General features: G+C 74.8%; 42 protein-coding genes. 24 read left to right on the forward strand and 18 right to left on the reverse strand.

The genetic code is table 11. The annotated features are described in order from the left end of the window. Window positions 1-964 (reverse strand): LLM class flavin-dependent oxidoreductase (locus ABZ809_RS31570; protein WP_357566291.1); only part of this gene is annotated, 964 nt, incomplete at its 3' end. A gap of 216 nt (window positions 965-1,180) precedes the next feature. On the opposite strand from ABZ809_RS31570, the gene ABZ809_RS31575 reads away from it, so the two are divergent. From ABZ809_RS31575 to ABZ809_RS31585, 3 genes are all read left to right on the forward strand, one after another. Continuing rightward, entirely contained in the window at window positions 1,181-2,716 is a 1,536-nt protein-coding gene (locus ABZ809_RS31575) for a multicopper oxidase domain-containing protein (protein ID WP_357566292.1), read from the forward strand. 80 nt (window positions 2,717-2,796) lie between these two features. After that, window positions 2,797-3,042, forward strand: a complete 246-nt coding sequence (locus tag ABZ809_RS31580) for a hypothetical protein (RefSeq protein WP_357566293.1) — start codon at window positions 2,797-2,799, stop codon at window positions 3,040-3,042. 31 nt (window positions 3,043-3,073) lie between these two features. Continuing rightward, entirely contained in the window at window positions 3,074-3,676 is a 603-nt protein-coding gene (locus ABZ809_RS31585) for an MBL fold metallo-hydrolase (protein WP_357566294.1), read from the forward strand. On the opposite strand, the gene ABZ809_RS31590 is transcribed toward ABZ809_RS31585, so the two are convergent. Further along, on the reverse strand, window positions 3,643-4,422 hold the full coding sequence (locus ABZ809_RS31590) for a DUF2071 domain-containing protein (protein WP_357566295.1): 780 nt from the start codon (window positions 4,420-4,422) through the stop codon (window positions 3,643-3,645). The two genes, ABZ809_RS31585 and ABZ809_RS31590, sit on opposite strands and share 34 nt — an antisense overlap. 365 nt (window positions 4,423-4,787) lie before the next feature. On the opposite strand from ABZ809_RS31590, the gene ABZ809_RS31595 reads away from it, so the two are divergent. After that, window positions 4,788-5,006 (forward strand): hypothetical protein, encoded by a 219-nt coding sequence (locus ABZ809_RS31595; RefSeq protein WP_357566296.1) that lies wholly within the window; start codon window positions 4,788-4,790, stop codon window positions 5,004-5,006. Between the two features lie 75 nt (window positions 5,007-5,081). Next, on the forward strand, window positions 5,082-5,948 hold the full coding sequence (gene ygiD / locus ABZ809_RS31600; RefSeq protein ID WP_357566297.1) for a 4,5-DOPA dioxygenase extradiol: 867 nt from the start codon (window positions 5,082-5,084) through the stop codon (window positions 5,946-5,948). Window positions 5,949-6,012: 64 nt separating this feature from the next. On the opposite strand, the gene ABZ809_RS31605 is transcribed toward ygiD, so the two are convergent. After that, on the reverse strand, window positions 6,013-6,498 hold the full coding sequence (locus ABZ809_RS31605) for an SRPBCC family protein (RefSeq protein ID WP_357566298.1): 486 nt from the start codon (window positions 6,496-6,498) through the stop codon (window positions 6,013-6,015). Next, window positions 6,495-6,845 carry a metalloregulator ArsR/SmtB family transcription factor gene (locus ABZ809_RS31610; RefSeq protein WP_357566299.1) on the reverse strand — a complete coding sequence of 117 codons (351 nt, stop codon included), beginning with the start codon at window positions 6,843-6,845 and terminating at the stop codon, window positions 6,495-6,497. The genes ABZ809_RS31605 and ABZ809_RS31610 overlap by 4 nt, the downstream gene beginning before the upstream one ends. A 165-nt stretch (window positions 6,846-7,010) precedes the next feature. Between ABZ809_RS31610 and ABZ809_RS31615 the strand changes: the two genes are divergently transcribed. Both ABZ809_RS31615 and ABZ809_RS31620 read left to right on the forward strand, forming a co-directional pair. Beyond that, window positions 7,011-8,291, forward strand: a complete 1,281-nt coding sequence (locus ABZ809_RS31615) for a low temperature requirement protein A (protein WP_357566300.1) — start codon at window positions 7,011-7,013, stop codon at window positions 8,289-8,291. A 369-nt stretch (window positions 8,292-8,660) separates the two neighbouring features. Continuing rightward, window positions 8,661-9,692 carry a PHB depolymerase family esterase gene (locus tag ABZ809_RS31620; RefSeq protein WP_357566301.1) on the forward strand — a complete coding sequence of 344 codons (1,032 nt, stop codon included), beginning with the start codon at window positions 8,661-8,663 and terminating at the stop codon, window positions 9,690-9,692. 53 nt (window positions 9,693-9,745) lie between these two features. Here ABZ809_RS31620 and ABZ809_RS31625 read toward each other — a convergent pair whose 3' ends face one another. The 5 genes from ABZ809_RS31625 to ABZ809_RS31645 form a co-directional block, all read right to left on the reverse strand. Then, a complete protein-coding gene (locus ABZ809_RS31625) occupies window positions 9,746-12,118 on the reverse strand; it encodes a hypothetical protein (RefSeq protein WP_357566302.1) in 2,373 nt (790 codons plus the stop codon). Beyond that, window positions 12,115-13,878 (reverse strand): ABC transporter permease subunit, encoded by a 1,764-nt coding sequence (locus ABZ809_RS31630; RefSeq protein WP_357566303.1) that lies wholly within the window; start codon window positions 13,876-13,878, stop codon window positions 12,115-12,117. The genes ABZ809_RS31625 and ABZ809_RS31630 overlap by 4 nt, the downstream gene beginning before the upstream one ends. Continuing rightward, window positions 13,875-15,155, reverse strand: coding sequence for an extracellular solute-binding protein (locus ABZ809_RS31635; RefSeq protein ID WP_357566304.1), 1,281 nt, complete (start codon window positions 15,153-15,155; stop codon window positions 13,875-13,877). Before ABZ809_RS31635 ends, ABZ809_RS31630 begins: the two co-directional genes overlap by 4 nt. After that, entirely contained in the window at window positions 15,152-15,760 is a 609-nt protein-coding gene (locus ABZ809_RS31640) for an ATP-binding cassette domain-containing protein (RefSeq protein ID WP_357566305.1), read from the reverse strand. Before ABZ809_RS31640 ends, ABZ809_RS31635 begins: the two co-directional genes overlap by 4 nt. Before the next feature lie 138 nt (window positions 15,761-15,898). Beyond that, window positions 15,899-16,897 (reverse strand): WYL domain-containing protein, encoded by a 999-nt coding sequence (locus ABZ809_RS31645; RefSeq protein ID WP_357566306.1) that lies wholly within the window; start codon window positions 16,895-16,897, stop codon window positions 15,899-15,901. A gap of 44 nt (window positions 16,898-16,941) precedes the next feature. On the opposite strand from ABZ809_RS31645, the gene ABZ809_RS31650 reads away from it, so the two are divergent. Next, window positions 16,942-17,070, forward strand: a complete 129-nt coding sequence (locus tag ABZ809_RS31650) for a hypothetical protein (RefSeq protein ID WP_357566307.1) — start codon at window positions 16,942-16,944, stop codon at window positions 17,068-17,070. After that, window positions 17,070-17,531, forward strand: coding sequence for a hypothetical protein (locus ABZ809_RS31655; RefSeq protein WP_357566308.1), 462 nt, complete (start codon window positions 17,070-17,072; stop codon window positions 17,529-17,531). The genes ABZ809_RS31650 and ABZ809_RS31655 overlap by 1 nt, the downstream gene beginning before the upstream one ends. A gap of 127 nt (window positions 17,532-17,658) precedes the next feature. Here the strand turns inward: ABZ809_RS31655 and ABZ809_RS31660 are convergent, their stop codons facing one another. The 6 genes from ABZ809_RS31660 to ABZ809_RS31685 are packed head-to-tail and all read right to left on the reverse strand — an operon-like array spanning window position 17,659 to window position 22,492. Next, window positions 17,659-17,964, reverse strand: coding sequence for a DUF2470 domain-containing protein (locus tag ABZ809_RS31660; protein WP_357566309.1), 306 nt, complete (start codon window positions 17,962-17,964; stop codon window positions 17,659-17,661). Further along, window positions 17,961-18,632, reverse strand: coding sequence for a biliverdin-producing heme oxygenase (locus ABZ809_RS31665; protein ID WP_357566310.1), 672 nt, complete (start codon window positions 18,630-18,632; stop codon window positions 17,961-17,963). Before ABZ809_RS31665 ends, ABZ809_RS31660 begins: the two co-directional genes overlap by 4 nt. Then, on the reverse strand, window positions 18,629-19,522 hold the full coding sequence (locus ABZ809_RS31670) for a heme ABC transporter ATP-binding protein (protein ID WP_357566311.1): 894 nt from the start codon (window positions 19,520-19,522) through the stop codon (window positions 18,629-18,631). The genes ABZ809_RS31665 and ABZ809_RS31670 overlap by 4 nt, the downstream gene beginning before the upstream one ends. After that, the gene (locus tag ABZ809_RS31675; protein WP_357566312.1) at window positions 19,519-20,607 is read right to left on the reverse strand and encodes an iron ABC transporter permease; all 1,089 of its coding nucleotides are present in this window, start codon (window positions 20,605-20,607) and stop codon (window positions 19,519-19,521) included. Before ABZ809_RS31675 ends, ABZ809_RS31670 begins: the two co-directional genes overlap by 4 nt. Further along, window positions 20,604-21,665: an ABC transporter substrate-binding protein gene (locus ABZ809_RS31680; RefSeq protein WP_357566313.1), complete on the reverse strand. Its 1,062-nt coding sequence runs from the start codon at window positions 21,663-21,665 to the stop codon at window positions 20,604-20,606. The genes ABZ809_RS31675 and ABZ809_RS31680 overlap by 4 nt, the downstream gene beginning before the upstream one ends. Continuing rightward, complete coding sequence (locus ABZ809_RS31685) at window positions 21,662-22,492, reverse strand: hypothetical protein (protein WP_357566314.1); 831 nt, start codon at window positions 22,490-22,492, stop codon at window positions 21,662-21,664. The genes ABZ809_RS31680 and ABZ809_RS31685 overlap by 4 nt, the downstream gene beginning before the upstream one ends. Before the next feature lie 187 nt (window positions 22,493-22,679). On the opposite strand from ABZ809_RS31685, the gene ABZ809_RS31690 reads away from it, so the two are divergent. From ABZ809_RS31690 to ABZ809_RS31700, 3 genes are all read left to right on the forward strand, one after another. Further along, complete coding sequence (locus tag ABZ809_RS31690; protein ID WP_357566315.1) at window positions 22,680-24,185, forward strand: HtaA domain-containing protein; 1,506 nt, start codon at window positions 22,680-22,682, stop codon at window positions 24,183-24,185. 87 nt (window positions 24,186-24,272) lie between these two features. After that, entirely contained in the window at window positions 24,273-25,460 is a 1,188-nt protein-coding gene (locus tag ABZ809_RS31695; protein WP_357566316.1) for a DUF916 domain-containing protein, read from the forward strand. Further along, window positions 25,457-26,470: a hypothetical protein gene (locus ABZ809_RS31700; protein WP_357566317.1), complete on the forward strand. Its 1,014-nt coding sequence runs from the start codon at window positions 25,457-25,459 to the stop codon at window positions 26,468-26,470. Before ABZ809_RS31695 ends, ABZ809_RS31700 begins: the two co-directional genes overlap by 4 nt. Before the next feature lie 259 nt (window positions 26,471-26,729). Here ABZ809_RS31700 and ABZ809_RS31705 read toward each other — a convergent pair whose 3' ends face one another. After that, complete coding sequence (locus ABZ809_RS31705) at window positions 26,730-27,392, reverse strand: TetR/AcrR family transcriptional regulator (RefSeq protein ID WP_357566318.1); 663 nt, start codon at window positions 27,390-27,392, stop codon at window positions 26,730-26,732. A gap of 112 nt (window positions 27,393-27,504) precedes the next feature. On the opposite strand from ABZ809_RS31705, the gene ABZ809_RS31710 reads away from it, so the two are divergent. Genes ABZ809_RS31710 through ABZ809_RS31720 form a run of 3 tightly spaced genes read left to right on the forward strand, consistent with a single transcriptional unit; the run spans window position 27,505 to window position 30,861 of the window. Next, a complete protein-coding gene (locus tag ABZ809_RS31710) occupies window positions 27,505-28,989 on the forward strand; it encodes an NAD(P)/FAD-dependent oxidoreductase (protein WP_357566319.1) in 1,485 nt (494 codons plus the stop codon). Continuing rightward, complete coding sequence (locus tag ABZ809_RS31715) at window positions 28,982-29,950, forward strand: SDR family oxidoreductase (protein WP_357566320.1); 969 nt, start codon at window positions 28,982-28,984, stop codon at window positions 29,948-29,950. The genes ABZ809_RS31710 and ABZ809_RS31715 overlap by 8 nt, the downstream gene beginning before the upstream one ends. After that, entirely contained in the window at window positions 29,947-30,861 is a 915-nt protein-coding gene (locus tag ABZ809_RS31720; protein WP_357566321.1) for an alpha/beta fold hydrolase, read from the forward strand. Before ABZ809_RS31715 ends, ABZ809_RS31720 begins: the two co-directional genes overlap by 4 nt. Window positions 30,862-30,871: 10 nt before the next feature. Here ABZ809_RS31720 and ABZ809_RS31725 read toward each other — a convergent pair whose 3' ends face one another. Then, window positions 30,872-32,053, reverse strand: coding sequence for a low temperature requirement protein A (locus tag ABZ809_RS31725; protein WP_357566322.1), 1,182 nt, complete (start codon window positions 32,051-32,053; stop codon window positions 30,872-30,874). A gap of 198 nt (window positions 32,054-32,251) precedes the next feature. On the opposite strand from ABZ809_RS31725, the gene ABZ809_RS31730 reads away from it, so the two are divergent. The 5 genes from ABZ809_RS31730 (at window position 32,252) to ABZ809_RS31750 (ending at window position 37,311) form a co-directional block, all read left to right on the forward strand. After that, the gene (locus ABZ809_RS31730) at window positions 32,252-33,358 is read left to right on the forward strand and encodes a CapA family protein (RefSeq protein ID WP_357566323.1); all 1,107 of its coding nucleotides are present in this window, start codon (window positions 32,252-32,254) and stop codon (window positions 33,356-33,358) included. Between the two features lie 90 nt (window positions 33,359-33,448). Continuing rightward, window positions 33,449-34,114 (forward strand): GntR family transcriptional regulator, encoded by a 666-nt coding sequence (locus ABZ809_RS31735; protein ID WP_357566324.1) that lies wholly within the window; start codon window positions 33,449-33,451, stop codon window positions 34,112-34,114. Then, window positions 34,111-35,418: an MFS transporter gene (locus ABZ809_RS31740; RefSeq protein WP_357566325.1), complete on the forward strand. Its 1,308-nt coding sequence runs from the start codon at window positions 34,111-34,113 to the stop codon at window positions 35,416-35,418. The genes ABZ809_RS31735 and ABZ809_RS31740 overlap by 4 nt, the downstream gene beginning before the upstream one ends. 178 nt (window positions 35,419-35,596) lie before the next feature. Continuing rightward, a complete protein-coding gene (locus ABZ809_RS31745) occupies window positions 35,597-36,682 on the forward strand; it encodes an S-(hydroxymethyl)mycothiol dehydrogenase (RefSeq protein ID WP_357566326.1) in 1,086 nt (361 codons plus the stop codon). After that, window positions 36,682-37,311 (forward strand): MBL fold metallo-hydrolase, encoded by a 630-nt coding sequence (locus ABZ809_RS31750; RefSeq protein ID WP_357566327.1) that lies wholly within the window; start codon window positions 36,682-36,684, stop codon window positions 37,309-37,311. The genes ABZ809_RS31745 and ABZ809_RS31750 overlap by 1 nt, the downstream gene beginning before the upstream one ends. Before the next feature lie 45 nt (window positions 37,312-37,356). On the opposite strand, the gene ABZ809_RS31755 is transcribed toward ABZ809_RS31750, so the two are convergent. Next, a complete protein-coding gene (locus ABZ809_RS31755) occupies window positions 37,357-38,313 on the reverse strand; it encodes a sensor histidine kinase (protein ID WP_357566328.1) in 957 nt (318 codons plus the stop codon). A 90-nt stretch (window positions 38,314-38,403) separates the two neighbouring features. Here ABZ809_RS31755 and ABZ809_RS31760 point away from each other — a divergent pair, with 90 nt between their 5' ends. From ABZ809_RS31760 to ABZ809_RS31775, 4 genes are all read left to right on the forward strand, one after another. Further along, on the forward strand, window positions 38,404-38,880 hold the full coding sequence (locus tag ABZ809_RS31760; protein ID WP_357566329.1) for a VOC family protein: 477 nt from the start codon (window positions 38,404-38,406) through the stop codon (window positions 38,878-38,880). Window positions 38,881-38,940: 60 nt separating this feature from the next. Further along, a complete protein-coding gene (locus tag ABZ809_RS31765; protein WP_357566330.1) occupies window positions 38,941-40,059 on the forward strand; it encodes a DUF3626 domain-containing protein in 1,119 nt (372 codons plus the stop codon). A 219-nt stretch (window positions 40,060-40,278) separates the two neighbouring features. Further along, entirely contained in the window at window positions 40,279-41,007 is a 729-nt protein-coding gene (locus ABZ809_RS31770) for a hypothetical protein (RefSeq protein ID WP_357566331.1), read from the forward strand. Between the two features lie 145 nt (window positions 41,008-41,152). Continuing rightward, window positions 41,153-42,139 carry a phosphotransferase gene (locus tag ABZ809_RS31775; RefSeq protein ID WP_357566332.1) on the forward strand — a complete coding sequence of 329 codons (987 nt, stop codon included), beginning with the start codon at window positions 41,153-41,155 and terminating at the stop codon, window positions 42,137-42,139. Window positions 42,140-42,467: the final 328 nt, after the last annotated feature.

Consider the following 42,467-nt stretch of genomic DNA (forward strand, 5'->3'; position numbering starts at 1 on the left):
GGGCGGCCGACGGTGCCGGGCCCGCCGTCGGGGCCGCAGCGGCGGCGGGGGTCGGGGCGGCGGGCGCGGCGGCGGCCACCCGCTCGGCGGCCACGAGTTCGCGTACGGCGGGGGCCACCTCGCCCGCGAAGCGCCGCAGGTCGTCGGGGTCGTCGCTGCCCAGGATGAACGTGTCGATCCCGTCGCTGAGGGCGAGGTCGGCGAGTTCCTCCGCCCACTGCTCGGCGGGGCCGTCCAGCGGTCCCCGGCCGGCGGTGGCGAAGCGGCCGGTGACGTTGAGCAGCCGGCGCACGTCGGCCGGGGACCGGCCGGCCTGCCGCGCGGCGTCGTCGATGACGGCGTTGCCCCGGCCGAGGTCACCGGGTTGCAGGTAGCCCAGCGACGGCAGCCACCCGTCGGCCCGCTGCCCGGTCAGGGCCAGCATGCGCGGCTTGTACGCGCCGAGCCAGATGCCCACGTCGTGGGCGGGAGCGGGACCGCGCTTCGCGCCGACCACCCGGTGGAACTCGCCGTCGACCCGGACGCCGCCGCGCGACCCGACGTCCCACACCTGGCGGATGACGTCGATCGCCTCGGCCAGCGCCCGTACGCCCTCCCCGGGGGAGAGCCGCCGCCCGCCCATCGCCTCGATGGCGTCCCAGAACGCGCCGGCGCCCAGGCCGAGCTCCACCCGGCCGCCGCTGAGCAGGTCGAGGCTCGCCACGCTGCGGGCCAGCACGGCCGGCGGGCGCAGCGGCAGGTTCGTCACGTTGGCGGCCAGTCGTACCGTGCCGGTCCGGGCGGCCACGAAGCTCATCAGCGTCCACGTGTCGAGGAACGCGGGCTGGTAGGGGTGGTCCTGGAAGGTGACCAGGTCGAAGCCGAGCTGCTCGGCCAGCATGGCGAGGCCCACCACCCGATCGGGGTCGGCGTTGCCGGGCGTCAGGAACGCCCCGAAGGTCAGCGGGTGGCCGTAGTCGCTCATGTCGGCCCTCCTTCCTGTTGCGCAGCCTCTCATGCCCGCCGGGCCGGTTCCGGGGCGGGCGCGAGATCGGCCCGCCCGGGTGAGCGCGTGTCGCCAGGCCGTCCCGGAGGCGGATCGGGGCGGTCCCGGAGCTGTCCCGGAATCCGACAGGTACCGCTGGCGGCCGGCCACATATGAAGGCAGGCTACATGTACCGTTCCTACTGGAGGTGCCGCCATGACCGTCCGTCGTCGATCGCCGCTGCGCGTGCTCACCGGTGTGCTCGTCGTGGCGCTCGTACTCTGCTGCGGCGGGGTGGCCGTCGGCGGGTGGGTCCTCGCGCGGGGCGGCACCGACACCGTCGGCCGGGTCGACTTCGTCCGCCCGCTCGCCGTACCGCCGCTGGCGACCTCGCGGGTCGACGGCCAGGGGCGGCGGGTGTTCGACCTGCTCGCCCGCGACGGCCGGCGGGACTTCCACGGCGACGGCCGGCTGACCCGTACGGCCGGCTTCGACGGCGACTTCCTCGGGCCGACGCTGCGCGCCAGGCGCGGCGAGCGGGTGGTCGTGAACGTGGTGAACCGGCTGACCGAGGAGACCAGCGTGCACTGGCACGGCATGCACCTGCCGGCCCGGATGGACGGCGGCCCGCACCAGCCGGTCCGGCCCGGCGCCACCTGGTCGCCGACCTGGACGGTCGACCAGCCGGCGGCCACCCTCTGGTACCATCCGCACCCGCACGGCGCGACCGAGGAACACGTCTACCGGGGACTCGCCGGCATGTTCATCCTGGACGACGACCGGGAGTCCGCCCTGCCGCTGCCGCGCCGCTACGGCGTCGACGACGTCCCGGTGATCGTGCAGGACCGCAACTTCTCCCGCGACGGCGAGTTCGCGCGGACCCGCAACTCGATCGCGAGCATCGGGGTGCTCGGCGACACCCTGCTGGTCAACGGCACCGTCGGGCCGTACCTGGACGTGAGCACCGAGCGCGTACGACTGCGCCTGCTCAACGGCTCCACCGCCCGCACGTACGACTTCGGCCTCGCCGACGACCGGCCGTTCGCGCTCATCGGCAGCGACGGCGGGCTGCTGCCCCGCACCGTGCGGGTGAACCGGGTGCAGCTCTCGCCGGGCGAGCGGGCCGAGATCGTGGTGGCCGTCCGGCCGGGGGAGCGGGTCATCCTGCGCAGCACCCCGCCCGACCTCGGCGCCGGGGCGCTGGCCGACCGGTTCGCCGGCGGCGCGGACCGCTTCGACGTGCTTGAGCTGCGCGCGGCCGACAAGCTGGAGCCGTCGCCGCCGGTGCCCGACGCACTGGTCCCCCTCGACCGGCTGGACCCGGCGTCCGCCGTCGGCACCCGCCGGTTCACCCTCACCGGCCGCAGCATCAACGGCCGCTCGATGCGGATGGACCGGATCGACTTCGCCGTCACCCGGGGCGCCACCGAGATCTGGGAACTGGTCAACCAGGACGGCACCCCGCACAACTTCCACGTGCACGACGCCCAGTTCCAGGTGCTCACGGTCGGTGGCCGGACCCCACCGCCCGCGCTGACCGGCTGGAAGGACACGGTCTACCTGGCGCCGGGGCGTCCGATCCGGGCGATCCTGCGCTTCACCGACCACAGTGATCCGGACGTGCCGTACATGTACCACTGCCACCTGCTCTACCACGAGGACGCCGGCATGATGGGCCAGTTCGTGGTGGTCGAGCCGGGCCAGCGCGCCGGCACCCCGCCCCGCCCGGGCACCCACGCCCACCACGACTGACCACCCTCGTTAAGGGGCGGGTGCCGCCGGCTGTCGTCGGTGCGGCGGGCCTGTCGTACCCGCTCGATAGGCTCCGACGCATGATCATGGATGACGCCGACGCGGTCACCGTGCGGTTCCTGATGATGATGCGGGCCGCCCTGCGCGACGAGCAGCCGGGCGAGGGCACGCTGGGCCGCACCGTCGAGCTGGCCGGGGCGTGGGGCACCGGCGCGGCTGCCGACGCGCGGCTGCACGCCGAGCTGGGCCGGCTGCACGGCGACTGCCCTGACGACGACCCCCGGTGGGCGGCCGACCGGCTCATGCCCGAGCCCCGGGAGGGCTGACCGGCGCGGGGGCCGGGCATAGGGTCGGCGCGTGCGGATCACGAAGTTCACCCACTCCTGCGTCCGGATCGAGCACGACGGCGGCGTGCTCGTCATCGACCCGGGCACCTGGAGCGAGCCCCGGGCCCTGGCGGGCGCGGACGCGGTGCTCGTCACCCACGAGCACACCGACCACGTCGACGTGCTCCGGCTGGCGGGCCTCGGCGTGCCGGTCTTCGTGCCGGAGGGCGCCGCGCTGCCCGACCTGGCTCCGCTGCCCGTGACCCGGGTCGGCGCCGGCCAGCGGTTCACCGCCGCCGGCCTGACCGTGACCGCGCTCGGCGGCCGGCACGCGACGATTCACGGCGGCCAACCCGACTGCGCCAACCTGGGCTACCTCGTCGGGGACGACGTCTACCACCCCGGTGACTCGCTGCACCGGCCGGAGCGGCCCGTGGAGACGCTGCTGGTCCCGGCGCAGGCGTCCTGGCTGAAGCTCACCGAGGCGATCGACTTCGCCGTCGCCGTCGGCGCGCGGCGGGTGTTCCCCATCCACGACGCCCAGCTCAACGAGCGCGGCCTGGCCAGCGTCGACGGCTGGTTCGCCGAGACCGTGCCCGGCTACCGCTTCCTGGCACCCGGCACGTCCGCCTGACCGGGGCCGTCGAGCGCGACTGTCGTCGGAGCGCCGAAGCGGACGCCGACGCCCGGCGAGTACAGCACGCTGGCGGGTTCCGCCCCGACCGGCGGCAGGCCGGCCCCGCGCACCAGCTCGTCGTCGAGCGACAGCAGCTCGGCGCGGTGCAGCGGCCAGCGTGGATGGACGTTGGGCATGTGCAGCGTCCGCCCGTACGCGCGCACGTGCAGCCCCCACCTGGCGGTGAGGAAGTGCTCCAGCGGGCTCGGCTCGGTGACCGCCGGGCCGACGCGGATGCTCATGGCGCTGGTCGCGCCGCGCGGCCCCGGCCACCGCCGCTGGCAGGTGTAGGTCAGCACCGCGCCGTCGCGGCGCAGCCGCATGCGTGACCACTTGTACGGCAGGCGCAGGGTGGCCTGCGCCGTCACCACCGCCAACAGCCGGGACGCGTCCAGGGACCGGAACACGACCGCACGCCGCCCGGCCCCGTCGACGCTGTAGAGCCGCACGTTCGTCTCGCAGAACGTGCCCAGGTACGGCAGCCCCGGCCCCGCGAGCGGACCGAGTCCCACCATCCGGAACCCGATGAGGCCCACGTACGTGTGTCCGTCGACGACGTCCGGGCGGGTGCCCGGTGGCAGCAGCGGCGCGACGACGGCCGGATCGACGGCCCAGTGCACGAAGGCGAGATCGTGCCAACGCTGCACCAGGACCGGCCGGCGCACCGGACGGGTGGCCTCCGCCGTGACCGCTTCGGCATCCATCCGTCCATCATGGCCGTCCCGTGCGTCGGTGGTCACGGCGGCGCCGGCTACGGCAGGTCGCTGTCGCCGCCCGGGTTGGCGATCATCCGGCGGAGGACGATCAGCGCGGCCACGTACCCAACGGCGTCGATGCCGTCGTGCGTCCGCTCGTGGACCTCCCGGTTGCGCGTCGTCCACCAGTGCGGTTGGGTCAGGTTCTCCTCGGCGAGGGCGGCGAGCTGGTCCTGCGGGTACTCCTTCAGCGGCGTGGGGGCGACCGGATGACCTCAAGCGAAGTTGAGGTCGAGGTCGAATCCGGACCGGCCCCCGGGCGGTGGGTCACCTCGGCCGTACCGCCTGCGGGAGCATTGCTATACGGTCGCGGGGTGAGGGTTGAAGAGCACTGGTGGAACGGCGACGCGACCGCGCGAGGGCGCCGGGATGTCTATGTCCGCACGGACGGGGAGCGCTGGGACGTGCAGGTGCAGATCGGCGGCGCCTCCGGCCGATCCAAGGTGCAGGAATGCCCCAGTCGGACCTCGGCGAGCATCCTCGCCAGCGCCTGGCGCGGCAGCCGCCTGAGCTGGCGGGAACTGCGCGGCTGACGGTCGCGTCGTAGCCGGTCTGTTGACTCCTGGTGGCCGGTACAATACGGGGCGTTGTCGGCTCGGGGGAGCAGCATGAGCGGTCAGAGCGTCCCGGTGATGCCGGCCGCGTTCATCGGCCACGGCAGTCCGATGAACGCGCTGGAGCTCAACCGCTACACGCAGGCGTGGCGCGTCTTCGGCCGGGCGGTGCCGCGCCCCCGGGCGATCCTGGTGGTGTCGGCCCACTGGTACATCGGCGCCACCGCCGTCACCGCCATGCCCCGGCCGAGGACGATCCACGACTTCTACGGTTTTCCGCAGGAACTCTTCGACCTCCGCTACCCGGCGCCCGGCCTGCCCGAGCTGGCCGAGGAGATCAGTGACGTCGTCCACCCCACCTGGGTCGGCGCGGACGTCGACTCCTGGGGCATCGACCACGGCACCTGGTCGGTGCTCACCCACGCGTTCCCCGCCGCGGACGTCCCGGTCGTCCAGTTGAGCATCAACGCGTTCAAGGACCTGGATCACCACCTCGACCTGGGCGCGCGGCTCGCCCCGCTCCGCGAGCGTGGGGTGCTTGTCGTGGCCAGCGGCAACGTGGTGCACAACCTGCGCGGGGTGGACCCGGGGATGGTCGACGAGGGGTTCGACTGGGCGCGGCGGTTCGACGAGGCGGCGAAGGACGTCATGCTCGGCGAGCCGACCGAGGTGGCGACGCTGGACGCGCACCGCGACTTCGGCCTGGCCGTACCCACGCCGGACCACTTCATCCCGCTGCTCTACCTGGCCGGCCTGGCCGGCGCCGCCGGAGACGCGACGGAGGTGCTGGTGGACGGGTACGCGTACGGGTCACTGTCGATGACCGCCTACACGGTGGGGCTCTCCTGCCACACCGAGGCCCCGTTGGCCGGCGCGCCCGCCCTGCCGACCGCCGTGCCGCCCGACTCCGCCAACATCTGAGCCCCGGGCGTACCCGTGCGACAGTCGAGGCTCAGATGTTGGCGGCCCGGCGGTCGTGGCCCTGTCAGAGGGCCTTCACGACCTCGACCAACTGGTCCAGTGCCGCGCTCCAGCCCTCGGCGAAACCCATCTCCTCATGCGACTTCTTCACCGAGGCGTCGGCGTGGAGCGCCGTGGCGGTGTACCTCGTGCCGTCGCCCGCGGGCTCGATGCTGATGACGGCGGTGAACGGGAGGTCGTCGCCGCTGGCCTGGGGTCGGAAGCCGGGGCCCAGGCCCGAGGTGAAGACCAGCCTCCTACCCTCCTCGACCACGAGGATGCATCCGGTGCTCGGGTAGTCCTCGCCCTCGGGCGAGCGCATGACGGTGTTGAACTTTCCGCCGGGCTGGAGGTCGATCTCGCAGGACGCGGTCGACCAGGGCTTCGGGGCGAACCAGCGCACGATCAGCTCGGGCGTGGTCCAGGCCTTCCAGACCAGCTCGGGGGCGACGTCGACGGTGCGCTCCAGGACGAGGTCGGTCTCCGGGTTCACGGTGCTGTAGGCGGTCATGTCTCCTGCTCCTTCAGGTCGTACAGAAACGAGTCGAATTGATCGAGGCGCCGGGTCCACAGCGCGCGTTGCCCGGCCAGCCAGGTCTCGACGCCCTCCAGTGGCTGCGGCACGAGCCGGTAGGTGCGCACCCGGCCCTTCTTCTCCGAGGTCACCAGGCCGGAGCGCTCGAGGACGCCCAGGTGCTGGGTGAACGACGGCAGTGCCATGTCAAACGGACGAGCCAGCTCACTGGTGGTGGCCGGCCCCTGGCCGAGGCGCTCGACGACCTGACGGCGGGTGGGGTCCGACAGGGCGTGGAACACCCCGTCGAGGGCCCCGTCGTCGCCCGTCAATCGCTTAGGCATGTACCTAAGTATGCAGCCGAACGACACTGAGGTCAATCCCTAAGTAAGGTGTCGCGCCCAGCCGCGGCGTACCTCCTCCACCGGCCCGTCCGCCGTCGCGAGCCGGCAGGGACGAGATTCCGCGGTTGTCGCCCCGGCCGGGGGTCAGTCGGCTGCGATGGGGAGGTGGGTGGGACATCGAGGCGTTGGCGCCGGGGCCACGGGGTCAGCCTGCTGCGCAATCCGGAGAGCGCGCAGCAGGCCACGTACGTGGAGCTGTTCTTCGACCTGGTGATGGTGTTCGCCCTCAACCGGCTGGTGGCCTCCGCGGTGGCGGGTATGGCGGACCCGGGGCTGGACGCCTCGGACGTCGGCAGGCGCTGGACCACCCTCGGTCGCACGCTGCTGCTGTTCGTGCCGTTGCTCTGGGCGTGGACGATGACCGCCTACATCACCGCGCGGCTCGATCCCCGTACTCCCCGGGCGCAGTGGGCGATCCTGAGTACGGGGTTCGCCCTGCTGATCATGGGGGCGAACGCGCCACACGTGTTCGACGGCGGCGGCGCCCTCGCGTTCGCGCTGGCGTACGTGGTCAGCCAGGTGAGCTGGTTCCTGGTCTTCGCCTATCTGCTCGGCACGCATCCGCTGGCCAGGGTCTACTGGCGTGTCGCACTCTGGTTCGTCGTGTCGGGACCGCTCTGGATTCTCGGCGCCCTGGTGCCCGGCCGTTGGCAGTTGTCGCTGTGGATCCTGGCCGTGGTCGTCGAGCTCGGCGCGGCGCGGTTGGGCTGGCCGGCGCCCGGCCTCCGGCACGGCAGGTCGTCGGCGTGGGCGGTCGCGCCGCACCACCTCGCCGACCGGTACACCCAGCTGGTGCTGATCGCCCTGGGCGAGACGATCCTCGCTGTCGGCATCACCTACGCCAGCGGGCCGGGCCGGGCCGGGGGCTACCAGACCGTCGGGCTGGTCGTGTCGTTCGTGACCGCGGTGCTGTTGTGGCGCATCTACTTCCAGCGCGCGGGGCTGGTGCTCGGTGAGGCCGTCGCCGAGGCCCGGGACCCCGCGGCGCTGGGGCGCTTCGTCTCCTTCGCCCACGCGGTGATGATCCTCGGAATCGTGATCACCGCGATCGGGCACGAGCTGATCCAACTCCATGCGCTCGGCCGTACCTATCCGGCGTGGCTGGCCGTGATCCTCGGCGGGCCGGCGTTCTACCTGGTCGGTCGGGCAGCCCTGGAGCGGGCCGTTTTCTCACGGGTCTCCCCACGCCGCTGGGTGGGCATCGGCGTTCTTCTCGTCACCGGCCTGCCGCTGATCAACGCGCCGCCCCTGGCCGCCGGGATCACGGCCGCGTTCGTCCTGTTCGGCATCGCCATGATCGACACCCGCCGGGCCGCCAACCGTCCCCTGGAAGCCCCGCATCCCGCCAGCACCAGGGCGAACTGGTCCTGGTGGCGGCGCCGCTGACCGACGCCGAAGCTGGTGCGGTTCCTCGCCGCCCGGCTGGCCGGCCCGTACTCGGACGTCCTCCGGCTGACCGACGGCGTCGAGCGGCCGGCCGGGGCGACGACCCGGCGACCACCGTGCTGCTGGTCGCCGGGCAGGAGGTCGCGGCCCTCAAGGTCGACTTCACCTGTTGAGGCTGGCGCCGGCACCGCCGCGACGACCGGCACGGGAACGCCGCCCCGGTGAACAGGGCCCCGGGTGACGGTGTCGACGGTCGACACTCCGGCGCCGCCCGAGGTGTCGGCGCCGCTCATGTCCGATGTGGCCGGTGTCACGTTAGCGTCTGCGCACGCCGGCGCCACCGCCGTCGCTCCCGGACAGGAGAGCGTCATGACCACACCGCTGAGGGCCGCCGCCGCCCTCGTCACCGCCCTGCTGCTCGTGCTCACCACCGGGGCCCCCGCGCACGCCGCCACGCCGGCCACCCGGACCCCGGTGGCCGGCTCGCTGCGCGCCTACAACGTCTCCGGCGTCTACGTCACCGGCGTCTCCTCCGGTGGCTACCTCGCCACCCAGCTCCACGTCGCCTACTCGTCGCGGATCCGGGGCGCGGCCGTCTTCGCCGCCGGGCCGTACTACTGCGCGCAGAACAACGTCGCCCAGGCGCTCGACGGCTGCGGCGACAACGTGTACCCGACCAACGTGTCCGCCCTCCAGGCGTACACCCGGACGTGGGCCTCCTACGGCTGGGTCGACCCGGTGGCGAACCTCTCCGGCGACCCTGTCTACGTCTTCCACGGCGGCAACGACACAGTGGTGAAGAAGTCCGTCACCGACGACCTGGTCCGCTACTACCAGCACTTCGGCGCCAACGTGCAGTACGACAGCGGCTCGGCGGCCGGCCATGCCTGGGTCACCCCGTACGGGACGCTGAGCTGCACCGCCACCGCGTCGCCGTACCTCGACGACTGCGGCACGGACCCGCAGCAGGCCCTGTTGCGCAAGCTGCTCGGCGCCGTCGCCGCGCCGAACACCGGCCCGCTCGGCGGCACCCTGATCCGCTTCAGCCAGCACACGTACGCCGTCAACGGCTGGGCTCCCGGGCTGAGCATGGGCGCCGACGGCTTCGCCTACGTGCCGGCGTCCTGCGCCGCCGGGCAGTCGTGCCGGCTGCTGGTCGCGCTGCACGGCTGCCTCCAGGGCCACGGCGCGGTCGGCACCGCCTTCGTCGACCGGGCGAACCTCAACCAGTACGCCGACACCAACAACCTGATCGTGCTCTATCCGCAGGCGACCACCGCGGCCACGAACCCGAACGGCTGCTGGGACTGGTGGGGCTACCTCGGCGCCACCAACTACCCGATCAAGGGCGGCGCCCAGGTCGAGACCGTCATGAACATGGTCCGCCGGCTGGACGGCTGACACGCCGACGACGGGCGGGCGGCACCTACGCGCCAGGCGTCACCCCGGCCCGCTCAGGCCGGGGTGTCGCTACCGACCAGGCGGGCGTCGGCCGCGGCCTGGCCGTCGGCGTCCCGCGCCTCCTCGCAGACGTTCGCCGCGTCCGCCCAGTGCCGCCGGGCCTCGTCGGCGTCGCCGAGGGCCGCCGCCGCGTCGCCCAGGTGCAGCAGCGTCCGGCCCAACCCGGCAGTCGGCCGGCCGTCGCGCAGCCGCCGGCTCTCCGCCAGCATCCCGTACGCCTGCCGCGCCTGGGCCGGCGCGGAGGCCAGCAGCGCCGCACCCGCGTTGAGCAGCGCGGCGGCCCGGTTGGTCGGGTCGGCCACGGAGTCGTACTCGCGTAGCGCCGCCCGCCACGACTGCGCCGCGTCGAGGTGCTCGCCGAGCCCGGTGTGCACCAGCACCAGGTTGGTCAGGGCCGCCGCGTAGCCCCGGGCGTCGCCGAGCGCGCGGAAGGTGTTCGCGGCCCGGACGAGGTGGCGGTGCGCAGCCTCCAACTCGCCCCGGGCCAACCGGGCGGCACCGAGCCCGAGGTCGGTCAGGGCGTGCCCCGCCCGGTCGGCCGTGGCGCGGTGCCGCCGCGACAGCTCCAGGTGCTCCACCGCGTCGTCGAGCTGCCCCAGGTCCAGCAGCACCAGGCCGAGGTTCATCCGCGCCTGGGCGGTGCCGCGCCGGCCCCGCTCCGCCACCGCCAGACTGAGCGCCGTCGCCGCGCCCTGCGGGTCGTGCCGGCGGCGGCGCAACACCCCCAGCTCGTTGTGTGCCCAGCCGGCGATCTCCGGCCGGTCGTCGGCGGTGGGGGTGGCGAGCACCGTGCGGCACACCTCCGCCCACTCGTCGAGCCGCTCCGCGTGGGCGAGCCACCCGCACAGCGCCACCGCCAGCCGGAACCACCAGCGGCGCACCCGCCGGGGCAGGGTCTCCGCCGCGCCGGCCGGCACCTTCACCACGGCCAGCAGCAGCTCCTGGTGCAGGTCGAACCAGCCGTACGGGTCGTCGTCCAGCGCCAGCGTCGGCTCCCGGTCCGGTGAGCCGGACACCGCGAGGCTGGCGGCGTGCCGCTCGGCCCGCCGGGCCAGGTGCCGGGTGAGCCGGGCCTGCGCCGCGACCCGCCGCCGGGCCGGCTCGTCGCGGCGCAGGTGCATCCGGGCGTACGGGGCCAGCAGCGGTCGCACCTCGTAGCGGTCGCCGGGCGCGCCGGTCACGAACCCTCCGGTGGCCAGCTCGTGCAGCAGGGCGGCCACCCGGTCCGGGCGTCGCCCGGCGAGCGCCGCGATCGTCGGCCGGCCCAGCGGCACCGGGCTGAGCGACATGAGCCGCCACAGCCGCCGGGCCTCGCCACCCAACGCGTGGTACGCGGTGTCCCGGGCGGTCACCAGCAGCGTCGCCGGGGAGGCGGCGACGTGCTGGTGCGGGGGCGTCTCGACGGCGCGGCGCAGCGCGTCGCGCACGTCGGTGTGCCGCCAGCCGTGCTGGGCCGTACGCCGGCCGAGTTCCGCGACCGTTCGGGGCTGCCGCCCGCAGAGCTCGACGAGCGCGCGAACCGCCGGATCGGTGCGCGGGTCCGCGCGGTGCGGCCGGGCGACCGGTGCGGTGGCGCCCGCGGCGGCGAAGATCTCGACGGCGTCGTCCGCGCCCGGCTCGGCGAGCCCGTGCGCCACCACCCCGTCCAGGGCGGCCAGCGCGCCGGTGCCGGCCAGCAGCAGGCGGCACGTTCGCGCGGTCGGCGGCAGCAGCGGCCGGACCTGGGCCGGGTCGTCCACGTTGTCCAGCACCACCAGCACCGCCCGGCCGTCGAGTTGGCCGCTCAGCTCGTCGGCGGCGTCGGCGAGGTCGGCGGCGCGCCCCGACGCGGGCGGCCGGGTGCCGAGGATCCGGGCCAGCGCGGTCAGCACCTGCCGGGCGCCCTGCGGCTGGCCGTCCCGGCGCAGGTCGAGGTAGTACAGGCCGTCGAGGAAGTCGGCCCGGCACAGGTTGGCCGCCTGGATCGCGCAGGAGGAGGTGCCGACGGCCCGCCGGCCGACCACCGCCACCGCGTGCTCCTTGGTCAGCAGCTCGCTGATCGCGTCGATGTGCCCGGCCCGCCCGGTGAACCCTGTGGTCCAAGGCAGGGTGGGCGCGCCGACGGCGGGTGGCGGCTCGCCGTCGCCCGGCGGCGCGGACTGTTGCCGCTGGCGGCGCCACTCGACGATGACGGCGGCGACGAGGCCGAGCACGATCACCCCGGCGCTGGCCGAGCCGAGCTGGGCGACGGAGAGCTCGGAGAGCAGGTTGCCGGTGACGTTGCCGAGCACCGCGCTGACCGTCCCGCCGACCACGCCGCCGATCGCGAGCAGCAGGCTCAGCCGGCGTGGCCGCCGCGAGCGGCGGGGCGGCTCCGGCCCGGTCACCGCACGCCCCCGGCGACCAGGCCGGCGACGAGCTGGCGGCGGGCCAGCACCACCAGCAGCACCGGCAGGACCGAGGCGATGACCGAGCCGGCGGCGAGCGCCCCGCTGTTGGCCACGAAGCCCCGGGTCTGGCCGGCCAGGAACAGCCCGAGCGGCATCGTGCCGGGCCCGCTGAACAGCAGGCCCACCACCAGGTCGTTCCACACCTGCACGAACTCCAGCACCGCGACGGCGACCACGGCGGGGCGGTTGTGCCGGGCGAGCAGCCGAAGGGTGCTCCACCAGTGCCGCCCGCCGGCCCGGGCGGCCCGCACCTGCTCGGCGGGCAGGTCGGCGAACGCGTTGCGCAGCACCAGCACGGCGAACGGCACGCCCAGCGCGACGTGCACCAGCGCCAGGCCGCGTGCCGTGCCCGAGGACAGCACGACGCCGAGCACCTCGTTGACCGGCCCGGCGATGACCTGCACCGGGACGATGCTGGCGGCCATCAGCAGCAGCCCGGTGGCCTGGGCGGGCGGCCCGGTCAGCCAGGCCAGCGGGTAGGCGGCGAGCAGCGCGACGCCCAGCACCACGGCGGTGACGACGGTCGCCAGCACCAGCGTGAAGCCCAGCGTGCCCCACAACTCGGCGCCGGTGACCAGGCCCCGGTAGGAGTCGAGGCTGGGCGGGCTCGACCACCAGCCCCGGGCCGCCGCGTCCACCGTCCCGTGCAGCGAGGTGGCGAGCAGCACCCCGAGCGGCACCAGCCAGGCGACCGCCGCGCCCACCGCCAGCACCCTGGTCAGCCGGCGTGGCGCCGGTGTCACCGGGGCGGGCCCGGCGGACGCCGGATCCCGGGGTGGCGGCCACGCCTGCCGGACGAACAGCGCCGCGACCAGCACCCCGGCGGCCACCGCCACCAGCCACACCATCCCGAGCGCGGCGCCCTCGCCGGTGGTGGCGCCGTTGGAGGTCTGCCAGACCCGCAGCGCGAGCACCGACGCCTCGTCGCGCACCGAGCCGGGCGCCATCACCAGGATCAGGTCGAACGTCCGGGCGGTGCCGAGCGCCGCCAGGGTGAAGACCACCGCCACGGTACGCAGCAGCAGGGGGCGCCACTGCGCGTCCCAGAGCACGTCGCGGCGGTTGCCGCCGTAGGCGCGGACCGCGTCGGCGAGGCTGGGCGGGACCGCGTCGAGGGCGGCCCGGAACACCAGCACGGCCAGCCCGACCCACGCCCACACGAACGCGGACATCAACGCCACCGTGACCAGGCCGGGGCCGAGTAGCTGCGGAGCGTCCGCCGCCGGCCGGCCGGTCAGCGTCGCGGCGACCAGGGTGGCCAGCCCGCGCCCGGGGTCGGGGTCGTACATCAGCCGGAAGGTGACGCCGGTGACCACCAGCGGCAGCGCGGCCGGCACGACCAGGATGAGGCGGACCAGCCCGCCCTCCTGCGAGCGGCGCGAGGCGGCGGCGAGCAGGTAGCCCAGCACGGTGACCACCGCCGGCACCACCAGCGCCCAGAGCAGCGTGCGCCCCACCACGGCACCGGTGCCGGGCGCGGCCAGCGCGGTGCGGAAGTGCGCCGCGCCGACCCACCGGCCGTCGGTGGTGACGCTGGCGTGCAGCGTACGCAGCACCGGCCACGCCACCAGGCCGCCGAGCAGCAGCAGGGCGGGCAGCAGCAGCGCCGAGGTGGCCCCCGCCGCCGGGTAGGCCCGGCCGCGCCGTGGCGGCCCGACGTCGTCGAGGACCGCCAGCTCGCCCAGCACCCGGCTCATCGGCCGCCACCCGCCGACCGGGCCGCGGCCGCGAGTTGGCCGGTGGCCCGGCGGGTGGCCGTACCGGCGGCGACGCCGTCTGTGACGTCGGCGAAGAAGTCCTGCATGATCCGCCAGATGCCCACCCCGTCGGAGCCGGTGAACGGCCCCGGCAGCCGGTCGGAGAGGTCGAAGGTCACCGCCTCGGCCGTCCGCAGCTCGTCGGCGAAGTGCCGGCGGACCGGGTCGCGGTAGTCGTCCAGCGGCACCGACACGTTGGGGGAGAGGTAACCCCCGGCACGCAGCCACGGCTGGAACGCGTTGCCGCCGCTGAGCCAGCGGACCAGCTGCGCGCCCCCGGCCGAGCCGGCGAACGCCACCGCCGCGTCGCCGCCGACGATCAGCGGGCTGTCGGCGTGCCGGGAGCCGGGGAACCGGAACGTCTCCGGCAGCTCCGTGCCCCGGCGGAACCGGCGGCTGACGTCGTCGACGAAGTCGGCCTCGAAGAGCATCGTGGCCCGTTGGTGGTGCACGACCTGGATCACCGACTCCTCGTACTGGGTGAGCAGGGCGCGCCGGCCGCCGCCGGGAAACGCCCCGTCGATGCTCCACAGCTCGGCGAGCCGGTCCAGTGCCGTGTGCACGGGCGGGCTCCGCCAGTCGGCCTCGCCCCGGGCCAGGGCCTCGTAGTGGCCGGGCGGGGACACGTCGGCGAGGACGTTCTCGAACCAGTCGGTGAGCACCCAGCCGTCGGCCGCGCCGACGGACAGCGGCGCCGGGCCGTCGCCCGCCCGGGCCCGCGCCCCGAGCCGCCGGGTGAGTGTCACGAGCTGGTCCCAGGTGCGCGGCGGTGTCGGCAGCATCTTCCGGTAGAACCAGAACAGCGACTTGTGGGCCGCCTTCACCCAGACTCCGTAGCGCTTGCCGTCGGCGGTGAGCAGGTCGGCCATGCCCGGCGGGACGGCATAGCTGGCGGCGGTCTTCAGCTCGCGCAGCCAGCCGCGCCGGGCGTACTCGATGACCAGCCCCGACCTGGGCAGGATCGCCACGTCGGGGCTGGTGCCGGCGAGCTGGCGGGCGCGCAGGAACGCGTCGATGTCGTTGCCGGCGCTGATCACCTGCACCCGGCCGTCGTAGCCGGCCACGACCTCACGGAACCGGGCCAGCTCCCCGCCGCTCCACACCACGGCGACCTGGACCGCCGGGTCCGCGCGCGAGCAACCGGCGACGGTCGCGGCGGCCGTGGTGGCGGCGGCCCGCAGCAGGGTACGGCGGCGCAGCCGCCCCGCCGGCGTCACGCGCCCACCTCGACGGCGACCGGCACGTCGGCCAGCGCGCCCGGATCGGCGGTGCACACCAGCACGGCCGCCCCCGGTGTGTGCGATGGGGCGAGCCGGCCGACCAGTTCGGTCAGTCGCCCACCGCCGGCCGGCCCGGTCGGGAGGTCGATCACCAGCACCTCGGGCAGGCAGACCACCGCCCGGGCCAGCGCCACCCGGAACCGCTGCGCCTCCGACAGCAGGTGCGGCCGTAACTCGAGGGTCGGTGCCAGCTCCAGCCGGTCGACCACCGTCGCCGTCCAGTCGTCGGCCATCTGCCGCACCCGCTCCCGGCGGCGCTGCCCGTAGGTGATGTTGCGGCGCACGGTCAGGTGGGGCAGCAGCGCGCCACCGGCCGGGACGTAGGCGATGCGGCGGTGCGGCGGCGGCAGGGCGGTCACCTCCCGGTCGTCGACCAGGATCCGGCCGGCAACCGGGGCGGCCAGCCCGCTCACCACTCGGGCGAGCGCGGTGCCCACCGGCGGGGCGGCGACCAGGGCCGCCGAGGCGCCGGCGGGAACGTCGAGGGTCAGTGCGGTGGTGCCGGGCACGGCGACGAGTTCACGAAGTCGTAGCGTGGCCATCACCTCCGGTGACCCGGGCAGTCGCCACCAGGGTTGCACACTCCGCCGACAATCGGCGCCCCGCCGCCGTCCCCTGTGGAGTGGGTGGGGCTCAGGCCCGCCTCTGCCCACCGGTGGCGCCGCGCCCGATCGACGAGATCACGATGTGCCGATGCCAGCCGGGCGTGGGCCGTACAGGGCCGCCAGAGCGGCGGCGGTGGCGGCGAGCCGGTCCCGCAGCGCGGCCGGGGCCAGCACCTCCACGTCCGCGCCGAGCCGCAGCAGTTCGCCGTGCGCGTGGGTGAGCGACTCGATCGGGACGACGGCCGTCACCCAGCCGGCGTCGTCGGGTGGGCCGGCGGTCTCGTCGACGGCGGTCACCACCAGCGGGCTGACGATCTCCCGCAGCCGTTCGCGGCCCCCGGGCGAGAGCCGGATCGTCGCGTCGCCGCGGTGCAGGCCGGCCCGGAACCGCACCACGTACGCCCGCCACCACGCGGGCAGGTCGAAGCCTGTCGGGCGCGCGAACTCCTCGCCCAGCGTCACCAGCGACAGGATCTGGTTGACCCGGTAGGCGGCGGGACCGTCGTGGCGGGGCCGGCCGGCGACCAGATACCACCGGCCTCCCTTGAGGACCAGCCCGTAGGGGTCCAGCACCCGGTCGGCCTCGTCGGTCCAACTGCGGTAACGCACCGCGACCCGGCGCTGCCGCCAGACCGCCTCGGCCACCTCGGCCAGGTGGGGTGAGGCGTCGCCGTCGGCGAACCAGCCGGGGGCGTCCAGGTGGAAGCGTTCCTGGATCCGCGCGGCCCGGTCGGCAAGCTCGGGCGGCAGCGCGGCGTGCAGCTTGAGCTGGAGCGCGGCCACCGCCGCCCCGTAGCCCAGCTCGGCGGCGGGACCGGGCAGCCCGGCGAGGAAGAACCGCTCGGCCTCCTGCGCGGTCAGCCCGGTCAGCCGTGTCCGCCAGCCCTCCACGAGCTGGTAGCCGCCGGCGTGCCCGGCCTCGCCGTAGAGCGGGATGCCGGCCGCGTGCAGCGACTCGACGTCCCGGTAGACGGTGCGGGTGGAGACCTCCAGCCGCTCGGCGAGCTGCGCTGCCGTCATCCGCCCCTGGGTCTGGAGCAGCAGCAGGAGGGAGAGGAGTCGACTGGCCCGCATTCCGCTGACAGTAGGTGTCAGTGAAGCGTCCGTACCGTCCGGGCATGGCTTTTCGCGACAAGGAACCACCGGGCGTGCTGGAACACGAGCGGGCCGCCTGGGCCCGGCAGCTGCTGGCGCCGGAGCGCCCGGACCCGACCGGCTGGCTCGCCGACAGGCCGGTGGGCCACTGATGGGCGACTTCGACTTCCTCGTCGGCACGTGGAACGTGGCCAACCGCCGTCTGCGCGAGCGGCACGTCGGCGGCGACGACTGGGACGAGTTCCCCGGGGTCTCCGTGGCCCGGAGCTTCTTCGACGGCGCCGGCAGCTTCGACGACATCACCTTTCCCACCCGAGGCTTCTCCGGAGCGACCGTGCGGATCTTCGATCCGGCGACCGGCACCTGGTCCATCTACTGGATGAACAGCCGGCGCGGGATGCTGGAGCTGCCGCCGGTGGTGGGCCGGTTCGTCGACAGGGTGGGCACCTTCCTCGCCGACGACGTCGACGAGGGGCGCCCGGTGCGGTGCCGGTTCGTCTGGTCCGCGATAACCCCGACCTCGTGCCGCTGGGAGCAGGCGTTCTCCACCGACGGCGAGCGCACCTGGGAGACCAACTGGACGATGGACTTCACCCGGGCGTCGCCCGGCTGACCGGCGACGGTCCCACCGGCTCGGCGCGACGCCGAGCCGAGCCGAGCCGGTGGCGCATCTTCCAGCCCTCCGCGAGCCGGCGAGCCGGTGCTGGCGGTGATCGGACGTCGCGTTCCCCGCCGGTCGGTCAGCCGGCCGGGCGCGGTGGGAGCCCGAGCTGCTCGCACGACTCCCGGTACATCCGCACCACCTCCTGCCGGATCTGGGGGCGCTCGGTCAGCCGGTAGGCGAACGGCACCCGCACCGGGACCTCGATGTCGTGCACGGTGGCCGCGAACTCCATCCCCTCGGCGTCCAGGCCGGTGGCCCGGGCCCGGGTGGCCGCCGGTTGCCCGCCGAGCGCGCGGCAGATGAGCAGCGAGTCCTCGGGGTGGTCGTCGTTCATGTGCCGGCAGACGGCGGCGACCACCTCGGGGGTGAACGGGGCGCTCATGCCGCCACCTCCGTCTCCCCGGCCGGGACGAACCGGGCCAGGTCGGCGAAGACCTCGGTGTTGTGCCGGTACGCCACGAGCACCTCGGCCCGCAGCGCGGCCCGCCCCTCCTCGTCGAGCGGCAATGCGTCGAGCCTGGCCCGGTAGGCGTCCTTGTACGTCTTCGGGCTGGTGATCCGGTCGAACCGGTAGAACGCCGCGCCGGCGTCCCCGGTCAGCCCGTAGTGCCGGGCGACGGACCGGCCGATGTGCAGGCCGCCGGAGAGGTCGCCGAGGTAGCGGGTGTAGTGGTGGGCGATGAACCGCTCCGGCGAGGTGGCGCAGACGGCGCCGAGGCGCCCGGCGTACGCGACCGTCGCCGGGGTGGGCTCGATCCGGCCGCGCCAGTCGGGCCCGACCAGGAACTCCAGGTCCGTGGCGAGGGCGGGCAGCCGGGTCAGCGCGTCGTCGACGAAGGGGCCGGCGACCGGGTCGTGGCGCATCGCCTCGGCGGCACCCTCCAGCGCCTCGTAGATCACGTGGTGCTGCATCACCAGCGCGGTGTAGCCGGCGCGGTCCAGATCGCCGGCCACCAGCGCCGAGACGTAGCGTTGGGACTCGGCGGTCTGGTGGGCCTGGGCGCTGGCGGCCCGCAGTTCGGCCGAGAACGGGGTGCTGGTCGGGCTCATTTCTCCTCCATGCTGACGGGGGCCGGTCTCCGTCGTCGGGGAACGACCAACGGTAGCCGGGTATGTGGGTGCGGCACGACCTCGACGTCGTGTCGGTACACCTCGCTGAGCAGCGGTGCGGTGAACACCTCCGTCGGCGGGCCGGCGGCGCGCACCCGACCTTCGGCGAGCAGGGTGACGGTGTCCGCGTAGGCGCCGGCGAGGGTCAGGTCGTGCAGCACCGCCACCACGGCGTCGCCGGCCCGCGCCCGGTCCCGGGCGATCCGCATGACCAGCTCCTGGTGGCCGAGGTCGAGGGCCGCGGTCGGTTCGTCGAGCAGCAGCGCGGTGGCCTGCTGCGCGAGCGCCCGGGCCAGCGCGACGCGCGCCTGTTCGCCACCGGACAGCGACGGGTACGGGCGGTCGGCGAAGCGGGCCACGTCGCACTGCTCAAGGACGTCGGCGACGACCACGTCGTCCCGGTCCTGTTCGGGCCGGCCCGCCCACGGCGCCCGTCCCATCCGCACCACCTCGTCGACGGTGAACGGGAAGCTCAGCGTGCTGCGTTGGGGGAGCACGGCGCGACGCATCGCCAGTTCCACCGCCGACCAGCTCGCCAGGGGCGATCCGTCGATCTCGACGGTGCCCGCCACGGGCGGCAGGTCGCCGCTGACGGCCGCGAGCAGGGTGGACTTGCCCGCGCCGTTCGGTCCGACGAGGGCGTGCACCTCGCCGGCCCGGATCCGCAGGTCGACCCCGTCCAGCACGGGTCGCCCGGAGCGGGCGACGCGCAGGCCGGTGACCTGGACGCGGGTGGCCCCCGCCGGCGCCGGCGTCGGCACGCGGGGCGCCGCCCACCGCCGCGGGACGCGCACCCGGGGGCGGGCCGTCCCGCCTCCCGGCGGGCTCATCCCCAGCCTCCGGCCCGGCTGCGGGTGCGGCGCAGCAGCCAGAAGAAGGCCGGCCCGCCGACGACGGCGGTGAGCACGCCGAGGGGGAGTTCCTGGTGTTCGACCAGGGTACGGGCGGCGAGGTCGGCGGCGATCACCACGACCGCGCCGCCCAGGGCGCTGGCCGGCAACAGCACACGGTGCCCCGGTCCGGCGACCATCCGGACCAGGTGCGGCACCACCAGGCCGATGAAGCTGATGATGCCGGTGAAGGCCACGGCCGCCGCGCCGAGCAGCGCGGTGACCACGATCATGCGGATCCGCAGCCGTTCGACGTCGACCCCGAGGTGCCGGGCGGCGGGCTCGCCGAGGGAGAGCAGGTCGAGCCGGCGGGCGTCGGCGTACGCGACGCCGAGACCGACCGCCAGGCAGGGCGCGGCCAGCGTGACCGCCGACCAGTTCGCCGACGCCAGGCTGCCCAGGTTCCAGAAGGCGATGGCCTGCACGCCGGACTCGTCGGCGACGAACATCAGGAGTCCGATCACCGCCCCGGCGACCGCGTTGACCGCGACCCCGGTCAGGACCAGGGTCACCACCTCGGTCCGGCCGTTGGAGCGGGCCAGCAGGTAGACGGCGTACGTGGTGGCCAGCCCTCCGGCGAAGGCGGCGGCGGGCACCGTCCAGCCACCCAGGACGGTGACACCGGTGACGATGGCGAGGGCCGCCCCGACCGCCGCCCCCGCGGAGACCCCGATGACGCCGGGCTCGGCCAGGGGGTTGCCGAAGACGCCCTGCATGACGGCCCCGGCGCAGCCGAGCGCGGCGCCCACCACGGCGGCCAGTACGACCCGGGGGAACCGGACGATCCAGAGCGCGTTCTCGCCCTGCGGGTTGGTCGGCAGGGCGCCGACGTCCAGGCCGAGCCGGTGCAGGACCGAGCCGAGCACCTCGGCGGGGGAGACCTGCACCTGCCCCCGGCCCGCCGCGACCAGGACGATCAGCAGCAGGGCGGCGCCCAGGCCGGCGAGCAGCACCGGACCGCGCCGGGTCGGGCGGCTGGCGGCGGGCTTCGCCGCTGGCCGTACGGGGGTGTCGACGCCGGTCACGACGGCTTGCCGCAGGAGTACACGGCCGTGGCCAGGGCCTGCACCGTCCGCCCGGACCGGGTGCCGAAGGTGAGCAGGGTGCCGTCGTCCATGTCGACGATCCGGCGGGCCGCGCCGGCCGGGGTCTGCGCGACCCCGGGCAGCTTCAGCAGGCCGTCGACCCCGCCGACGGAGGCGAGCCCGGCGCTCATCACCAGGATCACGTCCGGCGCGGCGTTGATCAGGCCCTCGCTGGTCAGTGGGCGGAACCTGGCCAGGCCGATGGCGCTGCCGGCGTCCACCCCGCCGATCGCCTCGATCATCGCGTCCGAGCCGGCGCCCTTGCCGCCGATCAGGTAGACGCCGGCGGTGCCGCGCAGGTAGAGGAACGCGATCCGCGGTGCCCCGTCCGCGGGCGCGCCGCGGCGGGCGGCCGCGATCTCGCTCTCCACCCGGGACACGAGTTGTTCGCCGGCCGCCGGGACGCCGAGGGCCGCCGCGACGGCGCGGACGTGGCCCGGTACGGCGGCGAGCGTCTGCTCGGCCTCGATGAGCACGACGGGGATGCCGGAGGCGCGCAGCTGACGCAGCACCTCCGGTGGCCCGGTGCTGTCGTCGGCGAGCACCACGGTCGGGTTCAGGGCGAGCACCGCCTCGGCGGAGAGGTCGTGCCCGGCGGGGGTGACGACCGGCAGGTGCGCCGCCGCCGGGAAGGTGGTCGAGGTGTCCCGGCCGATGACGTTGTCGCCGAGGCCGAGGCCGAACACGGTCTCGGCGATCGAGCCGTAGAGGTTCACCGGCAGGATGCGGCTGGCGTCGGTGACGGTCACGGTGGTGCCGTCGGCGGAGGCGACGGTGGCCGGCAGGGTGGGTGTCGGTGCCGGCCGCAACGCGTTGACGTCGTTGTCGCCCAGGGTGGCGGTGACCGGCCCGCAGTTCGTCGGTACGGCCGCCGGTGTCGCACCGGAGGTGGGCGCGGAGCAGGCGGCGGCCCCGAGGAGCAGCACCACCGCGGCGGCGACGGCACCCCGGCGGGCGGTTGCCGGCCCGGGTCGGCGACGCCGGGCGGTCCCGGTCACCGGGCCTGCCCGCGGCGGCGCCATGTGCGCAGGCCGAGCAGGGCCGTGGCCGACAGCGCCAGGACCACCAGGCCGATGGTCCATCCGCGACCGGCGTCGGTGGCGGTGCTGACCCGGCTGATGGCCAGCTCGCTGGGGGCGGCAGCGGTCGGGGCGGCCCCGTCCCCGGCGGGGACGGCCACCGGCGAGCCGGCGGGGGCGGCGGGAGCGGACCGGGGCGCCGTGGTGGCCGGCGCGGCACCGCCCGGTGCCCCGGTGGTGGCCCCCGGGGCGCGGCCGGGGGTGGTGGTGCTGGACGTCGCCGGGCGGGGGCTGGCCGGCGCGGTGGCGGACCGGGCGAAGGTCACCGCCACCCGCACGTCCTGGGAACGGTCGGTGGTACGGGTGTGGTCGGCGCGGGAGATCACCGCGCACCGGCTGGTGGTGCAGTCCACGCCACCGATCTTCGGGGTGACCTTGAGGGTGACCCGGAACGAACCGCCGGGCCCGTACGGCACGGCCAGTCCCTCCCCGTACGCGGGCGGGTTCGACGAGATCCAGTGCGACGCCCCGAGTTCGCCGGTCATGTCGGCGCCGCCGCCGCACGGGCTCGGCATCTTGCCGGGCCCGTTGTCCACACAGAACGCCACGTAGATGCCCTTGGTGACGTCGTAGCCGCTGCCGGAGACGGTGACTGTCGCACCGGACCGGCTGATCCCGGTGCTGGGCGTGGCGGTGAGCGTCTGGCCGCCGGTGCCGCGGCCGGTGCCCGCGTGCGCGGGGGACGCGGTGACGACGATACCCACAGTAATCAAGGCGGCCAGGAAGACGTGACGCCGTGTTCGCATCGGGCTCCTCACGGAAGCATCGGCCGCGCGGCCGAGCAGACTTAGGTTTGGCTAACCTAAGTTAGATGAGCCCAGCTCACAAGTAGTTGTTTGGTCAAGATCCCAAACCTGATCACCGATGGACCGGAAATTTAGGATTGCCTTACCTTACTCACCGTCCGTAACGGATCAAGAGAGGAAATCCAGCATGGTCCGATCCAGAGCCGGTCACGTCTGGCGGCAGTCGATGCGCTGGGCGGCGGTCGCCGCGCTCGGCCTGTCGGCTGCGCTCGTCAACGCCGGCCCCGCCTCGGCAGCCGAGGCCGACATCACCGGTGGCACCCTGACCTGGGGTTTCAAGCAGTCGTTCCGCAACTACGTCTCGGGCGGCAACGGCAACCCGCCGATCGCGGCGAGCAACGGCGCCACCATCAACGCCGACGGCACGTTCGCCTTCCCGTCGACGGGAGGCACCCACGACGCCGCCACCGGTGCCACCAGCGCCGAGTACGGCGGCACCGTGGTCTTCTCGTACCCGTCGCACCTGTTCACCATCACCCTGGCGAACCCGACGGTCGTCGTCTCGGGCGGCACCGCCTCCCTGAAGGCGGACGTCGACCTGGTCACGTCGATGACCGAACCGGTCTCGGTGCGGCAGGCGACCGTCGCCACCCTCGCCGTCGGCGACGGCAACCCGGGTGGCGGTGCGGGGACGGTGACCGGCATCAACCTCGCCGCGACGCTGACCGAGACGGGCGCCTCGGCGTTCAACGGTTTCTACGCCGCGGGTGACGCCCTCGACCCGGTGTCGTTCACCTTCACCACGGGTGACTCCGGGCCGGCGCGTCCGGCGGTGGCCGTCACCCCGGCCGGCGGGCTCGACCCGTCGGGCGCGACGATCACCGTCGAGGGTTCCGGCTTCGACCCCGCCGCCAACGGGGCGGCCGGCATCTACGTCTCGTTCGGCCCCAAGGTCGACGAGCACTGGACGAACGCCGGCGTGCTCCAGGTCACCAAGTGGGTGAGCGCGGGCAACGAGCCGACCGAGTCGCGGGACAAGCTCAACGCCGACGGCACGTTCCGCACCACCCTCCCGGTCAGCGCGGTCTACACCGACAGCACCGGTAAGCAGGTCGACTGCACCGCCGTGCAGTGCTACGTCATCACGTTCGCGGCGCGCGGCTCGGCGGACCGCAGCCAGGACACCTTCACGCCGGTCACCTTCACGGGTGCCGGCAGCGGTGCGGGCGATGCCGAACAGCGCATCACCGCCACCGTGACGGGCGGCCCGCTGACCCTTGGGGTGGCCGGTTCCGCCGTCGCACTGCCGGCCGTGGCCAACGGCCAGGTCGCCAGCGGGGCCCTGCACGACGCCACCGTGGCGGACCTGCGGGGCACCAACGCCGGCTGGAGTCTCGTCGGGCAGGTCTCCGACTTCAGCTCCAGCACCGGCGGGGTCATCGCCGCGAACAACCTCGGCTGGGCGCCGAGCGCGGTCGCGGTCGACGATCCGCTGGCCGGCAACCCCGGCACGGTCGTCCCGGGCGCGGTGGCCGCGCCCGGTGCCGGCCTTGGTGAGGCCCGGGCGCTGTGCACCTCGGCGGCCGGGGCCAGCGGTGGCACCTTCACCTGCGGTGCCCAGCTGAACCTCGGCGTACCGGCATCCGCCGCGCCGGGCAGCTACACCGCGACCCTCACCCTGACCCTCTCCTAGGTCGGCGTCGGGTCACCGGTGGGGCGGGACGACACGTCCCGCCCCACCGGCCGTCCCGCCCACCGTCTCGCCTCTCCGGAGCCCGGCATGCCCCTCGTCACCCTCCTGTCCCGGACCTGTGTCACGCTCGCCGCCGCGCTGCTCACGGCGACCCTGGCGCCGCCGGCCGCCGCCGCCCCGTCGCCGACCGGCAGCCCGTCCGCGCCCGCGCGCGCCGGCGACCCGTCCCCGGCACCCGGCGCGGCCGCCACCCGCTGGGCGGTACAGCCGTCCGGGCCGGACGGCCCGACCGGGCGCAACTACTTCATCTACGACCTGGCCCCCGGCAGCACCCTCACCGACCACGTCGGTGTCACCAACCTGAGCGACCGGCCGTTGACCTTCCAGGTGTACGGCACCGACGCCTACACCACCGCCGACGGGGCCTTCGCCCTGCTGCCGGCGGACCGGGCGGCCACCGACGTCGGCTCCTGGATCCGCTTCGACCGACCGAACTGGACGGTCGCGCCGGGGCGCCGGGCCGACATCCCGTTCCGGTTGAGCGTGCCCGCCAACGCCACGCCGGGCGACCACGCGGGCGGGGTGATCGCCGCCATCAGCCAGGCCCGCACCACCCCCGACGGGCAGCAGGTCCGGGTGGACCAACGGCTGGCCGCGCGGGTCTACCTCCGGGTCACCGGCGACATCCGCCCCGCCGTCGCGATCGAGTCGGTGAGCGTCAGCTACGACAACCCGATCAACCCGGCCGGTGGCGGCGACGCCGTCGTCAGCTACCGCGTGCGCAACACCGGCAACGTCCGCGTCGGCGGGACCGGCACGGTGGCCGTCGACGGGCCGTTCGGCTGGCGGCTGGCCCGTACCGCGCCGGTCGACCTGCCCGAGCTGCTGCCCGGCGGGGTCTTCACCGTCACCGAGCGGGTCACCGGCGTACCACCGGCGCTCCGGCTCACCGCCGAGGTCGACCTGGCGCCGACCACCGTGGACACCGCGCTGCCGCCGGTGCTCCGTTCCGCGAGCACGTGGGCGCCGCCGTGGCTGCTGCTCGTCCCCCTGGCCGCGCTGGCCGGCTGGCTGGCCCTCCGCTGGCGCCGCCGCGCCGTCGCCGCCCGGGCGGCCGGCACCGACGCGCCCGCCCGGGACCCGGGCCGCGAGGCCACGCCGCCCGCCCAGGACCCGACGGCGGATCCTGGCCGCAGGACCACGCCGCCCGCCGAGACCGCGTCCGGCGCACCGGCCGCCCGGCCCGGGACCGACCCCGCGATCGGCACACCGTGACCCGACTCCTGCCGCTCGGCGTGGCGCTGCTCACGCTGGCCGCCCCGGCGCCCGCCGCCGCGCCCACGCCAACGCCAGCACAAGCCGCCGCGCCCGCGCCCACGCCCACGCCAGCACAAGCCGCCGCGCCCTCGTCCCCGCCCACGCCGGCGTCCGCTGTCGCGCCCTCGTCCCCGCCCGCCGACGCATCGCCGGCGCCGCGGATCGCCCTGCCGGACGGCACGTTCCGGGCCGGCGAGCAGGTCCTGGTGACCCTCACCGGGTGGCCGGCCGGCACCGTGCAGATCGAGGTCTGCGGCAACGATGGGCGGCGCGGCGCGCTCGACTGCGCGACCAACAGGGCCGGCCATGGACAGGTGCCGCCGTCCGGCGCGGTCACCCTGCCGGTGGTGCTTGCCGCCCCGCCGGTCGCCTGTCCCTGCCTGGTGCGGGCCCGTACGCCCACCGGCACCACCCGCGCCACCGTCGCCCTGCCGCTGACCGGCGTGAACGCGCCGCCCGCCCCCGTGACGGTCGGCGCCGCCGAGCTGGTCGTCGCCGGGCTGCGCGCCACAGACCGCTCCGGGGCGCCGGGCTGGTTCGGCCTGCCGGGGGATCTGACCGTGGACCTGACCCTGCGCAACGCCGGCTCCGCCGACGCGGTCGACCCGCCGTTCTCGCTGCTGTTCGGGCGGCCCGGGCGGGTGCACGAGGTCGTCGACGCCCCGTCGCTCGGCACGATCGGTGCCGGGCAGACGCGGGAGTACCGGATCACGGTCCCGATGGACGTGGCCACCGTCGGCCGGCACGAACTGCACGGCCGGATCGACCTGCCCGGCCGCCCCGTCGCCTTCGCCGTCGAGACGGCCCGCCACCCCTGGGGCCTGCTGGGCCTGGTCGCCGTGCCGCTGGTGTGGGCGCTGGCTCGGCGGCGGTTCGGTCACCCAGGTCATGATCCTCGAAGCCCGGCTGGACGAGATCCGCGCAGGCGGAGCGCTACGGCAGACACCGGAGGCGCGGCCTCCGGCTGAGGCGACCGAAGGCGGTGCGTAGCGATCGGTCCCACCCCTCGACGCCAGGCGCCGCTACCACCCGCCCCTGCCCACCCTGCCTCGCCCCACCCCGCCGGTTCCCACGGTCTTTGACGGCTGATCGACGCGACACGCAGGCGATCCAGCACCTGAACCGTCAACGATCAAGGCTCGCCTTAGCAGGTGGCGAGGCGTGGTGGGGGATTTACCCAGCCGGGCGGTGTTCACCGGGGCGCCGCACCCGGCCGGCGCGGCGGGCTCAGGCTGGTGGGGGAGCGGTGTCGCGGTAGATCGCCGCCAGCCAGACGTCGCGCAGCACGTCGACCACGTCCCGCTCGGCCACCGCCGGCCCGTCGCCGGCGAAGGTGGCGTACCAGACGCGCTCGTTCATCGAGTTCAGCGCGATGGCGAGGTCGCGGGCCGGCACGCCGTCGGGGGCCGCGCCGCGCCGCCGCTCGGCCTCGATCGCGGTCTCGATCGCGTGCACCCAGCGTTCCAGCACGGCCGCCCAGAGCCGGCGCACCTCGGCGTTGGTGCCGCGCACCTGGGCGCAGGCCAGCACCACCGCGCGGTGCGCGCCGAACGTCTCGTGGAACCGGCCGATCAGCTCCCGCCAGCGTGCGCGGGGGTCCTCGGCCAGCCGGTCCAGCACGTCCCCGGCGGCGGCGTCGGCCTCCTCCGTGACGCGGTCCAGCAGCGTCAGCAGCACGGCGTCCTTGGACGGGAAGTAGAAGTAGAAGGTGGGCCGGGAGATGCCCGCGCCCCGCGCCAGGTCGTCGATGGAGATGTCGGCGAAGGCCCGCTGCCGCAGCAGCCGCTCGGCGGTGGCGAGGATGGCCGACTCCCGCTCGTCACCGGCGGAGCGCGCCGGGCGCCGTCCGCGCCCGGTGGGGTTCCCGGCGGCCGTACGGGCGGGGGTCATGCCGCGTGACTCTACACCGGATCAACACCCTGTCGACTTCTCTCGACAGGGTGTTGACGAGCCGCGACGGCCCTGGCTAGTGTCCGGTGTCACAGGCGGACGGGAGACGGAGATGGCCACCGACCACGTCGACGTGCTCATCGTCGGTGCCGGCCTCTCCGGGGTCGGTGCCGCGTGTCACCTGCGCCGCGAGTGCCCGGAGAAGACGTACGCGGTGCTGGAGGCCCGCGACGCGATCGGCGGCACCTGGGACCTGTTCCGCTATCCCGGCGTCCGGTCGGACTCCGACATGTTCACCCTCGGCTACTCGTTCACGCCGTGGACCGCCCCGAAGGCCATCGCCGACGGCGACACCATCCGCGACTACGTGCGCCGCACCGCCGACGAGTACGGCGTCACCGACCACGTCCGCTTCCGGCACCGGGTCGTGCGCGCCGACTGGGACAGCGGGACCGCCCGCTGGACGGTGCAGGCCCACCGCGACGACACCGGCGCGGCGGTCACGCTGACCTGCTCGTTCCTGTTCGTCTGCGCGGGCTACTACCGCTACGACGCCGGCTACACGCCACGGTTTGCCGGCACCGACCGGTTCGCGGGGCGGATCGTGCACCCGCAGCACTGGCCGGCGGACCTCGACCACGCCGGCAAGCGGGTGGTGGTGATCGGCAGCGGCGCCACCGCCGTGACCCTGGTGCCGGCGATGGCCGAGCGCGCCGCCCACGTGACCATGCTCCAGCGCTCACCCACGTACGTCATGGCGCTGCCCTCGCGCGACGTGCTCGCCGACGCGCTGCGCCGTTGGCTGCCGGCGGCGGCCGCGTATCCGGTGGTGCGCTGGAAGAACATCCTGCTCGCCACCGCCAACTTCCAGCTCAGCCGGCGCGCCCCCGCCCTGGTCAGGAAGCTGCTGCTGCGGGCGGCCCGGGGCCGGCTGCCGGTCGGCTACGACGTCGACCGGCACTTCTCGCCGCGCTACGACCCGTGGGACCAGCGGCTGTGCGTGGTGCCCGACGGCGACCTGTTCGCCGCGGTGGCGCGGGGAAGCGCGTCGGTGGTCACCGACACGATTGACACCTTCACCGAGCGGGGCATCCGGCTCGCCTCCGGCGAGGAGCTGGCGGCGGACGTCGTCGTCACCGCCACCGGGCTCAACCTGCTCGCCCTCGGCGGCATGACCCTGACCGTGGACGGCGCCGAGGTGGAGCTGCCCGGCACCGTCGCCTACAAGGGCATGATGCTCTCCGGGGTGCCGAACCTCGCGATGACCATCGGCTACACCAACGCCTCGTGGACGCTGAAGGCCGACCTGGTCGCCACCTACGTCTGCCGGCTGCTGCGGCACCTGGACCGCACCGGCCAGCAGGTCGTCACCCCGCTCCCGCCCGCCGACGGCGAGCTGGTGCCGCTCATCGACCTGACGGCCGGCTACGTGCTGCGCAGCGTCGACGCCCTGCCCAGGCAGGGTGCCCGGGCGCCGTGGCGGCTGCACCAGAACTATCCGCGGGACGTGCTGCTGATGCGGCGCGGCCGGCTCACCGACCCCGGCGTGCGGTTCTCCCGCGCCGGCACACCGGAAAGGAGGACCGTCCGTGCGTAGGTACGTCTTCGCGGGCGGCACGGCAGTGGTCACCGGCGCCGCCAGCGGGATCGGGGAGGCGCTCGCCCACTCACTCGCCCGCCGCGGCAGCGACCTGGTGCTGCTCGACCGCGACGCCGGGCGGCTCGACACGGTCGTCGCGGAGCTGCGCGCCGCCTACCCCGACCGGCAGCTCACCACCTACCTGGTCGACCTGGCCGACGCCGCCGCCACCGCCCGCACGGCCGAGGCCCTCCGGCGCCGGCATCCGGCGATCCGGCTGCTGGTCAACAACGCCGGCGTGGCGTTGGGAGGTCGCTTCGACCAGGTGACCCTGGACGAGTTCGACTGGGTCGTCGACGTCAACTTCCGGGCCGTGGTGCAGCTGACCCACGCGCTGCTGCCCACGCTGCGGGCGGAGCCGGGCGCCCACCTCGTCAACGTCTCCAGCCTGTTCGGGATCATCGCCCCGGCCGGGCAGACCGCCTACTCGGCCAGCAAGTTCGCCGTCCGCGGCTTCACCGAGGCGCTGGGCCAGGAACTGGCCGGCGACGGGATCGGGGTGACCTGCGTGCACCCGGGCGGCATCCGCACCCGCATCGCGCAGAACGCCCGGGTGGGCGCCGGCGTGCCCGCCGAGGAGTTCGAGACCGGCCGCCGGCAGTTCGAGCGGCTGCTCACCATCGACCCCGCCACCGCCGCCGAGGTGATCCTGCGCGGCGTGCAGCGCCGCCGGGGCCGGGTGCTGATCGGCTGGTCGGCGAAGCTGCCCGACCTGCTGGCCCGGGTGGCGCCGGCGTCGTACCAGCGGGTCCTGGCCTTCGGCCTCAACCGGATCGCGGGCGAGTCCACCCGCCAGCTCACCACCGGCCAGCCCGCCCCGACCCAGCGGCAGCCTGCCCCGACCCAGCCGCAGCCCGCCCCGGCGCAGCGGCAACCCGAGGCGGCCCCGGCGGCCGACCCGGCCGGGGAGCCGGCATGACCGCCCCGGGCGGGCACCGGCACGTCACCGTGGAGGGCCGGCGGGTGCGTCACCGCGTCGACGGCGACGGGCCCCCGGTGCTGCTGCTGCACGGCATCGGCCGCACCCTGCGCGACTTCACGCAGCTGCACGACCTGCTCGCCGAGCGGTTCCGGGTGCACAGCGTCGACCTGCCCGGCTACGGCGGTTCGCTGCCGATGGCCCGCCCCTGCACCCTGCCGGCACTTGCCGACTTCGCCGCCCACTACCTCGACGCGGTCGGCGTCGACCGGCCGGCGCACGTGGTCGGCAACTCCCTGGGCGGGGCGGTGGCGATGCGCCTCGCGGCGTCCGAGCCGGCCCGGGTGGCGAGCCTGACGCTGGTCAACAGCGCCGGGTTCGGCCGCGAGGTGACCATGGCGCTGCGGCTGCTCGGGGTGCGCCCGCTGGGCCGGCTGCTGCTGCGGCCCAGCCGGTGGGCCGCCCGCCGCGCCGAACTGGCCCTGTTCCACGACCCGGCCCTCGCCACCGCCGAACGCGTCACGTACGCCCTGGAGGTCGCCCGTCAGCCGTACGCCGCCCGGGTGTTCCTGGAGACCGCCCGCAGCCTCGGGACGTTCCGCGGGGTCAGCCCGCAGTGGCGTGCGGAGTTGCTCGCCGAGGTCGAGCGGCTCGACCTCCCCACCCTGGTGGTCTGGGGCGACCGGGACCTGATCCTGCCGGCGGCGCATCTCGAGGCCGCCCGGACGCGGCTGCCCAGGGCCCGCACCCGTCTGTTCACCGACTGCGGGCACATGCCGCAGATCGAGTGCGCCGAGGAGTTCCACCGGATGCTCGTCGACTTCTGGGCGGAGTCCGGGCGGGACACCGACGGCGTTGACCCCCGGGACGCCGCCCCGGGGGCTCGCCCGACGGTCGCGGAGGCCGGCTGACCGCCGGGTGTCAGGGTGGCGCGGTGGTCGGCGCGCCGGCGCGGATCTCCCGCTGCCGCTGCACCACCGTGACCACCACCAGGGCGAACAGCAGCCCCGCCACGACGTACACCGGGGTGGGGCCGAGCGGCGCGAGCAGCACCAGTGCGGCGGTGGCCGGGAAGGCCACCGCCGTCGCGCCGAGGTGCCGCGGCCGGACGTGCAACACCCACACGGTGAGCAGGTAGACGGCCACGGGGATCGCGGTGGCGTAGCCGACCACGACGCCGCCGACGTGCGCGGAATCGCGTTCGTGGGCGATCGCCACCCACAGGCCCGCTCCGGTGGCGGCGACCGACGCGAAGATCAAATAGTGGCCGTATCCCCAGGTCAACGTGCCACGCAGTCGCCTGGGCACCTCGACGGGCCGGTCGAAGTAGAGCCACCACAGCGCGAAGACGATCACGGTGCCCGCCGCCCCCAGCCGCCACAGGCCCTGCTCGCCCGCGTCCACCCCGGCCTCGATCGCGACCGAGGTCGCCAGCACCACCTCACCGAGGACGATCAGCGTGAACAGCCCGTACCGTTCGGCGATGTGCCCCGGGTTCCACGGGGTCGTCCCGGGGCGCTCCGCCAGGACCGGCACCAGCAGGTCGGCCAGGGCCAGCAGCACGAAGGCGGTGAGCAGCCAGTCGGCCGGCAGGAGCAGCCGCAGCAGCCAACCGGCCTGGACCAGGGCCACGCCGAGGGCGTACCGGTGGTCGGCCCGGCGGTGGGTCGGGTCGCCGGCCGCCGCGCGGAGCCACTGCGCGACGGCCGCCAGCCGGATCAGCACGTACCCGTACGTGGTGGTCGTGAAGTCGTCGTCGGCGAACGCCCGGGGCACCCCGGCGGCCAGCACCAGCGCCCCGGCGATCTCCACCAGCGCGGTGATCCGGTACACGTCGTCGTCGGTGTCGTACGCGGAGGAGAACCAGGTGACGTTCATCCAGGCCCACCAGATCGCGAAGAACACCCGCAGGTAGCTGGCCACGGCGTCGTCGACGTGCCCCGCGACGATGTCGTCGTGCAGCCCGGCCGCCGTCTGGGCCACCGCCACCACGATGCACAGGTCGAAGAACAGTTCCAGGGGCGTGGCCGCGCGGTGCTCCTCGCCCGGGCGGCGTGCCACCATCGGCCGGTACCACGGGCGCAGCGCGCGGCTCGTCGTCACCGGCCTCTCCTCGCGCCGCTCGCGGATCCGTCCCCACCATAGGCGGCCGGCGTCTGATTCGAGGTGGTTCGCCCGGTTGTGGCCGCCCGTCCGGGCGTCAGCCCGGCGGCCTGGCGGGCCGGGGTGGGGCGACGGCGGCGCCACGCGGGAGCGTCCGCCGGCAGGTGAGCGCGGGCCCCGGCCGGGTATGCGGGCCGGATGCCCGACGTCACCCTCTTCCTCGGCGGCGACGTGATGACCGGCCGGGGCGTGGACGCGATCCTGCCCGCGCCGGGCCCGCCCGAGCTGCGCGAACCGGCGGTACGCGACGCCCGCGACTACGTCGCACTCGCCCGGGCCGCGAGCGGGCCGGTGCCACGCCCGGCGCCACCGGCGTGGCCGTGGGGCGACGCGCTGGACCTGCTCGACGAACTCCGGCCCGCCGTGCGCCTGGTCAACCTGGAGACCGCGGTGACCGGCCGGGGCGGGCACGACCCGGCCAAGGCGATCCACTACCGGATGCACCCGGACAACCTGGCCTGCCTCACCGCCGCCCGGCTCGACGTCTGCGCGCTGGCCAACAACCACACCCTCGACTTCGGGCCGGTCGGGCTCACCGACACCCTCGACGCGCTGGCCGGCACCGGCATCGGCACCGCCGGCGCCGGCCGGGACGCGGCGGCGGCCTGGACGCCCGCCCGGGTGCCGCTCGGCTGCGGCCGTGACCTGCTCGTCTGGTCGGTGGCCGCGCCGTCCAGCGGCGTGCCGCCGGCCTGGGCGGCCACCGACGGCAGCCCTGGGGTGGCGTACCTGCCGGAGGTCTCGGCCGCCTCGGCGGACGCGCTGGCCGGGCGGATCACCGCCGTCGCCGGGCCGGGGGACCGGGTGCTGGTCTCCGTGCACTGGGGCGGCAACTGGGGGTACGAGGTGCCGCCCGGACACGTCGACTTCGCCCACCGGCTGGTCGACGCCGGGGTGGACGTGGTGCACGGCCACTCGTCGCACCACCCCCGGCCCGTCGAGGTGTACCGGGACCGGCTGGTCCTCTACGGCTGCGGCGACCTGGTCGACGACTACGAGGGGATCGGCGGGCAGGAGGCGTACCGGCCGCAGCTGCGGCTGCTCTGGCTGCCCACCCTGGACGCGGCCACCGGGGCGCTGCGGCGACTGCGGGCGGCCCCGGTGCGGTCCCGCCGGATGCGGCTGGAACGGGCCGCGCCCGATGAGGCCCGCTGGCTGGCCGGGCTGCTCGACGGGTTCGGCCCGCCGTTCGCGTCCGGGTTCGCCGTCGACGGTGCCGGGCTGCTGACCCTCCGACCGCGCTGACGGGCCCGCGTCGGCCCGTCGACCGTGGCCCGCGCCACCCCGGACCGGGCCGGCGGCGGTGCGGCGACGGCCGGCGCCCACCATAGATACATGACGCATCCCTCCCCGTCCGCCCGCACGGCCGCACCGCCCTCGGCCGCCGAACGCGCCTACCGGCACCTCAAGCGCGAGATCCTGGAGCAGATCCACCCGGGCGGGTCGCTGGTCAGCGAGGGAGAGATCGCCGAGGCCGCCGGGGTCTCCCGCACCCCGGTACGCGAGGCGTTGCTGCGCCTGGAGGCGGAGGGACTGGTCCGGCTCTATCCCAAGCGGGGCGCGCTGATCCGCCCGGTCTCCGCCCGCGAGATCAGCGACGTGATCGAGGCGCGGCGGCTCGTCGAGCTGCACGCCGCCGAACGGGTCTGGCCCCGCCGCGCCGCGCTGCGGGCCGACCTCGCCGCCCGGCTGGCCGAGATGCGCGCCGCCCACGCCGCCGGTGACCTGGCCGCGCTGATGCAGGCCGACCGGGCGTTCCACGCGGTCGTGGTGGACGCGGCCGGCAACGAGATCCTCGCCGAGCTGTACCAGCGGCTGCGCGACCGGCAACTGCGGATGGGGGAGGCCAGCTTCCGCCTCTCGCCCGGCTGGGCCGCCACGGCGCTCACCGAGCACGCCGAGCAGCTCGCCGCGCTCGACTCCGACGACCCACGGCGCTGGCTCGCCGCCGTCGCCGCGCACATCGACAACGCCGCGAGCGTGCTGCGGACCCTGCGGTGAGGCTGCTGACCGCCCCGGGAGCCGCACCCTCCACCGCACGCCGGTCGGCCACGCTGGTCTGGGGCGTGGCGCTGGCCGCGTACGTGGCCGCCGTCTTCCACCGCAGCTCGCTCGGTGTCACCGGCGTCGACGCGGGGCACCGCTTCGGCGTGAACGCCTCGGCCCTGGCGACCTTCTCCGTCGCCCAGCTCGCCGTGTACGCGGTCATGCAGGTCCCGGTGGGCGTGCTGCTCGACCGGTTCGGGTCCCGCCGCCTGCTGCTCGCCGGCGGTGTGCTGATGGTCGCCGGTCAGCTCTGCTTCGCCCTCGCCACCGACGTCCCCCTCGCGATCGGCGGCCGGGTGCTGGTCGGGCTCGGTGACGCGATGACCTTCATCAGCGTGCTGCGGATCGTGGCGCTGTGGTTCCCGGGACGGCGCTACCCGATGATGACGCAGCTCACCGGCACGCTCGGCCAGCTCGGTGCGATCCTCGGCGCCGTACCGCTGGTGGCGTTGCTGCACCGCGCCGGCTGGACCCCCGCGTTCCTCACCGTCGCGGCGGTGGGGGCGACCGTGCTGCTGATGGTCGTCGCCGTCGTCCGGGACACCCCGGGCGCGGCGGCCCCGGCCGGGCCGCCGCCCGCCCTCGCCGACGTCCGTCGCGAACTCGCCGCCGCGTGGGCCCAGCCCGGCACCCGGCTGGGCCTCTGGACGCACTTCGTCACCCAGTTCTCCGGGTCCGTGTTCGCCCTGCTCTGGGGGTACCCGTTCCTGGTGCAGGGGCAGGGACTCAGCCCGACGGCCGCCGCGTCGCTGCTCACCCTGTTGACCACCACCATGCTGGTGACCGGGCCGGTGGTCGCGCACTTCTGCGCCCGGCACCCGTTCCACCGCTCGGTGCTGGTCTTCGCGACCACCGGCGCCACCGCCGCGGTCTGGGCGGTCGTGCTCGCCTGGCCCGGACGCGCGCCGGGCTGGCTGCTCGTCACGCTGGTGCTGGTGCTGGCCGTCAACGGCCCGGCGTCCCTCATCGGGTTCGACTACGCGCGCACCGCCAACCCGGTCCACCGGATCGGCAGCGCCACCGGCGTGGTCAACGTCGGCGGCTTCGTCGCCTCGATCATGCTGGTGCTGGCGATCGGCGTCGTGCTCGACCTGGCCACCCCGGCCGGCCGGTCCGCCCCCGACCTGACCGCCTTCCGGTGGGCCTTCGCCGTGCAGTACGTCCTCTGGGCGCTCGGCGCGGTCCAGGTGCTCCGCTACCGCAACGCCGCCCGCCGGGACGCCGCCGCGCGGGCGACCGTCGCCGCGACGCGCCCCTGAGCCCCCTCGCGGTCGGACCGTTTCCCGGCGTACCCCGTCCCACCAGGGACAACCGCCGGCCGTCAGGGGACGCCGACACCGATCGGGGGGTAGGTTCACCCGAGGAAGATGATCGAGGTGCGGCGGTGGCGCACCGACGGACGGCGACGCGACGCGTCGGCGTGGAGCAGGAGGAACCGTGAGCCAGGAGGTCAGGGGAGTCATCTCCCGCAGCAAGGGTGCGCCGGTCGAGGTGACCACGATCGTGCTGCCGGACCCGGGTCCGGGCGAGGCGATCGTGCGGATCCAGTCCTGCGGGGTCTGCCACACCGACCTGCACTACCGCGAGGGCGGCATCAACGACGACTACCCGTTCCTGCTCGGGCACGAGGCCGCCGGCATCGTCGAGCAGGTCGGCGAGGGCGTCGACGGCGTCGCGCCGGGCGACTTCGTGGTGCTCAACTGGCGGGCCGTGTGCGGGGTGTGCCGGGCCTGTCGCCGGGGCCGCCCGTGGTACTGCTTCGCCACCCACAACGCGGCCCAGAAGATGACCCTCACCGACGGCACCCCGCTCACCCCGGCGCTGGGCATCGGCGCGTTCGCCGAGAAGACCCTGGTCCACGCGGGTCAGTGCACCAAGGTCGACCCGGCGGCCCGGCCCGCCGCCGTCGGGTTGCTCGGCTGCGGCGTGATGGCCGGCCTCGGGGCCGCCATGAACACCGGCGGGGTCACCCGGGGCGACTCGGTGGCCGTGATCGGCTGCGGCGGCGTGGGCGACGCGGCCGTCGCCGGCGCGCTGCTGGCCGGCGCGACGACGATCATCGCGGTGGACACCGACTCCCGCAAGCTCGACTGGGCCCGCAAGTTCGGCGCCACCCACACCGTCAACGCCAAGCAGGACGACCCGGTCGAGGCGATCCGCGCCGCGACCGGCGGTTTCGGCGCCGACGTGGTGATCGACGCGGTCGGCCGCCCCGAGACCTGGAAGCAGGCCTTCTACGCCCGCGACCTCGCCGGCACCGTCGTGCTCGTCGGGGTGCCGACCCCGGAGATGACCGTCGACGTGCCGCTGCTCGATGTCTTCGGCCGCGGCGGCTCGCTGAAGTCCAGCTGGTACGGCGACTGCCTGCCCAGCCGGGACTTCCCCATGCTCACCGAGCTCTACCTGCAGGGCCGGCTCGACCTGGACGCCTTCGTCACCGAGGAGATCGCCCTGGACCAGGTCGAGGAGGCGTTCGCCCGGATGCACCGGGGCGACGTGCTGCGTTCGGTGGTGGTCCTCTGATGGCGGCGCGCGTCGACCACGCGGTCACCTCCGGCACGTTCTCCCTCGACGGCCAGACCTTCGACGTGGACAACAACGTGTGGGTGGTCGGTGACGACACCGAGTGCGTCGTCGTCGACGCCCCCCACGACGTCGACGCGATCCTGGCCGCCGTCGGCGGCCGGCGGGTGCGGGCGATCCTCGCCACCCACGCGCACGACGACCACGTCCGGGTGGCGCCGGAGCTGGCCCGGGCCACCGGCGCGCCGGTGCTGCTGCACCCCGCCGACCGGGTGTTGTGGGACATGGTGCACCCGGGCGAGGCGCCGGGCGGGGAACTGCGCGACGGGCAGACCGTCGAGGTGGCCGGCACGGCGTTGACCGTGCTGCACACGCCCGGTCACAGCCCCGGCGCGTGCAGCTTCCACGCCCCGGCGCTCGGCGTGGTGTTCACCGGCGACACCCTCTTCGCGGGTGGGCCGGGCGCGACGGGCCGCTCGTTCAGCGACTTCGGCACGATCGCCGCCTCGATCCGCGACCGCCTGCTCACCCTGCCGGCGGAGACGGTCGTGCACACCGGGCACGGCGAGAGCACCACCGTCGGCGCGGAGGCCCCCCACCTCGACGAGTGGCTGGCCCGCGGGCACTGAGATGAGGCCTCCTGCGCGGCGCCCGGCGTCGCGCAGGAGGCCCGGTCACGCCGGATGCCGCACGTACAGCCGCACGGTCGTCCCGGCGGGCGTGCTGTGCACCCGCACCAGGTCGCAGAGCGCCTGGACGATCACCAGCCCCCGCCCACCGACGCCGTCCGGGGCCGGGGTCAACCGCCCGGCGAGCGGGTCGGCCAGCCAGCCGTCGTCGTGGATCTCGCAGACCAGGTGCCCGGCGGTGCGCCACACCCGCAGCACGCCCCGCCCGCCGGCGTGCGCGATGCTGTTCGCGGCGAGCTCGGTCACCGCGATCTGCAGGTCGGCCAGCCGGTCCTCGTCCAGCCCCGCGGCCCCGCCGTGCCCTGCCACGAACCGGCGTACGGCGGGCAGGCTGTCGAACTCGTAGGTCAGTGCCGCGGCCGGTTCCACCGGGGCCGGCAGCGGCCTGTTGTAGCGGGCGACGATCTCCACCGGGGCGTAGTCCGGGCTCGACCGCCGCCCGGTGTCGTCCACGAGCACCGGATGCGTGGCGTGCGCGTCGGCCAGCACGTCGGCGCCGAGCCCGCCGACGTCGTAGGGGCAGAGAATGGTCGCGTCGCGGCCCGCGAACGCCATGTTGATCATCGCCTCGTGCTGGGCGCAGGCCGGATACTCCGCCTCGCTGCGCCCGGCCCAGATCGGCTCGCCGATGATCCGCACGCGACGGCCGGCGTGCTGGTCGATGAACGCCTGCAACACCCACGGGATGATCCGGCCCGGGTTCCGGCCGGCCTGGGTCATGTCCGCCCAGCGCACCCGGTCGGTGGCGCCGACCGCGTCGCGGACCAGCCGCAGGTTCGCGCCGGGCATCGCGACCAGCACCGGCTCCCCGGCGGCGAGCCCGTCGGTGACGAACGGCACCGTACCCGCCAGCAGGCCCGCCGGATCGCGGTAGAAGAGCCCCTCGTGCCCGAAGGCACCGGCTCCCGCCGGCCGTGCCCCGGCCCCCGCACCACCAGCCATCCGTCGCCTTCCGCTCGGCGTCCCACTGTAATCGCCTGTTCACATGCCGGCTGACCGGCCGGACCTCGGCGCGGTACTAGGCTCTCGCAGATGAGCACGCACGGCGCAGACCGCACTCCCGCCGTACGCCAACTGCGTCTGGTCGTGGAGGCCGATGACTACGACGCGGCGGTGGCGTTCTTCCGCGACGCCCTGGGCCTGCCGGAGCAGGCCGCGTTCTCCGGCGAGGGTGACGCCCGGGTGGTCATCCTCGACGCCGGTCGGGCCACCCTGGAGATCGCGAACCCGGCGCAGAAGCGGATGATCGACGAGGTGGAGGTGGGGCGGCAGGTCGCCCCGAGGATCCGGGTGGCCTTCGAGGTGGACGACAGCCGGGCCGCCACCCGACGCCTGGTCGCCGCCGGTGCCACCGAGATCGCACCGCCCACGGTGACGCCGTGGCACTCGCTCAACGCGCGCCTCGACGCCCCGGCCGACCTCCAGATCACGGTCTTCGAAGAACTGCGCGACGCCGAGGAACGGGCCACCCTCGACGGCTTCGGCACGGAACGCCCCGTGGAGGAGTAGGCCGCGGAGACCCGGAAACTGGCGTGCGCCCTGCCCGCGCGGAGGGAAGTATTCGTCGCCATGCACCCGTCTGCCGACCCTGCCGCCGACCATCTTCCGCTCGAACCCGCCCAGCGGGCCGCCCTCGCGCACGTCCGTGCGACGGCGCTGCGCGAGCGCCCCGCCGCCCTGGCCGCCGTCGCCCGGGCGCTCGCCGGCTCGGGCGTCAGCCACCAACCGGAGCGGCTGATCGCGGCGATCGGCCGGCACGGGCGGCTCACCGTCAACTTCCACCCGGACCGGTTGCGCGCCGACGGGCGTACGGTCGCCGACGCCCTCGCCGCCGAGGGCGTCTACCGCAGCCAGTTCGAGACGGGCATCTCCAATGGTGGGCTGACCGCCTTTCCCGGCGGCGACCGGGACCGCTGGGAGGAGACGCTGTTCGGCGGCGCCTACCAGTCGCCCGGCGTGCGGCCCGGGGACCGCCCGAAGTACGGCGGCCTCAACCTGCTCGACCACCCCGACGGCGCCTGCCCCCGGTTCGGCTCCTGCCACCTGCGGCTGCGTCCGGAAGTGCTCGCGCGGGCGACGTTCTGCTTCGGCGACAGCCACCTCGGTCCCCGGGAGCTGGGCACCCTCGACGTCTTCGAACCGGTGCTGGCGGCGCTGCTGGCCGCGACCGACGGCACCGGGGTCAGCCTCGGCGTGCCGGGTGACGTCGTCACCCTCGTCCGGGCGTTACTGCGTCGCCGGGAGGCCGGGTGGGCGTCCGGCGCGGCGGGGCGTGCCCTCGACGACTACATCGAAGCGCAGGTCCACGGCGAGCTGAGCCTCGCGAGGGACGTCGAGGCGCTGGTCGTAGACCCGTCCTTCGAGGGCACCGAGGCCGGTGCGACGCTCGCGGGGCTCGCCCGCCGGCACGGCTTCGCCCTGCACTGGCACGCCGGCTTCACGCTGCCCGTCGACCGGATCGACCCCGACTTCCGGGGGCCGGCCATCCCGCCGCTGGCCGCCCGGGTGCACGCCGAGTTCGCCCAGCCGGGCGAACCGGTCGACGCCGCCCTGATCGGCCGCGCGGCGGTCTCCGTGGTCACCGAGCCGTCCCGCTGGGCCGACCGTGGACCCACGGAGGTCACCCTTCAGCACCTCAAGCAGCTCTGGCACGTGCTGGTCCGGTTCGGCACGCCCCGCGCCGCCTGAGCCACCCCGTCCGGCTTGACCCCCGGTGTGTCTGCGCGTCCGGACCGCCGGGTGACGAGGGCCGCAGCCGGCCGGGACGGGACCATGTCCGGAATGCCCGACAGGCCTGGCTGGTTGTGTCCCCCGTACCGCCGGAACCGAAACCCCCTCCGGCGCGGCAGTTTCCCCCGAGGAGCGCTCATCCAGGGAGCGCTTCGCCTGACCGAAAGGGCAACCATCGTGAAGTACGACTTCACCCGGTGGCTCCCGGCCATCGCGAAGGACTCGAAGGACTCGAACCGCAAGGTCGCGTTGAGCGTGGTGGGTGTCGCCGCCCTCGGTGGCCTGGCCTTCGGGCCGACGGTGATGGCCGCCCCGGTCACGACCGTGCCGCACGAGGGTGCGGTGGCCGCGATCGAGCAGGCCACCGGCGCGAACCGGGCGGGCGCCGCCGCCGAGGAATCGGGCGCGGCCGAGGAGTCGGCCCTGACCACGGGTGGCAAGGTGACCAGGCCGAGCGCCGACAAGCCCAACCGCGAGGAACTCATCCCGCACGGTGTGCAGGGGGCGCAGTCGCGCGTCCCGCTCGACCAGGCGCAGCGCGCCAACGCCAAGGCCATCATCGAGGAGGCCAAGGAGACCGGTGTGGGTGAGCGGGGCGCCGTCATCGGCATCGCCACGTCGTTGCAGGAGTCGAAGCTCTACAACCTCGGCCACCTGGGCATGTACAACGACCACGACTCGCAGGGCCTGTTCCAGCAGCGCCCGTCGTCGGGTTGGGGCTCGCCCGACCAGATCACCGATCCCGAGTACGCCTCGCGGGCCTTCTTCGAGGCCCTGAAGAACGTGGGTGGCTGGCAGGACCTGCCGCTGACCACGGCCGCGCAGACGGTGCAGGTCTCGGCTTACCCGTTCGCGTACGCGCAGTGGGAGGAGCAGGCGGCGGACATCGTCTCCCAGCACTGGTGACAACCGCGTGACGACCGGCCGGCCCCGCTCGGGGCCGGCCGGTTCGCGCTCGGGGCCGGCCGCGCCGGCTCGTGGCGAGATCTTGGCGAGAATGCGCCCCTCCAGGGGCCGTTTCCCACCAAGATCTCGTGGTTGAGTACCACGCATGGCCGAATCGCATGCCCCGGTGTTGGAGATGTTGTGGGAGGCGCACGACCCCGGCGACACGCTGGACGGAAGGTTCGGCTTCAGCGACGGTGAGTCGGCCGGCCGATGGGTTGCCGACACGCTCGACGAGCACTGGGGTGTTCGGGTCGATTGCTGCGAGCGGATCGTGATGAGCGGCGGCAACGCGCTCGCCTGGGTCGGCACGCCGGCCGGCCGGATGCTCGCGAAGTGGTCGGTGGTGCCCGACCGTTTTCCGCGGCTGGCGGCGATTGCGCGTCTCACGAGCTGGCTGGACGGCCAGGGTCTGCCGGTGTCGGCGCCCGTCCCGGCGCGGGACGGCCGCCTTCAGGTCGGGGCCGGTCAAGTCTCGATGAATCTGCAGCGGGTGATCGCGGGCGAGCTCCTCGACACCGCCGACCCCGCCCAGGTGTGGGCAGCCGGCGCGCTCCTGGCCCGGCTGCAGGAGGCGCTGGCAGCCTGCCCGCATCCCGACCCGGATCCCGCTTCCACCTACTCCGTTCCCGGCGAGCCGCTGGCGGCTCGGGTCATCGGCTGGCTCGACACGTGCGCCGAGCAGGTGCCAGCGACGGTCCGCGACAGCCTGCGTGGTCTAGTCGCCGCCGCGCCCGCCGAGCCGCTGCCACGGCAGCTCCTGCACTCCGACTTCCGGGCGGCCAACATTCTGTGCGTCGGAACCGAGATCGTCGCGGTTCTGGATTTTGAGGAGGCCCGGCAGGACCACCGGGTCGTCGAGGCGGCCCGGTCGGCGGTCCTGCTCGGCACCCGCTACCACGACTGGGGCCCGGTGCCGCTCGCGGTGCACGCGCAGTTCCGCGCCGGCTATGAGTCCGTGCGCCGGCTGAGCCCGGTGGAGGCGGCGTGGTGGGACATCGTGGTGCTCTGGCAGACCCTGACCTTCGTGCCACCCGGCGCCGACCCGACGGGCTGGGGAGCGTCGGTGCTGAGCCAGCTGGACCAAGGCTGAGGAGGAGGTGCGCCGTTGCCGCGCTGGATCAGAGGCGGTAGCCGATGTCCGCGGAGGCGTTGGCCTTCTTCGCGCCTGGTGCGCAGGAAGGTGAGGGTCAGGTCGAGTCCTTCGATTTCGCCGATGTCGTCCCCGATGGGTGGGGTGTCGGGTTTCGGGGTGTGACCGGGGGCATCGTGGGGGTGGAATCGTGGCCGGGCCGGGGTCGTTACACCATGCGTACGACCGAGCACGGGCACGCCCCGCCCCTTCGGGTGGCTGGCCCGGGCCCCGGAATGATGGCGGGTCGCCGGTCGTTACACATGGTCCCGGCCGACGTGCAGGGCAC

The sequence above is a fragment of the Micromonospora sp. NPDC047074 genome (assembly GCF_040643815.1).
Lineage (GTDB): Bacteria > Actinomycetota > Actinomycetes > Mycobacteriales > Micromonosporaceae > Micromonospora.

Excerpts from the sequence above, each read along its gene's own strand:
- ABZ809_RS31575 (WP_357566292.1), top strand. The coding sequence starts at position 1,181 with ATGACCGTCCGTCGTCGATCGCCGCTGCGCGTGCTCACCGGTGTGCTC.
- ABZ809_RS31580 (WP_357566293.1), top strand. The coding sequence starts at position 2,797 with ATGATCATGGATGACGCCGACGCGGTCACCGTGCGGTTCCTGATGATG.
- ABZ809_RS31590 (WP_357566295.1), bottom strand. The coding sequence starts at position 4,422 with ATGGATGCCGAAGCGGTCACGGCGGAGGCCACCCGTCCGGTGCGCCGG.
- ygiD (WP_357566297.1), top strand. The coding sequence starts at position 5,082 with ATGAGCGGTCAGAGCGTCCCGGTGATGCCGGCCGCGTTCATCGGCCAC.
- ABZ809_RS31605 (WP_357566298.1), bottom strand. The coding sequence starts at position 6,498 with ATGACCGCCTACAGCACCGTGAACCCGGAGACCGACCTCGTCCTGGAG.
- ABZ809_RS31610 (WP_357566299.1), bottom strand. The coding sequence starts at position 6,845 with ATGCCTAAGCGATTGACGGGCGACGACGGGGCCCTCGACGGGGTGTTC.
- ABZ809_RS31620 (WP_357566301.1), top strand. The coding sequence starts at position 8,661 with ATGACCACACCGCTGAGGGCCGCCGCCGCCCTCGTCACCGCCCTGCTG.
- ABZ809_RS31630 (WP_357566303.1), bottom strand. The coding sequence starts at position 13,878 with ATGAGCCGGGTGCTGGGCGAGCTGGCGGTCCTCGACGACGTCGGGCCG.
- ABZ809_RS31640 (WP_357566305.1), bottom strand. The coding sequence starts at position 15,760 with ATGGCCACGCTACGACTTCGTGAACTCGTCGCCGTGCCCGGCACCACC.
- ABZ809_RS31645 (WP_357566306.1), bottom strand. The coding sequence starts at position 16,897 with ATGCGGGCCAGTCGACTCCTCTCCCTCCTGCTGCTGCTCCAGACCCAG.
- ABZ809_RS31650 (WP_357566307.1), top strand. The coding sequence starts at position 16,942 with ATGGCTTTTCGCGACAAGGAACCACCGGGCGTGCTGGAACACGAGCGG.
- ABZ809_RS31655 (WP_357566308.1), top strand. The coding sequence starts at position 17,070 with ATGGGCGACTTCGACTTCCTCGTCGGCACGTGGAACGTGGCCAACCGC.
- ABZ809_RS31660 (WP_357566309.1), bottom strand. The coding sequence starts at position 17,964 with ATGAGCGCCCCGTTCACCCCCGAGGTGGTCGCCGCCGTCTGCCGGCAC.
- ABZ809_RS31665 (WP_357566310.1), bottom strand. The coding sequence starts at position 18,632 with ATGAGCCCGACCAGCACCCCGTTCTCGGCCGAACTGCGGGCCGCCAGC.
- ABZ809_RS31670 (WP_357566311.1), bottom strand. The coding sequence starts at position 19,522 with ATGAGCCCGCCGGGAGGCGGGACGGCCCGCCCCCGGGTGCGCGTCCCG.
- ABZ809_RS31685 (WP_357566314.1), bottom strand. The coding sequence starts at position 22,492 with ATGCGAACACGGCGTCACGTCTTCCTGGCCGCCTTGATTACTGTGGGT.
- ABZ809_RS31690 (WP_357566315.1), top strand. The coding sequence starts at position 22,680 with ATGGTCCGATCCAGAGCCGGTCACGTCTGGCGGCAGTCGATGCGCTGG.
- ABZ809_RS31695 (WP_357566316.1), top strand. The coding sequence starts at position 24,273 with ATGCCCCTCGTCACCCTCCTGTCCCGGACCTGTGTCACGCTCGCCGCC.
- ABZ809_RS31705 (WP_357566318.1), bottom strand. The coding sequence starts at position 27,392 with ATGACCCCCGCCCGTACGGCCGCCGGGAACCCCACCGGGCGCGGACGG.
- ABZ809_RS31710 (WP_357566319.1), top strand. The coding sequence starts at position 27,505 with ATGGCCACCGACCACGTCGACGTGCTCATCGTCGGTGCCGGCCTCTCC.
- ABZ809_RS31720 (WP_357566321.1), top strand. The coding sequence starts at position 29,947 with ATGACCGCCCCGGGCGGGCACCGGCACGTCACCGTGGAGGGCCGGCGG.
- ABZ809_RS31730 (WP_357566323.1), top strand. The coding sequence starts at position 32,252 with ATGCCCGACGTCACCCTCTTCCTCGGCGGCGACGTGATGACCGGCCGG.
- ABZ809_RS31735 (WP_357566324.1), top strand. The coding sequence starts at position 33,449 with ATGACGCATCCCTCCCCGTCCGCCCGCACGGCCGCACCGCCCTCGGCC.
- ABZ809_RS31750 (WP_357566327.1), top strand. The coding sequence starts at position 36,682 with ATGGCGGCGCGCGTCGACCACGCGGTCACCTCCGGCACGTTCTCCCTC.
- ABZ809_RS31755 (WP_357566328.1), bottom strand. The coding sequence starts at position 38,313 with ATGGCTGGTGGTGCGGGGGCCGGGGCACGGCCGGCGGGAGCCGGTGCC.
- ABZ809_RS31760 (WP_357566329.1), top strand. The coding sequence starts at position 38,404 with ATGAGCACGCACGGCGCAGACCGCACTCCCGCCGTACGCCAACTGCGT.
- ABZ809_RS31765 (WP_357566330.1), top strand. The coding sequence starts at position 38,941 with ATGCACCCGTCTGCCGACCCTGCCGCCGACCATCTTCCGCTCGAACCC.
- ABZ809_RS31775 (WP_357566332.1), top strand. The coding sequence starts at position 41,153 with ATGGCCGAATCGCATGCCCCGGTGTTGGAGATGTTGTGGGAGGCGCAC.